Source organism: Paenibacillus phytohabitans (genome assembly GCF_013141775.1).
GTDB lineage: Bacteria > Bacillota > Bacilli > Paenibacillales > Paenibacillaceae > Paenibacillus_AQ > Paenibacillus_AQ phytohabitans.
In genome coordinates, this window is record NZ_WHOB01000067.1 from 1 (window position 1) to 57,671 (window position 57,671).

A 57,671-nucleotide genomic window follows, 5' to 3' on the forward strand; every position below is an offset into this window, starting at 1 on the left:
GTTGGACTTTCACCAACTAGATAATGCGTGCCTCTGGGCACGCTATAACAAAAAACCTCCTTGCGGAGGTCTGAGCATATACGCTGATTTAAGGTGTCGGCATGCCGCCATTAGCATTCAAAGTCTCGCCGCTGACATAACTGGATTCCTGGCTGGCCAGAAATACGTAGGCCGGGGCCATTTCAGCTGGCTGGCCGGGACGTCCGAGCGGTGTTTTGGCTCCAAAATCCTTCAGCGCTTCCTGCGGCTGTCCGCCGCTTACCTGAAGCGGAGTCCATACAGGTCCAGGTGCTACAACATTAACCCGGATTCCCTTGGCGGCTACCTGCTGAGCCAGCGATTTGCTGAAGGTGTTGATTGCGCTTTTGGTGGTGGCATAATCCAGCAGAATCGGCGCAGGCTCATAAGCCTGAATGGAAGCAGTATTAATGATCGTACTGCCCGGCTTCATATGCTTCACCGCTGCTTTACAGAGCCAGAACAGCGCATATACATTGGTCTTGAAGGTTGCATCGAATTGCTCGGTGGTCAGATCAGCGATATCCGGTACAAACTGCTGCTTGCCGGCGATATTGGCCAGGATATCAATCCCGCCCAGTTCTTCCACGGCCTTCGCAATCAGCTGTTCGCAGTACTTCTCGTCCTTCAGATCGCCCGGTACAGCAACGGCTTTGCGGCCGGCTTCCTCCACCAGCTGAACAACTTCCTTCGCGTCAGCTTCTTCCTCCGGCAGATAGGCAAGAACCACATCAGCCCCCTCACGGGCAAAAGCAATGGCTACCGCCCGCCCGATTCCGCTGTCCGCTCCGGTGATCACGGCCTTGCGGCCGGTAAGCCGTCCGCTGCCGCGGTACGTTCCCGCCCCGTCATCGGGACGCGGGTGCATCTTCTTCTCCAGGCCGGGACTCGGCTGCTGCTGTTCAAACTCCGGCGTAGCTTTTTCATACTGCTTCGCAGGGTCCTGAATCGTATATTGATCGCTCATTGTGTATTCCTCCTCTGTAGGCTTCTGACTCTTTCTATGTAACCAGCTTCCCATTTTCCTAAACGAATTATGTATGACAAGGAATATGAAAAAGCCCCCTGCTAAATAAGCAAGAGGCTTAACACTTCCCATTCAACCCTTCTTAAAACTCTTCGTACACCGCCGGGTCCTGATCCCACAGTGGTCCGGTTGTCGGAAGTTCCGAGATTAGCTTCATCTCTTCATCGGACAGCGTAAAGTCAAAAATATTAATATTCTCCCGCTGATGCTCTTCCGAAGAGGATCGCGGAATTGGAACAGCACCCAGCTGAACATGCCAGCGCAGAACAATCTGTGAGATGGATTTATGATGAGCGGCGGCAATTGCGCCGAGCTGTTCATTCTTCAGCAGCTCCGTGCCGCGTCCCAGCGGACTCCAGGATTCTGTAATAATCCCGTGTTTCCCGTGGTAAGCACGCTGCTCTGCCTGATTGTAATACGGATGCAGCTCAATCTGATTGATGCTCGGTGCTACGCCAGTTTCCTGAACCAGACGGTCCAGATGCTCCGGCAGGAAATTACTTACCCCTATCGAGCGGATCAGCCCCTGCTTCTGGGCATCGATAAGTGCCTGCCATGCTTCTACATACAGGTTCACCTTAGGATTCGGCCAGTGGATCAGATACAGATCATAATAATCCAGCCCTGCCCGGTACAGCGATTCCTGAACGGTCACGATCGCTTCATCATACTTATGGTGACGTCCCGGCAGCTTGGAGGTAATGAACAGCTGGTCTCTTGGCACTCCGCCCTGCCGCACCGCTTCCCCGACAACGCCTTCGTTCTCATAGTTAAATGCTGAATCGATCAGGCGGTAGCCCAAATCGAGGGCAGTCTTCAGATGCTGTACTCCCTCCGTGCCTTTAATCCACGCGGTTCCAAAGCCAATCGCAGGCATATTCAACCCGTCGTTCAACAATACTTCTGGAATGTGATTAGCCATAATGATACAGCCTCCTCTATTAAGATAGTTGCTTACATTATCGCAGAGAATGAGGGGAATATCAAAAAGCCCATATCATTATTCTCATGATCTGCTATACCAGGCGGCTCTCCAGCGGGTAGCATATACCCCTTCCTTCAGATAATTAAACGGTACTGCCTTCCGCCGTAATTCCGGCAAATAGCGGATCAGGTTCAGATCTTCAATAATCCAGACTGCACCGTCCTGATCTCTGGTATCTACAAACTGCAAATCCCGGCTGCGCAAATATTCCACCAGGTTAAATCCGGAGCCGGAGTCCCCGTCCTCTCCCGTTCCAGAACTGTCGGCCGTTAGGCCCTGCCAGTAAGGAAGCTCCAGACCCGCATCCGCTTCCAGCAAGCTAAGCTCCTGCTCCAGCACCGCCTGTCTGTCTTCTTCCCTGCTTCGCATTTCTTCCGTCCAATAGTCCGTCAAATTCGGCTGCCGGCTGATTTCCTGATAAAAGAATTCCGCCGTCTCCTCTTGCGCTTGCTCCGCAGCAATGAACCCCTCCGGCTCCGCCGCTGACCCCGGAGAGCTCGAATCTTCAACACCAGGTTCCCGTTCAAGCTCCTGCCATTCCCGCCGGATCTGCGCTGCCCTGTTTACGATAACCGTCTTCAGCGCAGGTTGTCCGGCATTCCCGTCATCCGCATCCGCCTCCTGCCGGTGAAGCTCACGGGGAATATCGAGTTCCTCCAGTCTGCGGAACAGCGACTGCAGCGCCTGCTCCGGATTCCGGAAATATTCACCGCCCCGCAGCCGCACAAAACTCCAGCCAAGGCGTTCCAGTATGGCTTGTCTGTCCATATCTTCCTTAAGCTTCTCTGCCGGATGCCATTTGTCTCCGTCGCATTCCACCGCCAGACGTCTCCCGCCGCCTTCAACAACCATATCAATCCGGTACGCCCCTACTTTCCATTGAGGCAGTACTCTATAGCCTTCATCCAGCACCCGCCGCATAACCTGCCGCTCGAATTCGGATTCCAGTACAGGCTCATGCTGTTTATACGCTGCATCCGCTGCATACGGATTTCTGACATACTCAATTAACCGTTTCCGCAAATCCCCTTCTTTGAGCTGGGCTACGGAATCAAGTGAGTGCACCAGCCATAGCTGGTCACGGGCGCGGCTCACAGCTACGTTATACCTTTTCTTGGTGCGGTTTCCCGGATCAGAGATGAGGCGCAGAGGCACAGCTTCCTCTGAAGCGTCCACCATGGACAGGAACACAATATCGCGCTCATCCCCCTGAAACTGGGCGGAGTTGCCGCAGCGTATCTTCCGCCGCTTGTATTCCGTTGCCGGAATATACTTCTGCAAATACTGGTCAATCAGAATGGCCTGCTCTTCGCCAAGCAGCGTAATCACGCCAAATGTAGCATCCTTGTATTCTTCCAGTTGGATAGCAGACAGAATTAGCGAAGCAATGGCCTCTGCTTCTGCCTCATTGCGTTTACTGTTCCGGTTCCCGCCCTCAACCCGGTATTCTACGGTATACGGTTTCGTGGTTACTCCGCCGGCATCGCGGAGCGGAAGAATGGAACCATTATAGGAGAGCAGGTTGCTGAACTGGATAATCGGCTCCACACAGCGGAAATGCTCCCTAAGCTGCGTCATGCCCGCGAATGAGGTTTTGGCTAAGTCATAAATTGAGGTGCTGCCGTCATAAAGTGCGGCATTGGGAATCCCCTCCAGATGGGCATCCATCAGTCTTCTGGTCTCATCCAGCCGCTGGCCGATGGCTTCCGGGCTCACCTGCTCATCATCGCCTACCACAACAATTTGTGTACCCAGATACAGTGCTGTCAACGCCATAATATCTGCCTGGCTGGCTTCATCCACGATAACCACATCGAACCTGTTCTCGGACGGAGTGAAGCTGTCGACCACTCTGTATGTGGGCATAATCCAGACAGGAACAGCCGTCTGGCAGACCGGCATCAGCTTCCGGGCTTCGGCAAGCAGATGGGGAGCCGCTTTTCCCGTGCGCTTGCCGGCTTTTTTCATCAGCAGCTTCCAGCCGTGAAGAGCATTCTGCTGCTTCAGCGTAGTTTTCCGGGCAAGCGCCAGCCAGGCCTTCTTTTCCACTAATTGAAGTGTGGCCGCTTTGAACTTTTTACGAATCTCCACCAGTTCTTCTTGAAGTTGTTGTGCGGAGATGCCCGCCCGCTGATCAAGCTCCATATCCAATTGTTTAAGCAGCCAACCCGCTTCAAGTCCATTGGGGGCCCGGTGCTCTCCGTGGATCCCGCTTCTGTCCCTGAGCGCCTCCGCCCAATCCGGAGCACTCTGCTGCAGCCGCTCCAGCCATTCTTCCCTTTGACCGATCCGCGCGCTTTTATCCCATAATTGCTGTACTGCCTGATACGCTTGCTCATAGGACTGCGGATCCATCTGGGCTACACTCTCCTGCAGCCGGCGGGCTATAGCGGAACGGGAATCTGCCAGCAACTCTGCAGCCCTGCCTGCTTCCGCAATCTGCTCTTTAACTGTTCTCCATTTCTCTGCATTAATATTGGCACCTATAATAGAAGGAAGCTCTTGCTCTACCAGCTCCCGCATATGAATCCAATCCATATGTTTGCCTACGGTCATAGGCTTGGCGTTCAGCAGAACATTCCACAGCAGCCCCTCGCTCTCGAGGGATTGAAGCGGCGGATCAAAGCTTGTCTGCCGCCAGTCCAGCAGGCTGCGGATCTCCTGAATAATGTTATCCATATACTCTTCGGGCTGCGGTCCGAACCGGGCCAGATCATATCCGCCCCCGTCCGTAACCTGACGCTTCCAGCGGATGACGGACTTGGCCCGCTGCGCCTGATACGTACCGACAGTAAGCAGAGCGTCCAGGTAGGCAGCGTTGACCTGTTCAATTCCTTTGCCGGTAGGCACAATAAGATCGCAGGCCTTCTTCCACGGTCTCTTAAGCAACAGCTGGAACGTGCTCAGCTTTCCCCCGTCTTCCAGATACCGCTTCATCTCCTCCAGTACAGGCAGCAGCGGCTGCAGATCCGTATCGGCCAAATGTTCAAAGCCATATTTGTATCTGGCGGTTCTCGCAAGCCGGTATAGCTCAAGCCACTTCTCCACTTCTTCCAGCAGATCGGTCCAATCGTGCTTATCATTATCTTTTGCCGAGATCAGATTCAGCTTCCAGTCCTCCTCAGTAACGGCACCAAACGCCTCACGCAGCTGCTGGAGAGCGGCGTTCAGCTTCCCGGGATGTACAGCCATACCGGGCTTGAAGTAAGGAAGATGTCTGACGGTATCTGCAGCGGCAAGTGCCTGATATTCCAGCACAAGCTCATGGAAAATTTCAGGAGTGACAGGCAGTTCTATACGATTGCGTAAGTACCGGAATTCCGCTTCATCCAGTGTACTGATTTCCCCAGAGCTTCTATATAACTGTTCCAGCTCGTCAGGGGTAAGCGGACAAGCCTGTCCGGCGGCTATCCTTCCCGGCACCAGCTCCATCGTATGCCGGCCTGCGGAGATCATTTTGGCAGCTGCGGATGGATCGAAGGAAGTGCCAAACATAACAATAGACCGGTAATCATTCTCTCTGGAGAGCCGCAATCTGTCTTCAATGCCTCTGATCTGCTCCAGAATGGATTTGCGTCCGGCAGTCAGCTGCTCTACTTCCGCTTCCGTCTGTTCAATGGATATGGAGCTTAAGGTGGAAGTAATCTTATCGATGGAATTCTCCAGCTGCTTCTGCCCGCTGGCATCATCCAGCACACTGACACACAGATCCTGAAGCGGCCTTGCCACCTTGTCACGCAGCACGGCGAGTGCCCTTGAGGTGTGACTGGTGACCAGTACGCTTTTGCCTTCCGCCAGGAAATGGCCCAGCAGATTGGCAATCGTATGCGTCTTCCCGGTACCCGGCGGGCCCTGCACCAGAACAGAACCGTATCTGCCCAGCTTAAGAGCAATATCCAGCTGCTCAGAGTTCGCTTCTTTGGTGAACAGAATCTCTTCGTTCTCACCATTCACATTCAAATTCGAATACGAAAAAACCTGCGTTCCGTCTGAAGCCTCCCCCGGATCAATGCCGGTAATTCTGGCAATCGCCTGGGGGAGTTCCTCTCTATCTTGTAAATCCTGAATAATCTCTTCGAACGCATGATCGAAACCGGCCGACCGCTTGCGCAGGAAAATAACCGGTTCTCTCCGGATATACACTGCTGTCTTGTCCTGAGCCGGTTGTGCAGATGTTCTATTATAAGGAATAAACGCAGTCTGGGCAGACAAGTATCCGGATACTTTGCGCAAATATTCATCCGTATCCGTGAAATCCAAGGGGGAGCATGCAGCCTCGAGCAGATCCGCGGTGCATTTCTTAATCGACCCCGGACTGACTTCAGGCACATCTCTGAACAAGGAGCCATGAAATTCGGGGGCGGCTTCGGAGGCTATAACTGTAAATTCGGGTCCCTCTGGATCGAACACAAGCTCGATCCTCTGTAGCAGCACCGGATGGTGAATCGTCTCCGGTGTAAGCTCCCAGTGCAGAATCCCGTCGCCGATCATCAGCTCCACAGCGTCCCGCTCACGCTCAATCCACGAATAGAGCATGTACAAATCCTCGAACAGCTTAATCGTTCTGCGGACAGGCCACTCCCGCTCCTGCCAGGCCTCACGCTCCTGAGTCCAATTCTCCCAGAGCCGCACTCTCTCTTCGTCCTGATCGAAACGTTCAACATAAGCCTCATATTCCCCGGAATCCGCAGCTTCCCGGTAGCTGTCCATGCTCTCCAGCCGTTCCGGGCGGGTATGAATTTTCTCCCAATCCGGCTTCAGCCAGCGCTGCAGCAGCTCCGGCGGCTTCGGACAGGCGGTCCGGTCAGGCCGCTTCACGCGAAGCAGAACCTCAGGCATCTCCTCGTCTATACGTTCAGAGGGACTTATCCCCTCTGTGAAATCACAGGTCACATTAGAATGAACCGGCAGATCCGCAAGGGACTGCGACCATAACTGCCCGGATATATGCTTGATTATCGGCTGCTTCAGCTGGTGCAGAGCCTGCAGATAGGTGAATACCTGAATAAGCTTCTGTTTCGCTGCGATTCGCTGATCTTCACTAATTCCCATACAAAGCCCTTCTTCTCTGTCCTTTTGCGACAAAGATCCTGTTTTTTGAACTAATTATAATATAATCGGCCAGGTTAAAATACCCGTATTTCCATACCAAGTAGAAACGGTACCGTCCTTTAAAGGACCGTACCGTTTCAGCGAGAAATAGAAGGATAATTTATCATCTGAAACATATAAATTCATATATTTTCAAATAACCCCGCAAGGGGGGCTTTAACTGCGATGTTTAATCAGGTTCTTTGTGTAGACCCCATATTATAATTATTTCCAAAAAAAGAGACGCGGATCCCCCGCGCCTCTCATCAGCTTAATCTGCTTTTTCAATTACTCTTCTATAGAAAATCCGCCCGTGCCGGTGTAAAAGCATCCAACAGAACGCCGTCATCCTCCAGCGGGATACAGCCGTGAAGCACATTGGACGGGAAGTGGATACTGTCGCCAGCCTTGACGGTCTGTACATCCTGCGTTTCACCGTCATCGATCATGAACTGAAAGCTGCCCTGCAGCACATAGGTAACCTGTTCATGCACATGCTTGTGCAGCGGGATTTCTCCTTCCTGGGCTTGGGCGAACATCACCTTCGTATACATGATCTGGTCGCTGTGAGCGAGCACCTTACGGGTAGTATTGCTGTCTACAGTTACAGCCTGAATCTCTTGATCGTGATAAAACATAAAATAATACCTCCTATTCAATAGTCACTAAATCGATTTAGTTAGTGTGCAAAAAAATTAATGGAACCAGCGGAAAATCCCCCATAGGATAACCGACAAAGAAGTGAAGTCCGGGTCAGCGAATGTTACCCCTTCAGCTCCCAGGTAGGAGAACAGCGGCAACGTAAGAGCAGGCAGCAGACACAGCAGGAAACCGTTCAGACAGCTGGAAATGACAGCCCCTCTGAAGCCTCCGCTGGAATTCCCAAAGATCGCAGCAGCACCGCCGGCCAGGAAGCAGGCCATAATTCCAGGAACAATTACCGGCAATCCAACGAGCGGGAACAGGAACACGCAGGCCACACCCGTAAAGAAGCTGACCAGGAATCCGACCAGAGCGGAATTCGGCGATTTGTCGAACAGGACCAGGACATCCACACCTGGGATTGCGCCCGGAGCGAACACTTGGGAGAAGCCTTTGAAGGCAGGGACGATTTCTGTAGTAAACAGCTTAACACCGGCTTTGGCGATATACAACCCGGCGGCGAAAATTGCAGCCTGCTCCAGAATGAAGACGATATATTCCTTGCCATCCGATAATTCGTTAACAAAATCAGCACCGGCGACGAGTCCTGACACCAGCAGCAGCACCAGCATCGTTAAGGTAGTAGCCACATTGGGATCGCGCAAAAAGCTGATCCGGTCGTTAATCTTGATGTTCTCCGTATCATTCTCACGGTTGCCGAACACTTTGCCCAGGTACGTACCGATGATGTAGGAGGTCATGGAAGCATGAGCGATGGTATATTCATCCGACTTGATGATGTTCCGGCTGGCATTGCGCAGCAGATAAGGAAATACCGCCATGTAACTGCCTATGGCCAGGGAACCGACAATAACAGTCACTACTGAGCTTAGTCCCAGACCTTTCATAACCGCAGTAGCGGCGAAGCTCATGAACAGAACAAGGTGCAGAGACAGATAGATGTATTTGAACTTCGTTACACGCGCAAGCACAATGTTCAGAATCATGGAGAACAGCAGGATCAGCGCAGCGTCTGCTCCAATCTGATCAATGGTCAGCGCCATGATAGCTTCGTTACTCGGCACAACACCCTTGAGGTGGAAGGCATATGAGAACATTTTGCTGAAGTTGGTGAGCACGCCGCCCAGGATACCGCCGCCCACTTTGATCATGGTGAAGCCCATGAAGGAAAGGGTTGTGCCCGTAATAATTTCAGGAATCTTCTTACGCTGAAAGATGAGGCCGAGAAGCGTCACAATGGCAATAATAATCGATGGTTCTTTGATAATACTCATAAACATATGCATGGCGGGTCTCCAACTTCTTTCTCAAAGTTATAGTTTTAAACTCGTTACTAAATCGATTTAGTAGAATTCCAAAAAAATTTGATACTCCCGTAAACCATGAAACAACATGCGTTATCATTGTGCAATAAAACTACTTTGTTTGTTTGTGAACAAAATCACAACCACAATCAAACGCTTCACTCATTTACCGCCATCCGGTACCCCCTCTTCAAAAGAACACGCTATCATTGTTAAAAACAGGAACAATCAGGAATGCAAGGGTATTCATTACTCGAATCATACGATCATTATAACGTGATATCTGCTTTTTGCAACAGAAAAAATAAAACCGTTTCCAAAGCAAAAAAAAGACTTACTCTCCTTCTCCGGTTCTGTCTCCGGTCCAAAAGAAAGTAAGCTGCGCGATTCAATAATCTATGCCCTTAATCATTCAGTCCAGCGTGCGGACCGATTCCCTATGGTTAATCTCAGGGTTCAAACGAACCAGCTCGGGCCGCCCTGCCTGCTCCTCTTCCTTCTGGTCAATTAGATCCAGCAGCAGCCGGGCGCTCCTCTTCCCCATTTCAAAGCTTGGCTGGGATATGGTCGTAATCGGCGGATTGTAGAAGGAAGCAAAGGATACATCATCGATCCCGATCAGGGAGAAATCCTCCGGTATGCTTAAGCGGTTATTCTTGGCGTAGATCAGCACCTGCTCCAAAATCATGTCATTGGTGGCGATGATGGCAGTAGGCGGATTGTCCATATGGAACAGCTGCCCGATCAGCGCCGGCATTTCGTCCAGTCTGCCGCTTTGGATATAGCTCTCATTCACCGGAAGACTATGCTTCTTCAGCGTACTTCTGTAACCGGACAAGCGCTCAACCCGCGTGGTAATTGCCTTTTTGCCAAGCGGAAAGGTGATGATTCCTATTTGGGTATGGTTATGAAGGACGAAGGCTTCGACTGCCAGCTCGCTGGCTTTCTCGTTATTGAGCAGTACGGTGTCCACGCTGATATCGTCTATTTTACGGTCAACAAATACAAATGGATATCCATTCTTAACCAGCGAGGAATACATCTTCTTATTCTCTTCCGTCGGAAAAATAATCAGGCCGTCCACCTGCCGCGCAATCATCGACTGAACGTATTTCTTCTCCTTGAGCGGGTCATCATCGGTGTTGCAGACGATCACCTGCACCCCCTTCAGCTGGCATTCATCCTCGATGGCACGCACAACCTCCGTAGTGAATTTCGATAGAATGGTTGAGGAAATCACGCCTACAATGAACGTCTTCTTATGCTTGAGACTGCGGGCCACCTCGTTGGGAATATAGTTAAGCTCTTCAATGGCCTCTTCAATCTTCTTCTTCGTATCCACACTCATATAGTTGAATCTCTTGTTCAGAAATTGCGAAACCGTACTTTTGGATACCCCTGCAAGTTCGGCAACTTCCTTCATCGTAACTGCCATGATCCAGCCCCCTACAACACTTTCCCTTATGCAAAAAGACACTTCGCCCGTGTGCCAAAGTGTTTTCACGACGCATGTGAGTTCTACTGTATTATATACTTTCTTGGGCGGGTAGGAAATCAGGCATAAATTTGCCCAGGCCGGAACGACACAGTTTGTTCAGAGTTCATATCTTTAAGCGAATCGCGGGATCTTTCTGCAGCCGGCAAAGCGATAAATCATAAAAGTTGTACGTTTTGCAACTTTGATTCAATCATATCTGTGTGTTTAAGAGAATTGTTGTATTTAGTGCAGGATTTCAAGTCAGTGTAACTGACTGCCGCCAAAAGGATCGCAGGAGGACTTCTACCAGTCCTCCCCCTCAACTAATCAGGCCTCGTTAAGCCGGGCCAGATGCCGGTACTGCCATTCACGCTCCTGCGTGACGGCGAGTTCCGCTCCGTCAGGGGCCGCCGCGGCATGAACAGCCTTAGCGGCATAGGTTGCGGCATGCACTGCGTGGGCGGCAACATGCGCAGTTGCCGCAGCATGTCCGGCTGCGCGGGCTGCAGCGCAAGCCTCTGCCGGACCGGCGTCACGGGCCGCTGAATGAGCGGCAAACGCTGCCTGGCGGGCTGCGGCCATCTTAAGCTCACCGCGCACCCAGGCGCGTCCTGCTTCAACCGCTTGCCGCGGCCGCTGGTCTTCCGGGCATGCTGCCTCCAGATAAGGCAGCACGCGCTCGGCGCAGTCGGCAGCCCAGAGCGCTAACACTTGATGATTACTTGTGCCTGCAAGCGCGGCGATGGACTTATCCAGTCCGCCCGCGGCCAGTTTCGCTTTCACTATATTCCTCCCTTGGAAGAAGGCCGGAATCTTCCAGCGATTCCGGCCCTTCGGTTAGTATTCATCTCTATCAGGCATTGTCAGGCGGAAGCTTGACCAGCACAGTATAATCCATACCGGATTTCAGACCTTTAAGAATACCATCCTCCACTAACTGGCCGTCCAGATAGACCTCTGTCTTGGTCACCCCCGCTTCACGCTGCATCTTGATGTGCAGCCCGGCACCTCTGAAGTTACGTTTAACCGTAACCTCCTGCCAGCCGGAAGGGAGCTGCGGCTTCACCTGCAGTCCTTCGCGCGTGCCCTGGAGTCCAAACAGGCCATCTATCAGGCAGCGGTATACCCACGGAACGGTGCCAGTATTAAACAGATGGCTGGAGCGTCCGGCAGTCTTCGGGAATTGCTTGTAAGCACCGCGGTAATAATTGGGGATGAAGACAGGCAATTGGCCCCGTCTGATGATATCCCCGATGTCAGGTCCCGGGAGCATTTTGCGCAGCAGGCGGTACGCCTGATCCTGCTCTCCCACCGCATACAGGCCATAGATATAGAACGCTGCGGCATGATTATAGACTGCCCCGTTCTCGGCAGTGCCCGGATGCTTCTGTGTGACCCGGCCTACATCCTCCCGCATGGCGGTATAGGAGGGTGCCAGCTTTTCAACCCCATATGGTGTCTCCAGCTGTTCCGTGACCGACTTCATTAGCTTCTCCCGCTTCTCTTCATCGGCCGCACCGCTGAGCAGCGCCCAGCCTTGCGGATTAATGAAGATCCGCCCTTCCTTATCCTCACTAATTCCGAACACGACATTGTCATCGGTGATTCCCCGTGCGTACCACTCACCATCCCAGAAATACTGATTGACGACCGCATTCGTCTCATCCGCCGCAAGGCGGAATGCCTTGCCAGCCTCCAGCCGGCCGCTGTGACCGCAGATATCCGCCCAGATCATGCAGGCATACGCCGTAGCTATCGTCAGCCATCCGGATACTCCCTTGCCCCGGTAACCTACCATATTCATCGGGTCACACCAGTCACCCTGATTGATATAATTCAGACCCCGTTCATCCCGCTCATGAATCAGCCAATGCATCGCCCGGTCAATATGTTCGAAGACTGATCCTGTTTCCTCATTCCCCGCATAAGGGACAACCTCTTCCAGAATGCTGTAATCATCCGTCTCATCCAGATAGGTACTGAGGCAAATGGGCAGCCAGACACAATGGTCCGTATGCGGGACCTGATTAATATATTTCAGTTCAGCAGCCTCATGCAAAATAATGCCATCCGGCATAGCTCCGCTTACCGCCTGCTGGCTTAGAGCAGTCAGAAAAGCCTGCCTGGCTATCTGCGGCTTAATATAACTCATGCCCATATTATCCTGCAGATAATTACGGGTCTGGGGGTCTGTCGTCAGGCGGTTCGTCTGCCCGTGATAGTACATCTGCCGGGGCAGCCAGTGGTTGACCAGATTATCAAGATCCGCATCCGGAGTCGTGATCTCAATGCAGCCTCTGCCTTCGCGGATGTATTCCGCGTATTCACGTTCCGCAAGCTCGAATCCGTCTTCGCCGTCGGCATCCGCATTCTGGAACATCCGCTGGCGGATATCAGCGATCTCCTGCTCTGTCTGAGCCGGACCGAAGATGAACCGGTATTCGCGCTCTTCACCAGCCTCGAGGCCGAGCCGATATTGCAGAACGGCAACCGGCGATTCGTAACGGGATTCTCCCCGGGATAGCAGACTGCTTCTCAGCGCTGACGGCGAGCTGATCCCGCCCTCCCCTTCGAATGCTTCCTGGTTCACCTCCCAGGATGCCGGAGCGTGATCAGCCAGCAGGAAGGTTTTGTCCTTCAGGTGTTTGATTCTGTCGTATTCCTGATATTTCTGGTAAGGCGTAATGGCTGTAGCGACGATGCCTTGCAGAGCTTCCTTATATTCGCCGGACTGGTTCATCCATGACATGTAGCCGATGGTGAAGTAGGGATAGATACTTATTTTCCGTGGAGCAGAAGACAGATTGGTTACCTTCACCCGCCACAGCTCCATCGGCTCATCCTTGGGCAGGCTCAGCGTCATCTCGATGGCGATACCGCTCTTCTCTATTTTCCACACAATATTATGTTTGCCTACAGCAAAGGTATAGTGATCAGGGGGCATACGTACGGGTTCATACGGGGCAGAGAATAGCTCACCGCTCTCCTCATCCTTCACATAGACAAACCGGCCGGGATGGTGGGCATAATAGGGCTGCTCCGGCTGCATGAAGGTCTTGGCTTCCAGATTCGGGGCATAGGAGTACTTGGCAGGCTCGGGCTGCATGAACTGGGCTACCGCATACCCGCGGCAATTCATATGAATCATCATCCGCTCATTCCATAGAAATCCTGAAGCCTTGGGCAGAATTGTCGGGCTCGACAACTCATAATACTCGTTATCTTCAGATGCTCTTATCATTCTCATGCCTCTCTTTCCAGGTTTATAATGCGCTGATGTACCTTCTCTATGTTCAAGAATACGCTCTCATAGGTTACACGGCAAGTCTATGAGATTAGATTCATTTTCATCATTTGGGTTTGTATAGTAGAATTAGCCCAAGTATCCAAGTATAGATGAGAGGTGTATCCGATGAAGGAACAATACCTGGCAAGACTTGAATTGTTCGCTGAAAATGCACAGAGAATCAAGAAAGAATTCCCCTGGCAAAATGCTCAGGTGAACCGCCTGGCCGCATTGCTCTACACCGTGGAGAACAAAACAGCCGATCCTGAAGCGATCCGTGCGCACCATGCGCTGATCAAGGAGAACACCCGGATGTTCTCTTCCTTCCGCGGGACTTCCGCCATCAGTATTGCCACCCTGCTCTCTCTTTCTGCTAAACCGGAGCAGCAGCTTGCCGAAACGCTGGCCGTCTATGAGCTGATGAAGGAGATCAAATTCAGGGCTTCTGACTATCTCGTCATTGCCGCCTATCAGATTGCTGCCCATACAACATCCGAGCAATATATCCGGGTGATCGAACGCACGAAGGCATTCTTCGATGGTATGAGAGCGAAGCACCCTTTCCTGACTGGACAGGATGACTATATCTTCGCTGCCATGCTCGGAATTTCCAATATCGGAATCGAGCACGGAGTAGAGCGCTTGGAACAGCTCTATGTTGCTCTGAAGCCTGAGTTTTTCTCCGGCAACAGCGTTCAGGCTCTGACACAGGTAATGCTGCTTGGGGAGGAAGATGGCGGATCTGCAGAACGGGTGCTCAGCCTGCGCGAGTCCTTCCGTGCACAGGACATCCGGATGGACAAGGAATATACACTTCCTTCGCTTGGCATCCTGTCACTGCTCCCTTATGAACAGAAAGAGCTGGTAAGCGATGTCTCGGAGACGTATGAGGTACTGCGCACCCGGAAGGGCTTCGGAAATTGGTCGATTAACAAGCAGGAGCTGCTCCTGCTGTCTGCTGCACTGGTGTCCTATACGTATGTAGACGACGTGAAAAGCGGCATTATCACTTCCGCGTTATCTACCAGCCTTACCAACATCATCATTGCCCAGCAGACGGCAATAGCGGTTGCAGCCGCATCTGCTGCTGCCGCTTCGTCTGCTTCGAATTAGATTCATAGGCCTGCCGTGTGTGGCAGAGACCGGTTATGTGATGGAATTCCTGCACCAAATACAACATTTTCTTCGAAAAATCGGCCGTAAACCAGAATTGTTGCACAAAATACAACAGTTCTTCGGTTTCAGCCAGTATGACGGGAAAATTCTTGTATTATGTACAACAATACTCCTAAACACACGGGTAACTATGAGCCAAAGTTGCATTACGTACAACATAAGGCCGATACAGTGTTTACCTAAAAGTCTCAATTCTGCCGGGATGTATTCCGGCGACATTTCTATAAAAGTGGTTCCAGAAAAAGAGCCCGTCCCCAGTTTATTGGAGACAGGCTCTTGTATTATCCTCTAAGCTTCCCCTGCCTCCTCCGGACGCTCACGCTTGCCAATGCCGAAGGCATAATAGCCGGCAACAACAATGGCCAGGAACGAAGCCCCCACAATCAGCGACAGGTGTGTGTCCGGGTTGAACCACATGCCGACGATCACGAGCGACAGGAAGATAATGATAATGTAGTTGCTTATCGGGAACAGGCGCGACTTGAACGGATGATCTGCCATTTCGCCCTTCCACTTGTCGCGGAACCGGAACTGGCTGAAGGCCAGGGCGAACCACGGAATCATTCCCGGAAGCACACTGGCGCTGTAAATATAGAGAAACAGCTTGGAATCCGGCATAAGGTAGTTGAACAGCACCCCGACCAGCAGCAGGGAGATGGTTGTAATAATACTGTTTCTGGGAACTCCGCTTGCCGAGACCTTCCCGAAGAACTTCGGAGCCTGCCCGTTCTGGGCCAAGGTGTACAGCATTCTGCCCGCACTGTAGATTCCGCTGTTGCAGCCCGACATGGCCGCTGTCAGCACGACAAAGTTGATGATGCCCGCAGCGCCGACAATTCCCACCTTGGCAAAGGTCATCACGAATGGACTGCCGATTCCGCCAATTTCGTTCCATGGATAGATTGTTACAATGATGAAGATTGCCCCCACATAGAAAATCAGGATACGCCAGATGATATTTTTGATCGCTTTTCGCAAAGTACGCTTAGGATCCTCGGCTTCCCCTGCAGTAATGCCCACCAGCTCAATCCCCTGATAGGCGGCCGTGACAATACAGAGCGCAAACAGGAAGCCCTTCAGTCCTCCCGCAAAAAAACCTCCATGGCTGTACAGGTTCGACAAGCCGAGCGGCTGTCCGCCGTTCCCCAGACCAAAGAAGATCACTCCGGTTCCAATCACCAGCATCACGACAATGGCGACCACCTTAATCATCGCGAACCAGAATTCAAACTCCCCGTACAATTTCACAGCTGCCAGATTGGCTGCCGCAATAATACCTACACCAATCAGAGCCGGAATCCACTGCGGTATGTCCGGGAACCAATATCCCACGTAAATCCCGATTGCAGTAACCTCCGCCATGCCTACAGTCACCCAGAGGAACCAGTAGCTCCAGGCAGTGAGAAATCCGGCCAGCGGACTGATGTATTTGTGGGCAAAGGTGGCGAAGGAGCCGGTGACCGGTTCGAGCACCAGCATCTCCCCCATAATCCGCATCACAAAAAACATGATTATTCCCGCCAAAAGATAGGCCAGCAGCACGGAGGGCCCCGCCCACTTAATCGTACTTGCAGAGCCCATGAATAACCCTACGCCAATCGTACCGCCGAGTGCGATCAGCTCGATATGGCGCGGCTTAAGCCCTCTTGTTAACTGTTTCGTTTCCAAAAAAATGCTCCCCCTCATATATGTTCCTTGCCTATGTAGAACGCAAAACTATCATAGTATGTCAGAATCATTGTAAGCTGTGACATACATTAACGCAATGCAGAATTACTCCGCCAAAAGTTCGGTCGATTGTAACAAGAAAATTAGCTGTAAACCTATACATTTTGTTTCATAGTGTTATAATCACTTTGATTTATTCACAAGAAATAAGAAAAACAGAAGCAGGTGATCAGATGTTTGAACTTAAATGGCTGTGGCAAAACCTGGAGGGCAACCGGGCACGGTATATCGTGGCACTTTGTCTCTCGGTAGTGGGCTCAAGTCTTACGATTGTGAACCCGTACCTCAGCCAGCGCATCGTCGATACGTTTATAGCCGGCGACCATGCAGGGCAGAATCTTGCTACAGAGAGGGGTCTGCTCATCGCGCTCTGCCTGGGCATGATTGGCTTTTCCCTGCTCCGTACAGGTCTGGCTTATCTAACGACCATGCAGTACGAAATATCCTCCCAGAATATGATGTACAACATCCGCATTTATTTGTACAACAAGATTCAGGGGCAGGACCGGGAGTATTATGACCGCAACCGTACCGGTGATCTTATGACCAAGATGACAGGCGATCTGGATATGGTCCGGCATTCGATGGCGTGGATTTTCAAGACGATCATTGAATCGCTCACTATTTTTCTGGCGGCCGTTATTTATTTCCTTACGATTGATGTCCAGCTGACGCTGTGGATGCTGATTCTGTCGCCACCGATTTTTGTCGTGGCCTTTATCTTCGCCAAACGTGTCCGTCCCATGTACATTGATCTGCGCGAGCGGCTGTCCCAGCTTAACACGACGACCCAGGAGAACATTTCAGGCAACCGTGTAGTCAAGGCTTTCGCCCGTGAAGAGTTTGAGATTGCCAAATTCACGGAGAAGAATGTCAACTACTCTGTGGCGAACAAGAAGGCGGCCCTAGTCTGGCTTGATTACTTTCCTTATCTGGAATCCTTCGCCCAAGCCTTCAACGTCATCCTGATGCTGGCGGGCGGTTACTTCCTGATGCACGGCCGGATCACCTTTGGTGAATTCGCGGCCTTCTCTTCGCTTATCTGGGCGGTATCCAACCCTATGCGCAATATCGGGATTATTATCAATGATATCCAGCGCTTCTTTGCCAGCTTATCCAAAATCGTTGATATCTATTATGCCCGCCCCGCTATTGTGAACGAGCATAATGTCACAGAGAGCCGCCGCTATGAGGGCCGGATTGAATTCGAGCATGTCCGGTTCAAATATGACAGCGCTACCGTGCTGGATGATCTGAGCTTCACGATTGAACCCGGCGAAACGATCGCCATTATGGGCGCGACAGGCTCAGGTAAGACATCGCTGATCAACCTGATCCCCCGGTTCTACGATGTGGCCGGAGGCCGCGTGCTGGTAGACGGCAGAGATGTCCGTGAGCTTGAGCTTGATGAACTGCGCGGGAATATCGGGATGGCTACGCAGGACGTCCTCCTGTTCTCCGATACAATCGACGGGAATATCGCCTATGGTGACCCCGAGCTTACGGAAGAAGAAGCACAGGCCTATGCCGGCCTCGCAGCAGCCCATGACTTCATCGTCAAAATGCCGGAAGGCTATGACACGGTAGTCGGCGAACGCGGTGTCGGCTTGTCCGGGGGACAGAAGCAGCGTATTGCGCTTGCCCGCGCGCTGGCGGTCCGCCGTCCGATCCTGATCCTGGATGATACGACGTCTGCGGTCGATCTGGAGACGGAGGAGCATATTCAGCGGAGTCTGCGTGAGCTGGAGTATCCCTGCACGAAGATTATCATTGCACAGCGGGTATCCACTACCGCCCAGGCAGACCGCATCCTGATCTTAGAGGGCGGCCGTCTGATTGAGGAAGGCACCCACGCCGAGCTGCTGGCCAAGCGGGGGTATTACTACGATGTATTTATGCTGCAGAACGAGGGCATTGGAAGGCAGGTGACCGAGAGTGGCCAGGAATAAATTCGATGTCGATGAGAATCTGGAATCGCCGTTTAATATTAAGCATTTCCGGCGGGCCATGGTCTATATCAGACGCAAGAAGAAACCGATGATTCTCGCATTCGTGCTTAGCGCCTTGTCGGCGGCTATCGCCCTATCCGCCCCGCTGATTATGCAGCATGTGGTAGACGTGACCATTCCCGCCAAAGATATGGGCGCGCTGGTCGGCTGGTCCGCGCTGATGCTGGTGACCATTGTTGTCAGCGTAATTCTGGCTACCATCCGCTCACGGATCATGACCAGTGTCGGGCAGGATATTATCTTCGATATCCGTACCGATCTGTTCAAGCATCTGCAGGATTTGCCGTTCAAATATTACGATGACCGGCCGCAGGGTAAGATTCTGATCCGGGTTGTTAACTACGTCAATGCTGTATCCGACGTATTGTCGAACGGAATTATTAACTTTATCCTGGAAATCGTGAATCTGATCTTCATCGCTGCCTTCATGTTCGCCGTTGATGTCCGGCTCTCCTTCGTCATCCTTGCCGGACTGCCTGTATTCCTCGGTGTCATGCTGCTTATCAAAACCCGGCAGCGCCGGGCATGGCAGGCGGTATCGAACAAAAGCTCCAATCTGAACGCCTATCTGCAGGAAAGCATCAGCGGGATCGGCGTGACCCAGATGTTCTCCCGGGAACAGCGCAATGAGGGCGTCTTCACACGGCTGGCCGGTAATTTCCGCACGGAATGGATGCGGGCACTGCGTTACAATACGCTTATTCCGTTCACTGTCGATAACTTGTCTACCATGGTTACGGCAATGATTTTCCTGGTTGGCCTGCTGACTCTGAACCCGCAGAGCATGACGCTTGGTGTCATTCTCGCAATGAGCAGTTATGCCGCCCGCTTCTGGCAGCCGATTCTCAATCTATCCCAGCTGTACAACAACTTCATCAATGCGGTAGCCTATCTGGAGCGTATCTTCGAAACGCTGGATGAGCCGGTTACCGTCAGCGATATTCCCGGGGCGAAGGAGCTGCCGCCCGTTCAGGGCCGGGTCACCTTCGACGATGTAACCTTCGCCTACGATCCGGGGCTGAACATCCTGGAGAACATCTCCTTCGATGTCGCAGCCGGAGAGAGCATCGCCCTGGTCGGTCCGACCGGTGCAGGCAAAACTACGGTCGTCAATCTGATCTCGCGCTTCTATAACCTTACCGGCGGCAGAATCCTGATCGACGGGCAGGATATCGCCGGGATCACGCTGAAATCGCTGCGCAGCCAGATGGGGATTATGCTGCAGGACAGCTTCATCTTCTCGGGAACGATTCTGGATAATATCCGCTACGGCAGACCGGATGCCACCGAGCAAGAGATCATCGCCGCTGCGAAGGCTGTCTGTGCCGATGATTTCATCCGTGAATTCGACCAGGGCTACCTGACGGAGGTCAACGAGCGCGGCTCCAAGCTGTCCCAGGGACAGCGGCAGCTCATCTCGTTCGCCAGAACCCTGCTGGCCAACCCGCGCATTCTCATTCTGGATGAAGCCACTTCTTCCATTGATGCGCAGACCGAGCGTCTGCTCCAGAAGGGTCTGAATGAGCTGCTTAAGGGACGTACGTCGTTCATCATCGCGCACCGGCTGTCCACCGTGAAGAACTGCGACCGCATCATGTATGTCTCGAATAAGGGCATTGCGGAAAGCGGCTCGCATGATGAGCTGATCGCCCGCCGCGGCCTCTACCACCGGCTCTATACGGCGCAGAAGATGGAAGCATAAACCTCCCCCGCAAAAATAACCCCACAAAGTGAGGCTCCAGTTTCGAAGCTGACTCAGGTACTTTGCGGGGACCCCAAAAATTACCCCAATAATTTAGTTCTTACAGCACCAAAAAGCTCAAGCCTATTAACGGGCCTGAGCTTTTTTTCTTATTTTCACACCTGAATATAATCTTCCCTAAGCATACTGTATATCTCCAGATCGACAATTCCTTTGCCTGACCATAAGGCGGCTTGCCGCAGCATCCCCTCCTTGATGAAGCCGGTCTTCAGGAGCACCTTCTTGGACGGTTCATTCATCAGCATGACTTCGGCCTGAATTCTGTTCACCTGAACCTCCCTGAAGATATAATCCAGCAGGATTTCAACAGCCTTAGAGGCAATGCCTTGCCCCCAATGGGCTTCCGCCAGGAAGTAGCCGATCGTCACCATATTCACCTTCTGATTGAAATCACAGGCTTCAATAATTCCGAGCAGACGACCCTCCTCACCACTGGCAAAGATCCCCCACTTGACCCTTGATCTTTTGGCGTAGTCCCGTTCAAAATGTCCTATCATATTGCTGACTGTAGCCTTGTTATGCTTCGGAATGATCCCGCAATATTCAAAAACTCTATCGTTGCTGTAAATATCAAACAGCTCGTCCAGATGAGTCTCTTCAATTCTGTTCAATACAAGTTCATCTGATCTTAGTACAGGAAAACGTTCAAATACAACCTCCACATTCATTCCCGCCACTCCATTCTCCGATACTTATACGCGCTGCTTAATGGGAATATACAAATCAACCTTACACTTGCCTTCCTGATCCTTCATGGGATCATTCAGACAGAATTCGAGGCAGGGCCTATCGTCCGCTTCATATCCGCTGCGGGGTAACCACACGCTGAACATGCTGTCATACGCGAGGACCAATTTGTCTACCGTATCGTAGTATGAATACACCGCATAGATGCCGCCGGATACTGTCTTGAATTCTACCTGCGGCCGGTGTGCTTCCTGCTCAAACCCTTCCGGAAGGGTGACACAGGCATCATACCGGCACGCAGACTCCTCTACGAGATCCCCGTCATCCAACGATATTCCGATAAACTGCTGATTCCCTCCATGAATACCCCGCTGGTCTGCCCAGCGGCTTAGCTTGTCCCATGCGCTATACGTATCCAGGTAACTTCCAATATGCCTGATATAAGCAACTTCAACCTCAGGGATCTGCCTGATTTCTACCTGCCCGGTGTACAGCCATAATACCGTTTGAAATGGGCATTAAAGACCGATACCGATTCGAAACCGCTTTGACCTGCAACCTCCAGAATAGTCTTATTCGTTTCGGTCAGCAGCACCAGTGAGTGCTGTATACGCTTCCTGTTTACAAAGGCCATGGGAGTCACACCGACCATAGCTGTGAATATTCTGCTGAAATGAAATTTGGAGAAATGGGAGATCTCCGCCAGTGTATCGAGCTTAAGCGACTGACCGCTGTGTTCCTCTATGTAGGCAATGACCTTATCGATCCGCTCTCTATAATCAAGATTCATCGCTGAATTCCCCGCTTCATTCATGATACAATGCATTACAAATATTAGCAGATGAGGCGATAAATAATGGTTACAAATTTGTATTTGGTAAGACATGCGCACTCGGCTTATTCTGCCGATGAATTAAACAGACCTTTATCAGAACGCGGACAGGCAGATGCGCAGAAGGTCAGCGGACTGCTTATCCATGAGAATGTTCATGTCCTGATCTCCAGTCCCTATAAACGGGCAATACAGACCATTGAAGGACTGGCCGGCCCCCTGGGCCTTGAACCTGTAATCGAAGAGGATTTCAGAGAACGGTTGTTGTCCGGCGGACCTGTCAGTGACTTCGGCCAGGCCATTGCGAAGGTATGGGAGAATCCCTCTTTTGCCTGGGAAGGCGGAGAATCTAACCTGATTGCCCAGGACAGGGGAGTTCAGGCACTCCACAAAGTATTGCAGCAATACCAAGGCAGTAACGCCGTCATCGGGACTCACGGTAACATTATGGTCTTAATCATGAATGCGCTGGATAAGCGTTATGATTACGGCTTCTGGAAGCAGCTGGATATGCCGGATATCTATAAGCTAAGCTTCAATGGAGACACACTTACCGGCGTGCAGCGGATTTGGAACAGGAGCTGAATCTGGTTAAACTGGACAGACTGCTGTCACAGCTCTATGGTATAACCTAATCAAAGGAGAGTGAGCGCTATGGCAAGCTATGAATATTCGTCCAAACAGGACCTGCTGGAAACGATCCATACCCTTTACCTGCTCTTGGACGCCGAGTATGGCGGTATTGACGATAAGTATAAGGATACGCGAATTCCTGAAGTGGATAAAACCCCTGCCGAGATCATCGCCTATCAGCTGGGATGGCTGGAGCTGGTGAGGAGCTGGGATCAGAAGGAGCTGGAAGGACAGGCCTTCCTCATGCCGGCTCAGGATTATAAATGGAATGAGCTGGGCGGATTATATCAGTCTTTTTACGACAAATATTCTGAGTATTCACTGACTGAACTGCGCAGCTTATTCCGGCAATCGGAGCAGCAGTGGCTGGAATGGGTCAGCACATTGACGGAAGAGGAGCTGTTCATCCAGGGCTCGCGTAAATGGACCGGAACCAAGGACAACTGGCCCATGGCCCGGTGGATTCACATTAATTCAGCAGCTCCGTTCAAAACCTTCCGGGGAAAGATCAGAAAGTGGAAAAAATACTTCCCCGCCCAGCTGGCATAACCTCCACTACCCGGCCGACTCATTGCTGGCTATTGCTGGCTGCTGCCCGCTCCTCCATCCGTCCCCTGACTGCTGCCCCTGCGCGTTCCTCCCCGATCCATTCCCCGGCCGCCGCCATTGAAATTCGTGCCGCCGTTCATGCCGGGGAACCCGCCCGACCTGGAGTTGAAATCGTCACTTGAGATCTTCTGGGCAGTAATTGCCTCGCAAGAGGTGAGCACCAGCGAACAGCTAAGCACAGTAATGATTAAGGTGATGCAGGATTTCTTAGTCCGACTCTTGTGCCGATTGTTGAACCGCATGCCTAGTCCCCCTTTTCGTGGTCAGAAGCTCATAGACATCTTTAAAGCCCATGTAGGATAAGACAATCAGCAGCGGATATACCGGATAGATATACCGGGCCTTAATCTCCCAGAGCAGATAGAAGCCGATGAAGCCCAGAATCACCAGTACCAGCGGGGTTTCCGCAAACCGCTTGGCCCGTATCCCGCAGATCAGCCGGAAGAGAATGAAGCCATACATAAGGATATTCTGGACATAAACCACCCATTGCAGTCCGCTCCGGTAATCCGAATCTCCCTTAAGCAGCTCAGAAGCCGGGGTGGAATAGATATACCGGTCCATCACCAAGCCGCCTCTTCCCCCGCCGACAGAGTCTCCGTCATTCCCGATCCCGTACCGTTCAACCTGATACGTTCCTTCGGTCCAGATCCATACGATCTTTTTATAATACATTCCGGCAAGCTCCCCTAGAGTAGCCTCCGAGAGCTTATTACTGATGGACGCTTTGAACAGCTCCACGCTCTCCGCTTTATTGTAGCCGGCATCCTGCTGATAGATATTATAGCTCTCACGGTTATCCCAGAAGCCGAGCGTCTCCAGATTGATCCCCATATTCAGCCACATATAGACCGGTGCAGCATTACTGGACGGGGATTCGTCCACGATACCTGTGGCCTGGAGCGCAGCGTTCTGCGTCCAGCCCGGAATGTTAAACACCAGCAGCGTTATGCCTATGGAGGCGATGGCTTTTTTAAGCCCAAGATGACGGAAGTTAAATAGCAGACAGATAAGCACGGCAATCAGGAAGATCATGCCTGTGCTCCGGAAATAGTTGCCGAGCGCCAGCAGGATGGCCGCGAACACGATATCCCTCATGGATCTTCTGCGGATGAATGTAACGGCAAAGTACAAAGCGCTGGTCAGCAGAGCTGTGGCAATCACATCATTATAGATAAAGTTGCTCATAAACAAGGATGGAATATAGGTCGCGGCAAATACCAGGACACCATAGTCATTCGATCGGGACTTGGTATTCAGCTCTTTGTAGAGCAGGTAGATCATTAGCGTGGTGACCAGCGAGAACAGGATATTGAAGCTTTTGATCACCAGATAATTGTCCGGGAACAGGAACAGCAGCGTCTTCAGGTACAGAACGATTGAGAAATTGAACGGGAACATATACAGGTATCCGCCCGATTGGAAGGATGAATAGTCCTTGTTGTAGAGCATATCCCAGGCCAGGGACAGCACCGTTTGCGAATCGTCCGTAGGCATGCGGGTGAACAGGAAGATGATCACGAGTTGAATGGCGGCAGATAATAACAGGACCGCAGGGATGACTATCCTCCTGCTGTATTTATTAAGCTTCAGACAGAGCCTGTACAGCACGTAGCTCAGTCCCAGAACGGCTGCGATCAGCAGGATAAAGAGCAAGAGATTTTGTTTCTCCAGCACTGTTGTATCACCATAGATTGCATAGTTATACTTCGCCCTGATAAACAAGGAGGAAGCAATAAACAGCCCTATGAAGAAGGCGAGCATGACATATAATATTCGCTGGATTCCTTTTACCATGTTAACCTCCTCTACGGCAGCGTCCGTTCTCCATCCGCACATGCCTTGATTTATAGAAGTAGTATAAACACCGAACCTGAATAACAGATGAAGATGGGGTTAAGGTGAAGTTCAGGTGCGCCAATATACTTGAATAAAGCTGGATAGCACGCTCCCCGCCCAGCAGCAGAGTAAATTTCACAGTTTCACCCTCAGAAGAAAATAATGTTGTACGTATTACAACTTCGAGTCGTAGATAACCGGGTGTTTGGGAGAATTGTTGTACAAAATACAAGAATCCCCCCGCTGAACTGCCAGTAGGAGGAGAAATGTTGCATTCAATACAACAATTTTGAAATTCGGCCAAATTATTGAGAAAAATGTTGTATTTGGTGCAGGATTTTGAATTGAAAACCAACTTTCAACTCTTGCGCAGCACAACCTACTAGTTCATGCACAGCTTCAGTTATATACAAATCCGGCGATGCAAAGGCATTCATTACCCTGAAAGAACCGTTCAGCAGATTATCTCTTATTTCCATCAGAGAATGGATGCTGACGATTAGGAATACACATAGAAATCCCCTCCAAGCCCTCTCCAGCCACCGCATCCTAAGATGCTGCTGCCGGAAAGTCTGCCTGAAGGGGATCTGCCGTACTTGAATCTGTTTACTTAAGCGAGTTAATCATTAATAGCCTAATAGACTCTTTGTCTTCGCAAAAATATCATTGGCCATCTCCGTATACCGCGTGCTGCCGTTCGCTTCAACCTGGGCCGTATACTGGTCCCAGTTGTCCAGCTTTTCCTGGCCGGTCACGAACTTGAGCGTCATGGTCTTGACGTAATCCATCAGCGGCGTCGAGATCAGCTTCATCTGCTCATTCTCTTCAGGAGTAGCCATGATCGGCGGTGCCAGCTTGCGGGTATCCCGTGTCGACTGGACGCGGCTCACGAAGTCTTTCTCCCCATCGGTCATCTTGGACATCTTCAGCTTCTCAGAGCCGCCGTAGGCGAACATCCCGCCGGCGAAGCCGTAATCCACATTCAGCTGCTTAGCAGCACCTTCATTGATTCCGTTATAATAGATATCCGGATTCAGCACTACATTTCCGTCTGCATCCAGTGTATACGTCTCCCCTTCTACGCCCCATAAGCTGAGCATCTGACCCTCATTAGAGTACCAGAACCAGTCGACGAAGCGGAGCATCTTAATGAACTCTTCTTCGCCCAGGTCATCCAGCGCATTCTGGCTGATCATGATTCCGTTCTCCAGACGGGAGGTTTCGACCTGCAGCTTCCCTTTGGGGCCGCCCGGCTGGGTGATCATGTAGAGCTCGCTATCCGGAACCTGCATCTTGCTCTTGAAATCGGCCATAACCTGATAGATTCCGCTGATCACGTAGGTGTCGCCCTTGAAGAACTTGGCTTGTGCCGCATCATCTTCCTGAGTGAAGGATTCAGGGTCCATAATGCCTTCATTGACTAACTTGTTGAAGTAGCTCAGATAGTCCTTGAAGTCATCGGAGGCATCAGCAAAAACAAACTGCTGCTTATCCTGGTCAAAGACCAGACCGTTGGATAATCCCCAGCCGGCAGTAACGCCATATTGAACCGCAGCAATGTTCAGTGCGGAATCTCCCTTGAACTGGTCAGAGATGACATATTTGCTGCCTGTGAAGTCCTTGACCTTCTTCATCGCTTCATAGAAGTCTTCATAGGTCCAGTTGCCCTGCTGGCCTTCAACATCCACTCCCGCAGCCTCAAACACATCCTTGCGGATAATGTAGGAATAACCGCCACCGGCAATCTCCCACATGCCTGGAAGCACGTAATATTTGCCGTCCTCCTTGAGCTTAGCCTTCAGATCCTCTTCCATTCCCCAATCCTTCACGGCCTTCATATAGTTCGGCATGTACTGCACCCAGTCACTGACAGGTACAATCTGGCCTGTGGCCACGAAAGCGGATTCATCATAAGTCTTAGGAATAATATAAGGAGCATCTCCGCTGTTCACGAGCAGGGATTTCTGGTTCTCATATTCGGTTCTTGCCGTAATGGCCAGATCAAAGTTTACATTCGTTTTCTCCTGGATCGCACTCCACAGCCGCCAGTCTTTATTATATGGATAATTCTCATGGTCGCTGTACATCATGGAGTAGGTTACCGGTTCATTCGAGTGGAAGGTCTGATCTGCGCCAAAGGTATAATCTTCCGCCCCGGCTGTTGCAGGAGCATTCGTACCCGCAGCATTCGGTGCTGTGGAATTACTGGTGCCTGAAGCCTCTTTATTCCCGGATGAACAAGCTGTCATAGACAACATCAACGCCAGCGATGCCATTGCAAGTGGTTTACTGAATCTCATTGTTTGCCTCCCTTTTTGTGTATAGAGCTATATATAACAGAGAGGGCCATACCCCCTCCGGTTATACCGTTTATCCTTTGACCGCGCCGATCATCATGCCCTGTACGAAATACTTCTGCACGAAAGGATACACGCAGATGATAGGCAGTGAGGTTAACACCATGGCCGTCGATTTGATGCTTGCCGCAATCTGGCTCGTCTGATCGGAGGATGCCCCGATTTCGGTCGGACTGACCGCATTGTCGATGATTTGCTTCAGATACAGGGCGACCGGCCATTTCTCTTTTGACTGCAGATAGAGTGACGGTCCGAACCAGTTATTCCACATGCCGACCATCACGAACAGCATAATGGTAACCAGAATCGGCTTTGACAAGGGCAGAATGATTTTGGTGAAAATCCCGAATACCCCCAGGCCGTCCACCCGACCCGCTTCTTCCAGTTCATAAGGCAGGCTGGCAAAAAACGTCTTCATCAGGATGACATTGAAGGCGCTGATCGCCCCCGGAATGACAATCGCCCAGATTGTATCCCGCATGTCTAACGTCTTGGCCACCAGAATATAGTTCGGGATGAGTCCGCCTCCGAAATACATTGTGAACAGGACAAACGGAATGAAAAATTTGTTGAGCCGCAGTTTATCTTTGGATAGCGGATAAGAGATTACTGCTGTTGCCGTCACGGCGATTAAAGTGCCTGTTACGGAATATACAATGGTGTTCCAGTAGTAATGGAAGAAATCCGGTTTGCTCAAGATCACCTCATAAGTTTTGGTTGTGAATTCTACCGGGAATAAGGTCACCTTGCCTGCATAAATAGCGGCTTCCGAACTGAAGGACTGGGCTACGAGATAGACGAATGGATATAAGGTGAAGATGACAATCAGAATCATAAATATACTGTTCAAAATGTTAAACAAGTTAAAGGTTGAGGTTCGCTTCACGGGTTCGGCTCCTTTCTACCACAGGCTGGATTTCGTAGTTTTTTTGGATACGGTATTGGCAATCGTCACCAGGATCAGTCCAATAATCCCTTCGAACAAGCCTACCGCTGTCGCATAGCTGAAGTTCCCTCCGGTGATCCCCATCCGGTACACATAGGTAGAGATAACATCAGCGGTTTCGTAGGTAAGCGGATTGTACAGCAGCAGGATTTTCTCGAAATTGGAGCCCAGGATGCTGCCGATATCCAGAATCAGGAGCACCATAATCGTCGGCAGAATGCCGGGAATGGTCACATGCTTCGCCAGCTTGAAGCGGTTAGCGCCATCAATCTTCGCTGCCTCATACAATGATGGATCGATGCCGGTCATCGCGGCCAGATAGAGAATCGTTCCCCAGCCCAGGCTCTGCCAGACGCCGGAGGTAACATAGATCACCGGAAACCACTGCGGCAGGGAGATGAAGGAGATTGTCTCCAGTCCAAAGGACGTCAGAACGCTATTCAGGGGGCCCGTTAAAGAAACCACCTCTTTAATCATCCCTGCGACGATAACCATGGAGATGAAATGCGGAAGATAGGATACCGTCTGGACGAATTTCTTCCATTTGATCCTCCGTATTTCGTTAAGCAGGAGCGCAAATGACAAAGTAACAGGGAATTTCACCAGGAGATAACTGACACTTAAGGTAAGATCATTGAAAAAAGCCCGCCAAAATGTCGGATCCTTCATAAACATCTCGAAGTACGTAAACCCGACCCATTCCGTACCCAGGATATTAGGCCCGCCTCTGTACTTCCGGAAAGCAATAATGTTCCCCAGCATCGGCGCATACTTGAAAATAATGAAGTAGATTACCGGGATGACCAGAAACGAATATAGCTTCCATTCTTGTTTAACATGCTTCCATAAGGGAATTCTGTCCGCCTTCTTGCGTGGAATCATGCCTGCAGTCTTAGCTTTAGCAGGAACTGCCATGTCATCATCACTTCCTCACGAATAATTCACTCTAGCAGGGACGGCAGCCTGACGCTTGCGGGCGGGTTCGCGGCCGTCCGGATGTAATCGCTTTCTGCTCCATCAATGTACTTGCTAACCCGGCGGCTCATCAATGTTCAATACCGGAAATGATGTACGTTAACCTGCAAATGGCGGTTGACATCTTGAAACGGATAGACGGTTTCGCGTATTTCCGCTCTGGAAACCAAAAAAGATGACCTCCGGCAACCGGAGATCATCTGTCCATCTGCTTCACTATCCTGTTTCACTGGATCGCCTTGTATTTCCCCGGCGTAATCCCTTCATACTTCTTAAATACCCGGATAAACGCATGGCTGCTGGCGAATCCAACCTTCTCGGCGGTATCGTCGATACTGGCCCCTTCGAGCAGCAGAACCTTGGCTGCTTCAACCCGGCTCTGGCTGATATAATCACGCAGTCCGACCTGCCCTGTCTGTTCGCGGAACAACCGGGATACATACTGCGGCGTCAATCCGAAATGATCGCCGATCTGTGATACACTCAGGTTCTTGTCGCTGTAGTTCTCCTGCACGAACGCTGTAACCTTCTCGCCGATACCGGCACTCGTCTGCAGATTAGGCTTACTGCGGAGCACCGTGCATACCCGCTCAAAGATATCGAGCAGCTCCTGCTCGAATTCGGGCTTCGTGGTGCAGGACAGCAGCCGCTTGAGCGGCCGCCATTCATCCCAGGCAATGCTGGTCTGCTCTTGATCAGGAATGGCTTTAATCATCGTAGCCGCTACATCAAGCAGGATGCATTTCGAGATTTCATGCGACCTCTCTCTTTGGAACGCTTGCTGTAAGATACTATTAATCATCTCGTTGGCCTTATCGAATTCATCGGCCTTCAGGAAGTTGATCAGCATCATCTGGTCATTCACCGTGAAGAAATAACTGCCGGCGCTTGGCTTGATGCTTCCGTACCAGATCAGCATCTCATCACCGAGCACGCTGCGGTATTCCTGGGCTTCCAGGGCTTGAAGGAACGCGAGATTCACGCCGTTCAGACCTGTCTGCAGCTCACTGCCCACTGTGGTGAAGCGGAGCTTGTACCGGAGAGTAATGAATTCGTAGGCTTGGGCCAGATCATCCTCGATATCATCCTTCCAGTGCTCTGCACGCTCCGGAGCTACGTTCACGACCGCCGCCAGCATGCCGTCCATATCTGTGAAATTGATCGTCCAATGATTGCTGACCAGGTCGGCAACAATATTGGATACAATAAATTGGGATAACGCGAGATCCTGTATCCCATCGTCATCGCTATCGATATAGAACAGCAGCACTGCGAAATGATCAGTCGTCCAATTCAGCTTATACATCTTCGCCAGCTCCGTGAACGGGACGTTACGGTCGGCCTGACCCTTCAGGAGCCTCCCTAAATAGTAATTCTGCAGCACGCGCAGCTGTTGATCATGCTTATTGTTCGTATCATCCCGTTCCCTGATCGTCTCCAGAACATTCCTGCGGATGAACGTATATTCATCCAGGTATTCACCGGTGCCCTGCGCCGGATTGCGGGTAAATACGCTGACCAGCTCTTTGATCGGATCATAGTTTTTGCGGGCGAAATAATAGATAACCGCACTGCCTACCGCAAAGCACAGCAATAATCCGTACATGTTCATCGTCCGCATTCCCCCGATATGCTCCCAGAAGACATCGGTCGGAAACACGCTGATATACTTCCAGCCTGTCGTATCAGACGACTCGATGGTGATCATCGATTTAACTCCCTGAAAGGTACTCGTAAAGGTGCCGGTGCCGCGGTCATTCCATTCCTGATAAGCCGAAGGTTCGATCAGCGTATCTCCAGCATTCTGAATCATAATCTGGCCATTCGTGTCCATAATAAATACCCGGCCCCGCTCTACCCAGTCGATATTTGCAAGCATCGTCATCATCTTCTCCACATTAAGCGGTATGATGAGTGCGCCTGTTAGTTCAGCAGTCGCCTGAATCGGCAACGAACGGATATAGAACGGGGTATACGCAACTTTTTTATCCGGATTCTTGAGCGGAAGCAGCACGTATTCACCCGAATGATGCTGGTTGATAACCTGCTGCCAATCATCGTAAGCGAACGTATCCGTCTGAAGCTTCATCTCATAAAAAGATTGTTCTTCTATATAGGTCTCACTGGAAAGCACCGACTGCAGCGGTTTCGAATATAAGTTAATCTCCTTAATGAAGTTGTTGGCAGATAACATTTTGCCCAGCTCCTGCTTCAGCCCGTATATCTTGTAAGCGTTATCAGGTGTGGATGAAGACAGAAAGCCTTTCACTTCTGAATGAACGGCCAGCTGTGTGGCAAGGCTCTCTGTCTGCAGCAGCTCCCCGTCCACAATATATCTTACCTGCTGGAGCATCGCTCTGCTTGCCAGCTTAATCTCATTTTTCACAATTTCTCTCGTCTGACCATAGATGATCACACTAAGAATGACAGGTATGCACAGAATCACCGCATACGAGACAATTAACCGGAAAACTACACTTTGTGTGAAGTGACCCCTTTCCAAATTCAATTGCAATCCCCCTAATTCCCTTTTTTGTACATTTCAATCATAAATGAAATTGGGGTAAGCTTCATATGTACAATTTGAAATCTGATGTACAGTTTAAGCAGGTTTGGCTATTTACTCACTGCGGATCACACGAAAACCCTGGTCATTTCCCCTGCTGCTCCCCTCAAACTTGCCCCGAAACGATACCTCTGTATTGTTAACGCCGCCGATCCACCCGCCGCCCTTCACCAGTCTGAGGGAGCCGCTGCTGCTGTCCGGGCCTTCGTACCAGTTCCAGCACCATTCCCTCACGTTACCTGACATATCGTAAAGCCCCAGCTCATTGGGTTTCTTGAGGCCGCTAATTTTCGTCTGGTTATGGTTATTCTCGATCGCCGGCCAGTTCCAATCCCCGGTTAAGAATTGATCCCCGGAATTCCTCCAATACCAGGCTACCTCATCAGCCTTGCTGCTTCCGCTATAGCTGCTGCTCTTGCTCATCTGTCCTCCGCCTGCTGCATATTCCCACTCCGCTTCAGTCGGCAAACGGTAGCCGTTCACTCCTGCATTGACCGTTACGGTCCATTTCATGAAATCTCTTTCGCTTGTATTATTCGGATCAACAGTATTCTTGTCTATATTGTAATAGGGCTTCAAGCCCTCCTTCATACTCCGTTGATTGCAGTACTCCACAGCATCATACCAGGTTACACTCTCTACGGGCAGATTATCCCCTTGAAACTGGGAAGGGTTATTCCCCATCACCTCCAGCCATTCTTGTTGAGTCACCTCATACTTACTGATATAAAAGTCCGGGAGGGTCACATCTGTTCCGTAATAATTGGATTTTGTGTCTACAAAGGCACCGCCCTCGACCCATACAAGACGCTCTTCCTTGACAGGCTTCTCCTGCGAGCAGGCAGCGGCAATACCCGTTAATGCTATTAAAAAGACAATCAATAGTTTTCGCATGGATATATCTCCTTTGAACCGATTGGGAAAGGTACGGACCTGCTGATAAGCCTCTATATAGGAAGCACAGTAGTCATAGAGATTTCATGTGGAGTCCAGCCTATATAGCTGGCTTATTAAGGCCGCCGGCTGTGTGACCGGCAGGCCTCAGTCCTATCAATGATCAGCCGTCTTTCTGCATAGCCGGAACCCGGTTAGTGCCTGTCAGCCGCCTGTTACCACACCGTTACGTTAGAGCTGCCGCTGCTCTGATAGCCTTCTGTTGCAAGCACCTGATAGGACCAGCTGCTTCCCAGATTCATCCCTTTGCTCTTCCATGCGTTAACATGATTACTGAAAGTGATAGCAGAATTGCTTCCCGTCGCTCTCTTCGACTGTCTTACACTCCAGTATTGAGGGAATGTGGCATTTCCATCAATGGAAGGCGCGTCGTAGCGCATGGTGGTATAGATATCATAGGTGCCCCCGTCACTGGTCACGGTGCCCTTATACGTTCCGGTAGGTCTATAAGTCCCCCAGCTGTCAACAACGTAATATTCGATGAGTGAATTTCTTGTCCAGCCGTACAGGGTTAAATACCCGTTGCCGGACGGCGCCCAGACGCCTGCATTGTAGTTGATTGTTCGTGTTGGCGATCCAACATTCCAGCCTTTACCGACCACGAAATTGCCGGTATTGGACCAGTTCACACTGTAATTCCCGCCAGTTCCGTTCGTAGCATTGACTGTACCTCCGCCATCAGTCCAGTTCTGCCAATAATCTGTTGCTGCACTTGAGGTGGCTGCAAACGCGCTGAAGCTCATTGTGGCTGCCATGACTACCGTTAGAATTTTCTTGTTTAGCTTAAACATTGAATTACCTCCTAAGAATAATTTGTTGTGTACAGCCTTTCTTCCCGCCCTCACTTGCCCGTAGCCTCTGTCCGCAGAATCTAACTTATCCTGAGGTATCTCCCAGATATTTACTTGTCCTCCTTCACGAGTAAATTATATAAGGTAAGCGTTTACATTACTCTCTGCAAATTAAAGGTTTAATCCCAATTTTTATAGGTCTTATGGAGACGAGACGGCATAACTTATCAATTAAAAAAGCCGCCCCATTAAAGGACGGCCCTGCATCAGCAATCTTATGGATTCATCAGCCCATCTTGATTACGGCCTTCACCACATCTTCCTTGTTATTGATGACGAAATCAAAAGCTTTCTGGGTATCCTCGAAGTTGAATTCATGGGTCACGATACCCTTGACGTCAATTTTACCGCCGGCAATCGCTCCAATGGCGGCAGGATACAGGTTGCGGTAACGGAATACCGATTTGATATCGGCTTCTTTGAACATAATCTGCATGAAGTCGAAGTCGATGATATCCTTGGCTGCGAGTCCGACGAGCACAATCGTTCCGCCTCTTTTGACCAGATAAGGCGTCTGCTTCACGGTATGCTCGCTTCCCGCGGTTTCAATGACCTTATCTACGCCCTGACCGTCTGTCAGTGCAGCGATGACATCCAACACATTCTCTTGCTTCGCATTGATAACCAGGGAGGCGCCCAGCTTCTTCGCCGCTTCCAGCCGCTTCTCAATGATGTCTACGACCACAATATCCGTTGCCCCATATGCCTTGCAGGCCAGTAGTGTGACCAGCCCGATGCAGCCCGCTCCGAGGATCACGACACGGTCACCCAGCTTAATTCCGCCTTGTGCTGCAGCATGCAGGCCCACCGCCAGCGGCTCCACCAATGCCCCTTCTTCCGAAGATACGTTGTCCGGCAGCTTAAAGGCCATGTTCTCCGGAAAAGCCATGTAATCCATCAGGCAGCCATGGTAAGGCGGAGTCGCCAGAAACTGTACATCCGGACAGAGATTATACTTGCCGCTCTTGCAGAACTCACACTGGCCGCAGGTCACTCCAGGCTCCAGCGCAACCCGGTCCCCCACCTTCAGATGCTTCACCCCTGGTCCCAGCTCCACCACTTCTCCGGCACATTCATGCCCGAGGATGAAATCTCCGTCGACCACGAAGTCACCGATCCGGCCATACTCCAGATAGTGTACATCTGAGCCGCAAATCCCGACATATTCCAGCTTTACAACAACCTCGCCCTCTTTGGCTACCGGCATATCAATTTCATTCATTTCCAATTTCTTCAGCTCTGTCATATAAAAGGCTCTGTTCTTCACAAGTTTCTCCTCCTCAGGGGCATTAGCGTTCTGTATAACCATCTGAATTACTTCAAGGCCTCTGCCTTCTCCAGCAATGCGATATACTCATCCACATTATCCTTGGCAATCAGCGGGTTGCCGATATCGGTGTCGATCTGTTTCTCCGCGCCGGTCAGCAGCTTGTTGCTGGTATCGAGCAGCTTCTCTGCCAGCTCAAAAGCATTCTGCAGACAAGTGGAGGTCATCTTGCCCTCCTTGATCAGCTGAAACGCCTCAGCCGTTCCATCCACTCCATAAGCCAGCATGCTGCTGAACTTGGCATTATCCTTAACCGCTTCAATCGCGCCTGCCGCCATATTGTCGTTCATGGAAACTACCGCGTCGATCTTGTCGTTGGCCTGAACCCAGTCCTCCATATATTTCATCGCTTCATCCTTGTTCCAGTTCGCGATCTGTTCGCCGACGATCTGCACATCCGGACGCTTGTCGAAGAATTCCTTCTGCCAGCTCTCTCTGCGCTTGTCAGCGTGGAAGTTCCCGGACGGGCCGTTGAGTACTACGACCTTGGCATTCTGCGGGATCTGTTCCAGCGCTGCGCGGGCATTGACTCCGGCCTGCTCGTAAGGATCGGCATCCACAGTGGATGCTCCTTCAATGCCGGAGATGCGGGCATTAGTGGTGATGGCATAAATACCGGCTTTGATTACCTTCTCTACGTAAGGTCTTTGCGCCTCACCGTTATTCGGCTGCACAATGACAAGGTCGAACTTGTTCGTGATGGCATTCTCGATCATGGAATTCTCTTTATCGTCACTGGCCTGCCCGTCGAAGACCTCCAGCTTGATGTTCGGATATTTCTTGGCTTCTTCCTTCACGGCGTTGGCAAGCCAGGCGGCAAAGGAGTCCGACTGCGCACGTGCGATGTAGGCAACCTTATATACTTTCTCACCGCTGTTACTTCCTTGCGCTCCTGAATTAGACGAGCTTGACGTATTCGAGTTGCCACAGCCTGCGAGCAGTCCCAGTACCAACAGCATCGAAACTAAGGTGATCCATGTTTTTCTCATTGTTTTTCCCCTTTTATTTATTTTAAACAGCGCCGCTGTTTAATCCGGTTGCCTGGACATCCTCTTACCTGTGCCGGGTCACTTGGCGATTCCCGGACTCTGCTCCCTCTTGCGTCCGCTGCTCTTGCCGTTCCTGCCGTTCTTGTCTTCAATTCTGCCAAGTGTGTTCTTGGTTCTGCGGTTCTTGGACCGGATATCGTAGATTACCGCCAGCGCAATGATGGCCCCGCGGATAATCTGCTGTATGTAAGAGTCGACATTGGTCAGGTTCATGATGTTATCCAGGAAGCCTACAATGAAGGCGCCAGCCAGGGTGCCGCCCGCCGAGCCGATCCCGCCGGAGAAGCTGGTGCCCCCGATGATCGCCGCCGTCAGCGCCGTGAATTCATAGTTGATTGCACCGTTGGGAAGCCCGGCATTCACCCGGGACATGAAGAGAATTCCGGCAACCCCTACGAAGATACCGTTGATGATAAAAGCGGTGTATTTGACCTTGGATACGTTGATGCCTGAAGCCGTAGCCGCTTCTTCATTCCCGCCCACTGCAAACAGCGAGCGTCCGAACCGGGTGTGCCGCAAGATGTACCAGGTGATAAGGGCAAAGGCAATCAGAAATAGCACGGGGATAGGAATGAAGCCGATGGAGCCTTGGCCGAGGACGGTGAAATCCCCCAGCTGCAGGATGTTCTGTCCTTTGGTGAAGAGGAGGGCAACCCCGCGCGCCATCGTCAGCATGGCCAGTGTCGCAATGAAAGGCGGCGTCTTGAAGGTGCTGACCATCACGGCATTGACAATATTGCACACCACGCCGGTCACGATACCGACGACAATAGCGGCTGTAAAAGAACCTGTAGATTTGTAAGCGGATACAGCAAACACTCCGGAAAGGGCCAGCACAGAGCCCTGCGATAAATCCAGCATCCCGCTGATAATCAGCAGGGTCTGGCCAAACGCCAGGATGGTAGTTACCGCCAGCTGGGTGGAGATGTTGGTCAGGTTATTAATGGACAGAAAGTTCGGGTTGGCAAAAGAACAGACAATAAATAATGCCAGCAGCACCAGATAGATGCTGTACGTCTTTTTAAATGTGCTCCAGAATTGGCTCCAATTCATCTCTTTCAATTCAGTTCACCTCATTTGATGTAATCGTTCCGGTGGCGTACTTCATAATCTGCTCCTGGGTGAAATCTTCCCGGCTGATCTCCCCGGTAATTGTGCCCTTGGCCATCACGTATATCCGGTCACACATCCCCAGCAGCTCGGGCAGCTCGGAGGAGACCATAATGACGACCTTGCCCTCCTTGACCAGATCGGTCATCAGCTTATAGATTTCGTATTTGGCGCCAACGTCAATGCCCCGGGTAGGCTCATCCAGGATCAGAATATCCGGACCCAGAATCATCCATTTGGCCAGCACCACCTTCTGCTGGTTGCCCCCGCTCAGCGAGGCGATGACTGTATCCATCGAGGGTGTCTTCACCCGCATCTTCTGGAACATCTCCGACACGATATCCTGCTCGGCCTTGGCATGATGCCGGAAGCGGTAGAACACGCTCTTCAGGGAAGACAGGGTCGTATTCTCCTTCACCGACCGCATAGGAATGATCCCGTATATGCGTCTATCCTCGGAGAGCATGACCATACCCTGCCTGATGCTCTGCTCCACGTTCTTGATTGTGACCTCGCGGCCCTTGATGTACACCTGCCCGGAGGCGATGGGATCAAGCCCGAAGAGCGAACGCATCACCTCGGTTCTCCCTGCCCCGATCAGTCCGGCGAAGCCGACCATTTCCCCCTTGCGTGCATGGAAGCTTACATTCTCATAACCGCCGTGACCGCTCAGATTCTCTACCTTCAGCAAGGTGTCGCCAATCTCTACCTCTTCTTTCGGGTAGGTATTGGTAAGCTTGCGGCCGACCATCAGCGAGATCACCGTCTCAATATCCAGCTTCTCCTTGGGATGGCTCTCCACTACCGTTCCGTCCCGGAATACGGTAATCTCATCGGCGATCTGAAAAATCTCGTCCAGCTTATGCGAAATATAGATAATGCTGACGCCCCGGGCCTGCAGCTCCCTGATCTTCACGAACAGCTTATCTACTTCCTCGTGGGTAATCGCAGAGGTAGGCTCATCCATGATGATGATATCTGACTTGTACGAAATCGCTTTCATAATTTCCAGCATCTGAATATCGGACACCGTCAGATCCTTGAGCAGGGTAGTCGGGGAATACGGCAGATTCTCTGCACGCAGCAGCTCCTTGGTACGCACTCTGACCTGCTTCCAGTCCACCTTGCCGAACCGGTTCGCCGGCAGATTCCCGAGGAAGATATTCTCTTCCACGGTCATTTCCGGCACATAATTCAGCTCCTGGAATATCATCGAAATCCCCAGGCTCCGTGCCTGAATCGGGTTGCTGATTCTGACAGGCTTCTCGTCTATGAAGATCTGCCCGCCATCCGGCTGGTGAATGCCGTTGATGATCTTCATGAGGGTTGATTTACCTGCACCGTTCTCGCCGCACAGGACATGCACCGAACCTTTTCTCACCTTGAAATCAATCTTGTCTAACGCCTTGACCCCCGGAAAGGACTTCTCGATCTGTGACACCCTGAGTTTAATGCTCTCTTCCATTCCTTTCCCCCCAAATGATAAACTGATTTCCCGCCTGCTCCAATTGTTACTAAAGTACTTTTATAAAACTTTCTAAATAAGATTATAGCCAGTTTTGTATTGAAGTCAACAAAAACTTAAAACGTGATGAAAACGCATTCAACCTGCAGCTTTCTGTAACAGGCGGACATACAAAAAAAGCCTCCGGAAGAAGGCGGAGCCGCAGATGCAGCACCGTCCCTCTTCCGGAGGAGCGGGAGAAGAATAGGATATTCTTTTGTTTAAAGGTTATATCTAGATGCTGTCAATAAACTCCGTTACCAGTTCCAGCGCAGCTCCCACGGCGGTAGCCTCCAGCTTGTATTTGCAGACCCGGAGGTAGGTGCCGTCCTGCTCGAAGGTGTTCTTCCGGGCCGCGAGCGCCTGGAGATCATCAATATATTCCTCCATATACGCTCCGGCATAACCGCCGAGGATTACATCGCAATCGTACAGCATCCGCAGGTTGTTAATTGTAATCACCAGGTAGCCAAGGTACTCCTGCCAGATGGCCTTTTGCGGCTCATTCCCCTCGCGAAGCAGCCGGAAAAATTCAGAAATGCTGCCCCCGGTGCTGTCCGATAGTATTCTAGCTGAGCAATAGGCATCCACACAGCCCTTCTGCCCGCAATAGCAGGTACGGCCCTCAGGCATAATCGTCATGTGTCCGAACTCTCCGCCACGGTGGTTCTGACCGGCATAGATCTGGTTACTAACTATAATTGAACCGCCCACGCTGTTGTTGAGGGATAAATAGACTACATTGTGAATGTCTTGCTCCCCCCACAATTCGGTGAAGCCGGCCGCGTTCGCATCATTGCTGAGCACACAGGGATAAGGGATGAATTCGGCGAACCGCCGGACACTTCCGCCTTTGAAATCAATTACCGTGGCATAGCTCACCGTCTGGCGGTCATCGGACAGAATCGCGGGCAGCGCAATCCCCACACCCAGAATCCGGCTGCGCTCAAGCTGACAATCTTCCACAAAATCCTCCACCAGCTTGCCCACCCCCTGGAAATAGACCTCGCTGTTCGCGAAGGGGAAGTGGTTTCTGACATTCTTAACGATTCTGCCGCTTAGATCAATGATGACTATCCCCACATGATTCAGGGTCACATCCAGCCCGATGGCATATCTCGCCACACTGTTACAGGCCATTGACTTGGCTTTGCGGCCGCCGGTGGATTCGAACAGCCCGGTCTCCTCGATCAGCTCTCTTTCCTGCAGCTCTTTAAGGTTCTGGGTAACTGTAGGCAGGCTTAGATTGAGCGCCTGCGCAATCTCTTGAATAGAAGTAGATTCACGGTGATAAAGATATCGGTAAATGGCGTTCCGGTTCATCTTTTTAACTTCCATACTGTTCAAGCGATGTGTCGCCATTATATAGCCTCCGACTTTTACAAATGTACTTTAATAATGTATATAAATATAATATACAATCACACCCGTTTTTGCAATCATCTGTATGTTCTAATTGTGAATATTTTCACTAATATACGGTCATTGTATCAAGTATTTATTTCCCCGTCATTAGTCTTTTCACACTTGCACCCCGGATTGCGTTGTTTTGTCCGAATTACGGCCCCTAGACTAGCTGGACTCTTACGTTCACCCGCACTAACATCCTAATGTTGTACGTATTACAACTCTGCCCCCTAAATAATAGACGCCTCGGCAGAATTGTTGTATGAATTACAAGAATTGTCCTGCTAACCACCTGTTGGAAGGCGAACTCCTGCCTTTTATACAACAATTCCCGAATAGGACTGATATTAATAGAGAAATGTTGTATTTCGTGCAGGATTTAGTAGGGTAGGAGTGACAGCGAACGGTTGAGCCTGAATGCAGCCAGGACAACAGCTCAGCATCCGGCAGCGGGGGAGCAGGCATAGGCATCATAAACAGATACTGGGCAAAAAAGAGAATGCCGGAAAGAATGAATGTGATTCCGCCGAACTTAATCAGGTTAACCGTTGGTCTAAGCCGCTTCATCTCGATTCAGTTATATATGAAATTAGCCTCAGAATCCATTCCTTGTCGTATGCTATAATCATAGCAAAATTGCCAGGAGGAGCCTATGAACCGGATTCAAAAAATTACAGATAGAGATCAGAATATATCACAAGAGCTGCTGGACATTTGGGAATCAGCGGTCCGTGCCACGCATCTTTTCCTAACAGAACAGGATATTGAAGGATTACGTCCCTTGGTTCATCAAGGTATCGGACATATCTCCCATTTGCTTGCCTATACCGGTCAGGAGCATGTTCAGGAGCAGAAGATTGAAATGCTGTTCGTAGACCCCGCCGTCAGAGGACAAGGCATTGGTAAGCAGCTAGTCACTTATGCCCTGCACACTCTAAACGTACTTTACGTGGATGTGAATGAGCAAAATCCCCAGGCTCTCAGGTTCTATGAGCATCTGGGATTCCAGGTCTATGACCGGTCTGAACGGGATGAACAAGGCCAGCCTTGGCCTATTCTGCATATGAAGCTATCACAGATATAGCAATCCGGGCAGCCTTAACGATATCACCCAGCGCCATGCTGGCCTTACCCGGCTTATCGAGCACTTGCTCAGGGATATAGGGCACATGGATGAAGCCGCCGCGCATAGCCGGATAATGCTGTTCAATGTGATGGAGCAGACCGTACATCGTGTTGTTGCAGACATAAGTTCCAGCGCTGTTCGAGAGGAAGGCCGGCAGGCCGTTGTCTTTGATTCTCTGAACAATTCTTTTGACAGGCAGGCTGGAAAAATAGGCATTCGGTCCGTCCGCGCAGACCGGCATATCCTCCGGCTGGCAGCCCTCGTTATCGGCAATGGGAGCATCCATCAGATTAACTGCAATCCGTTCCACCGTAATGCCGCTCACCCCGCCCGCCTGTCCGATACAGATCACCGCATCCGGCCTTTCGGCCCCGATATACCCGATCAGTGTCTCCACCGATTTCTGGAACACCACGGGCAGAGACCGCTTGATGATCTCCGCACCGCCGATGTAATTCTCCAGATGCTGTACCGCCTCCAACGAAGGGTTGACAAGCTCTCCGCCAAACGGCTCGAAGCCTGTTATAAGGATTTTCATAGCATGTAACCTCTCTTTCTTTCTGATCCGTTATCCCGGAAAAGCCAGTACATGCGCATTGTCAATCAGGAACAACACTATGGATCATGTCCGCTAAACCTCTACTCCCTCGCTGTCCAAATATTCAGCGCACGCGAGCGGACCGCAAGGTTCGTATGATTTCTGAACGACCGCAAACGCTCTGCCGGTTCCGGGCTCCAATGTAGAGCCTGTCCTGCTACTTCCAGCAATGAAAGTCCCATATACGGGGATTCGTAACGCTGCTCAGCCCCTAACACATCCACAATTTCGAGCAGAATCTCGGGATTCCAGTACCCTGTGCTGTCTTGTATGCTATGGGCGATCTGGCTGTACGCCTCGCTTAACAGCTGCGGCTGATCTGACATGCCATCAACCATCCGGTTCAGATACGCGGCGGATTCCTCCACGTTATTCCAGTCCATGGCTGCGATATACAACTTCATCACAAGCTGCTGTAAAGTCTCATCGGGTGCGTGACAATCGATCAGTCCCAGGTACAAAGGGATAAGATGGATACGTGTATTCTTCGGCAACGAGGTCAGCTGGTTGATTAATTTCTGGAGGCGCTGCCGGTGAGGCAAATCTCTTCCCGCAGCTGCATTCTGATCCCCGCTTATCCCTGTACCGGCCAGCTTCCGGCAAACACCAATTACAACCTCGTTGACCTTGCCGTCGCGGCAGGTTTCGATCAGCGTATTCACCGCAACTTCCCATCTCGTGCTGTCTTCCAGGTCCGTAATCGCCTGAGCAGCGGCAGCAGCAATCACATCTTCATTTCCATTAGTCCACCAAATCATTGAAGCAAACGCGTATCTGCCAACGGACGCATCCGGATGATCGGCAATCTCAATGATTAAGGCCAGATAGCGCGGTCTATAGTCAAACGGGAGAGCATTAGGCTGCTGGGATAATAAGCTTAGTGCGATATCACTCTGCGGGGAAGCAGCGATCGCCCTTAGAATCTCCCAGCTGCGTTCATCATCCAAAAGCTGCTTCGCAGCATGCCCTATGGCGATGATCACATCCTTATGGGCGTTTGGCTTGCCGAGCTCGTTCAGGAGCAGCGGAAGGCTGTCCTCACTTCTATACGCGCCCAGCAAGCGGATGGCTTCTTTCCGGACCGTAATCTTCAGCTTATCCCTGTTTAGCAGCTCTTTCAGCAAGGTAACCAATAACACCGGATTCACTCTGCGGATGCACCTTGGTATGGAGTACATAGCTACACGTGCCCGGTCTCCATCCAGATTATCCAGCAGAACAGGGAGCACCTTCTCCGGCTCCTCCAGCAGTGACAGGGCATGAAGTGCCGCCTCTGCTACAGCGACTTCCTTATCCTGTACCAGTCCAAGCAGCCTGTCCGGGCCAAGATCAGGCATACCGGCCATAATCCTGATCACTCTTGCACGCTCGGACAGACTGCGCTTAGGATCATCCGCAATTTTCGCTAAGAGGGAACTGTAAGCTTGCTGCTGACGCGGCAGCCACCGGTAGAATCCGCTCTCCGCCGGCACGGGATAAATCGTTTTGCCTGACAGGAACCTGCCTTTGATCACAGCCCCCGAAATGAATGGATCGAGCCACTCCTGACGCTTCAAGTGCAGGTGCCGGAACACTTCATGGATCGTAATATACGATTTATCCGAAGCCAATAGTTCCTTAACTCTGGCATCACGCGTCTGATGTGGCTCAAGCCAGAGCCGGGTTGCACGCATAGCTATTGCATCTGCCGTGGACCTCGTGGCTTCCTTTAACAGATTCTGAAGTTTAATAATACCGTGACCTCTTTTGCCAAAAGAACCCGCCAGGCTCATTACCAGATAGTAGTTCTCTGTCCGGTTGGCCTGTGCAGCAAAGGCATAAATGCCGTCGAAGATCCTCTCTTCTACGCCCTGGGGCAGTTTTTCCAGTGATGGAAGGGATAGCTGCCCGTTCTGCTTGGCCAGCTTCTTGATTGTATCTAACGCGAACTTGAACAGCTCACCGTGAGGCTGCCCTGCGTTATGCCGCAGAATCGCAAAGGCCAGCTGCTGGACAGAGAACTTCGTACCATGCGAGGTATCTCTGGCATCGATAACACTATCAACGAGTAAAGTAAGCGCCTGCACATGGGCATCCTCGTATACAGACGCAGGACTTTCCGACAGCTCCTTGAACACTGCGCTGCGGACAGGGTCCTGGTCATTCTTAATCCGGCCCAGATAGACCAGGGTTTCATTCATCCCCTGCCTCGACAGAACCGTACTTCGGATCAGCTGCATAAGCGCCGTAGCACGTTCGTCTGCACTGGATACCCGTGTGGCCAGCTCAAGCTGCTCTCTTGAATGAAGAATGGAGCGGCTGGCGGTAATACGGAGGGTGCGGTCCCGGTTATCCTTGATCTCACGAAGGCCAAGCATCCGGGCAGCCTCCTTATCACGCAAGGCATGCGGCAATACATACAGTAATTTTTCCGGGAAAATCCGCTCTTTGCGTCTATCCTCCTCATACACGGCATCAAAAATCACCTTGCGGTTAGACGGCGCCATATGTTCAAGCAGCTTCGCTACATGCATAGGGTAATCTGCGAGTAATTTCGCAATCCCGATCCACTGGTCTATGGACAGAACTTTCTTTCTTTTCAGCACAGCCTCAGGAACACCATGGGACAGCAGATCACTCCGCAATTCCGTTTGTGTCAGCAGCTGAAACACCTTATCCGGATTCTGGCGCACAAGTGTGCCCAGATGTTCTTTGAGTGCAGGATGTATAATGCCCATAGGACCGTGATTCAGTGCACACGCAAGCATCAGATCCGCCTTATGATTGCACAGATGCTCCATAGCAGACGAGAACCTCGACCAGACATGCCCTTTTTCCCTGAGTGGGGTGCTCTCCAGCGTGGCTGCGAAGTATTCCGCTACTACATCAAGATGCCGGCTGGCTAACTTCTTCCAGTCTCTGATGGCAAAACCGATATCCGCAAGCCACTTGCTAACCGTTGCCGCATGGCAGGCCTGCAGTATAATCGCTGCCTCCTCCGCACCCCACCGGGCGTATACCACAGGTAACAGGCGTTCCGCCAGTTCCTGACGGTCTATCTGTGAAATGGTGCGGAGCAGCTTGCGGCGGCAATCATGTGATAAATGCGGGAGCTCACGTTCAATCTCTTCATCTGAAGCTGCTTTGGATAGCAGACCCGCAGCCGTGTTCCTGATGCTTGCCAGAGGATGCCGCAGCGCAGACAGAATAACCGGGGCATCCAGTGTGGCGATGGCACCCATTAAGGCAAGGCGCGCTTCATACGCACCGCCCTCCAGTAATGAGGCCAGTAATTCGGAGTACCGGGCTGATCCCAGGTGCTCACGGCCCAATGTCGTTACTTTTCTGATTCTGTCGGAGTAACCTAGTGAATCCAGTTCTTTAAGTAAGCTCTGCTTGTCCAATGGATCTCTTCTCAAAATCATAACTCCTCCTCGTTAACCTGTTCTGGTTCCATTCATTATAGGCTGAACTTAAGATACTAACTTAAACTCAATTGTCACTACGGTGAATATTTGCGCTATTGTTATTTTCTTTTATTCAGCTTAGATAATCTCCTTAACAAAAAAAGGCAACCCTAATCCGGTTATTCAACCGTCTTCAAGATTACCCGTTGCAAGCCTTACTCTACCATTTCATTCTTATCGCGCTTCTGTTGGATAAACACATACGTGTTCTCATCTGACAAGGCTTCTGCAAATGCGAAATCAAACCCGTCGAAGCCTTTGATATCCTCCACGCGGGTAATTTGCCGCTCGGCCATGTAGCGGACCATTTCGCCCCTGGCCATCTTGACCAGCGTCGCCCGCTCAACCACCTTGCCGCCGATGTCCTGCCCGAACACCACACTAATCATTCGAGCGTCCTTGCCAATGTACGGGGAGATACACTTGCTGTATTCCTTGGAAGCCAGGTTCAGAATGATGTCACTCTCCGATAATAGCTGGTCCGCCAGCCTTCTATTCCAGAACTCATAGAGAGAACTGAAGCCCTTACCGCCCAGCTTAGCCTGCATCTCCAGCCTGTACGGTACAACGCCATCAAAAGGTCTGACGATCCCATAGAACCCAGACAAGATCCGCAAGTGCTGCTGAAGATAGTCCAGCTCCTCCGTCTGAAAGATCCCGGGCGCCATGTATTGGTACTGTATTCCCTCATATGAGAAGATAGCCGGCGTCAGATTCCTGGTGACATCCATCTCCCGGATCCGTTCCATATTCAGCGTGGCGATGGCATCATTGCATTTCCATAGCGCTTTGGCTTCTTCATAATTCAACTTGCGTAATAAGCCCAGAAGAGTCTGCGAATCGCTGATGAACTGCGGCACTTGGCGGTAATCCAAGAAATCCGTGTCCGTCTTCATCTTCTTGGCAGGCGATATAATGATTCTCATGCTGCTCCCTTTTCTACCCCTGCGGGGAAAACTTAATGTACCTTTATACTATCATAATTTATATTATATAAGCTGAACTCAAGATACTAACTTAGTATACTAACTTAAAGCTTAGTCGTCACTGCGGTGAATATTTGGACTTCCGGCCGCTGTTGTCCCAGATTTCTTGATTATTACCGCTCTTACAGTTCCAAAATCCCCCTTCGTTCCTTCCCGCCTTTTGTTACTTCTTCTATCCATCTTATTTAGTTATTCGCTGGCAAGCGGCACAAATACGGAGGCACAGTTCGCCTGCCGGAAACGGGCGATCACATGCCTGCTCCAGTCACGTGTATACTCAGGGTGAGCATTCAGGAATAACTCATCCAGATGATTGAACGCCACATCATACGGCATACCCGGATTATCACCATTCACTTCGAGCTGGGTAATGTGCAGATAGATGCCTCCGGGCACTGTAATCTTTTCCACGCAATCAGGAAGTGACTCAAAGGTGCTGACTCTGGTGCCGAAGCAGGAGTTCACCTTCCCCTCCTCCTCACTGTTCACCGGAAAACCGTAATAATCATGCAGATAATATTTAGCCGCCTCAGTGGCGAATACCTGGTCCTGCACGTCGAAATATTTCGTGATTACAAACTCCTCATCATCCGGCAGCGTCATGCTGCAGGCGATCTTCATCTCCGGCAATGTCACCGCCTTGAAGCGCAAAGAGTCAAACCGCTCCGCATCCTTTCCCGGTATCTTAACGGGTTCGTATTTGGTGAGAATCTCCCCTGAGTCATCATATGTATTGAAGCTAAGGCCGGAAGGGTTATAGACGTAGCTGGTGTCATTACGGAATTGGCCAACGAAATATTCATCTGCATGCATCCGCTCATCATAGCCGATCCGTCCAGCCTCCTTAGTCTCGTTGATTAGGACTTTGGCATAGCAGCAAGCTGGCACTGTAAGCGTCTCCGTATATTCCGGCAAATGGGCGGGCAACCCGTCGAAGCTGCTTACCTCATACCCCACAATGACTTTATAATTGCCGTCACCCTGTACCTCTGATCGTACGGTAACAACCTCTTTGCCTTTGATTTGCCGGCTGATGAGACCAGAGAGGAGCGCGATATCGCCTTCTGAAGTCAGCTTCTTGGTATACAAGTAATCATTCAACGTACAGCTCGCATGCTCAGACCTATGGAAACCGCCATACCCCCGGCTCTCATACGAAACCGGCAGCGCGATACCCACCACTTTCATCTCCGGCCGGTCCACAATACTGCACAGCTCTGTAATCTGTTCTACATGAATCTCACTTGTAATTCCCATCTGCTTCATCTCCTCCACCATTCTCAGGATTACCGGCTTCACACGGGGACTGTAATCTTCGGGCGCTTGCTGCGGCAGTGCTTGGTTTCTTAGATTCATTTGTGTGCTCCCTTCCTATATAGATGTTGTTCATAACTGCGGTGAATATTTGGACTTCCGGCCGCTGTTGTCACCAGATTTCCTGATTGTTACCGCTATCCGCAGTAGAAATCCGGTGACAAAGGCGGAGGCACCGCTCCTACAGTTCCAAAATCCCCCTCCGCTATTCTCATCCTGTATTGTCTTCCTCAGTTCAATCTATATAGATTTAGTTTATAGATGACCGCCTACTAAATATTATCCGTTCTTAACATCTTTCAGCTTGATCCACACTCTCATTGTGATAGCGTCCGGGTCACCCTGACCTCCGGTCTCATAGGTAGTAAAAGCAGGCAGCTCATCCTTACTCCATCCGTGCTCCTGTATCCATGTATCCAAAAGAGCAATAAACACTCCGCGGTCACTACAGCTGCTGCACTCAAGCATCGCATAACGGCCTGCGGCAACCCGCATTACTTCTAGCCCGCTATTTATGGGAAGCTCTATCGCCTGTTCCAGCCGCACTCCGCAGGTGTAGCTTAAGCCCTTTTGGGCTACATAGAATTCCCTAACTGCGCTTATCGCCTCAGGGGTATGCCGGGAAATATAGTTCATCACCGCAGCAGATGCCTCCTCCTCTGCCTGATCCCCTTCCCGGGACGACACCAGAAACTCCAAGCCTGCACAGAAGTTCACACTAATCTTGTCATAATCCGTCCGCCTCTTCACCGGCAGATACAGAATTAGCTTCCTCACCTTTCTGCTTTTGCAGATATATTCTTCGAAATAACGCCCGTCATCCTGCACGAACATGCTGGTTCGCAGCCACTTCAGATAGAGATAATCCCATGCCAGCCCGATCTCGGCCTCATCGTTCCTAACGGTTGTCTTCGCGAAGGTTGAACTGAATTTTTGAGCCAGCTTTATTTCCTGAAAAGTGCTGTCTGCCAGTCTGTCTAGCAAATCCGCATCATACTCCACAGCGAGTTCATAACAGAATAAGCCGTCCCGCTGCTGCCCGTTTCTGCCGAAGATTCTGCCCGGGTATTCTGGTATTAGAAAATGCAGCGCTTCTAGCGCTTGTTGCTCAATGCCGTACTGCTTGGGATGATAGAATTTCGCGCGTAAGGTCTTGGGGATCGTTTCAGCAGTGACGGTTACCTGCCGGATGGTTTCACTGTCGAATCTGGGGAAGAAGTAGCAGGCTTCACTCTTCTGGTACTCTAGCGGTGTCATATGGGTTGCGGATTTCACGTATTTGCACAAAGCCTGCTGGGAGCTATAGCCACAGGAGTAGGCAATCTCAGCAAGCGGACGCTGCGAAGCTCGGATCAGCCCGAGCGCGGCTGCCAGCCTGCGCTTGCGTATGTATTCTTTTACCGAGTGTCCTGTATAGGTGTAGAAGTCACGATACAGCTGCATCAGCGAGGTGTACCCGGCCTGCGCAGCTTGTCCGAGGTTGATGTCTTCGTATAAACGTTCCTCTATGAAGGCTATGGATTGCTTGAAGCGGGTGGATTTGTCCATGGGAAGTCCTCCATTCTTTTATAGTAAATGTATCAATGTGTGATCCATTTGTGTATTATCACCATCACATAAATGCAAAAAGAACCCGTGAAGAGTCATGGACGCTGTGTCTATTTTTGTGATAATATGTATGAGAATTTACAATATTTATCTCCGAGGTATGAACTATGATAATTTCACATAATCTATCTGCTCTAAATGCAAATAATATGCTGCGAAGAAACACCAAGGCCAGTTCCAACAGTATGGAAAAGCTGTCATCTGGCTTACGCATCAACAAAGCAGCTGACGATGCTGCAGGCTTATCCATTTCCGAGAAAATGCGAGGACAAATCAGAGGATTGGAGCAGGCATCCAGGAATATTCAGGACGGTGTATCCCTCGTTCAAACAGCTGAAGGCAGCTTGAACGAGATGAATGAAATTCTGCAAAGACAACGAAAATTGATAGTTCAGGGATTGAATGGTACAAATAGCGATCGCGACAGGCAGATGATCGACCAGGAAATAAAGCAGCTTACCGACGCCTTAGACAGCCTGTCAAAGAGTTCTGAATTTAATACAATTAACCTGCTGGCACGGGATGATTACACAATCCTTGCTGATCGTTCAAGCAGCAGTTCAATCTCTGGTGTAACTGATCCGCCTCCAGTAACTACAGTATCTACCAGTGTAGTCTACAAACCGCAAGGAACACCCGATGAACCCAAGCATGTCATAAGTAATACAGATACCACAGTAACGAGTCATACATATTCGAGTACCAATACTAACATTCCGATTACCACTCCAGACGGAAGCGCCGGATATAATGAGTATAATGTTGATACTCACACAATAACCACAACGGATACCAATAATACTGTCTACGAAACGTTAACAGCATCAAATGATCCGCAATACTCCAAGCCTGCCTATTGGTTCTCTTCAGGTATGAATAAAACCAGCTTTGGACCTAAGGAGCTTGGCGATGTATACGGTGCAATGTTTGAGAATATCGAAGTGAACGGAAGCTCGGTACCTGTTGAATATTCATCACGCAGCGGCTCTGGAACAGATCCTGCTTGGGATCATATGTGGTTCTCCGGTACGAACCTGTCCATAATGAGATACAGGACAGTACTTCCTGATAACTCCATGGAGATCAAGTATGTAATCAATAACATGAATACATTTGATACCAACATCAAACTGGACAATATGATTGATCCTCCCGCAAATTCGACAATCACAGATGCAGGTGGAAATCCGCTGTCTATTGGAAATAATATTATTAATCCTCCATCTGGAAGCAACTTCAACCTGTCGGGGACCGATGCTGATACTGGCCTGAAGTTTGATGATTCTTCAGGATTGCTGGCGCCTACAGAGTTGACCATTAATAATCCTGCAGTAGGTCAACCGCAGATTAATTTCGATTGGCAGCTCGATTTACCAGCCGGTGCGAGTGTAACATTGGGCTTCACTTATGGCCCGTTTTCCTTAAATCTTGGTGTGTATGAGCTAACCCATGAGACCGTTACAACCAAACATATCGATACAACTGTGAACACGGATACCACTGATATAGATTACGTTCCACCCAAAGTCGACATTCAGGCAGGGGATAGACAAGATCAGGTCATCCACATCCCCCTGTTCAATGTAACCTCGCAGGGATTAGGTATTGCGAATCTGGGAATAGTGCCCCCCTCCATACCTGAGACAGCATTGAAACAGACCGATGCAGCCCTAACGAAAGTAACGAACTACAGAGGATTATATGGAGCATTGCAGAACCGTATGGAGTACACTTTGGACAATGTGCAGAATTCCAATGAAAACCTGACCTCAGCAGAATCACGTATCCGTGATGCCGACATAGCTAAGGAAATGCTGAGTTCCACCAAAGCTAGCATTCTAATTCAGGCTACACAGACAATGCTCGCCCAAGCCAATCAGAATCCTCAAGCCGTACTACAGCTGTTAAATTCTGTATAGGGAAGGCACTGACAACAAGCAGGACAAATCCGAATCAACACACAAAAAGCCCAAGCCCGGCATAACACCCCAGGCTTGAGCTTTTCATTATTCCTGTTCCCCAATAGTCCGAATAATCGTATCGAACGGTTCTAATTCCACAGTCTGCGGTCCATACTCCGTCTCGATCGTAGTCTTTTGCAGCTGGTCGCTGTTATTGATCACGACGAGCATCTTGCTCTCCGGATAATACGCGCACTCGGTATAGAGGTTATCCGGGATGTACTTCGTATCCTGTAGCTCCTTACCGGCATAGCGGATCAGGTTCAGCAGCAGACGGGTATTCTCCCAGCCGAATTCGAAGGAAGGCAGGTAGATTCCCTTACCTTTACCGAAACTATTCGCAGATAGTGTGATTTTACCGTCCAACTCACTCATCACAGCAGCGGAACCATCCGTAAGATGGATGCCGTTCTTCGGTGTAATGCTGGCGCCATCAGGCACCAGACCTTGCTCAGCTTGAACCTCATATGCCCATTTGCCATGTGCTACCCGCGCACCCGTGTCCTCATCCACACCCAGAACATGCGCCATTCTGAAGTAGCTGTCGTATCCCTCAACCGCCGAAGGCTGGTTAATCCCGATAAAGGTACCGCCCTCATACACCCATTTGGTCAGGACATCCACAGACTTGCTGTCTTTCCAGTAGTCCCCGCCGCTCCAGGCTGTACCGGCACTGCCTGCATTAATCACTACATCAATATGCTGCAGCACGCCCTGGCGGATATCCTCGAAATCAATGAACTGCACCTCAACCGGCAGACCGGATAGAGCTTCATTAATGTGAATCAGCTCATGCATATACGTCTCATGGAAGTGGCCGGACAAGGTCCAAGATCTCAGCTTGCCCCAGCTATGCAGAATGGCTACCCTGGTCTTGATATGATAGGGCTTGCCTTGCTCATGCAGCTCTTTAATTTCTCTGAATTCATTCGCAATCTTCTCGATATAATCACAGAAATCCGGGTAAGGCTCGACCAGATGCAGATATCCGCCCAGGCCAATCCGGTCAATCGGCTCACGCAGGAGGGCACGCCGGATGTTGATCCAGTATTTTTTGGCATCCAGTGTCGGATTTCCCCCTTCCATGAAGGTAGGCGCGCCGCCTAAACCCACCGGGAACAAGTACGGATGCAGCCGGATCTCATGCGTATCCACTTCCACCCCTGAACAGAGCCTTGCTTCATATCCGGAGAACACACATTTGATCATCCCGTCGAAACCAAACTCACCGAAGCGGTCATTGTAAGGCTCTGCGCCAACCCAGCTGTCATCGTAGAAGACATACGCCAGCTTGTCATGCTTATGCACAATATCAATTAACTGCTTGCCGAATCCGATCACGAAATCATTGATAAAAGCCATATAGTCGAGCTTGCGCTGCTCCGCCGGGATATGACTGACGCGGTATTTGCCGCCGTTCACGAAATCTTCTGCCGTCAGCGAATAGCCGTATTGCTGCGCGAACAGATCCAGACCTCTCGCACTCACCGTGAAATCATAGGAACCCCAGTCTGAGAAAAGATGGCGGTTACGCTCACTGCTGCCCCAGATCCAGGCGAAATTATAGAACAGGGAAGTAAACCGGACAACCGTCGTTTCCTTATGCTCCTGGCACCAGTCTTCCATCCATTCCAGCAGGTACTTCTGCGTGTCCTGATACATAGGATCAATCTGCATCAGATGCTCTTTGTTCCAGTTGTTCGTGGTGTGATTGTACATGGAGATCTCTTCCCAGATCCGGTAGGCCATGAAGCTGACGGTGTATTTATGCCAAGGTACGATTCCGGTAAGCACCACATTGCCTGACTCCCGGTCGTAATTCCACTGCTCTCTCGGTACTTCTTCACCGGTCGTCCGGTCATATACCTGCCAGTACTTATACGCCTCACGGGAATCATTCACTCTGAACTGTTCAGCGAAGAAATCCTCCATCAGGTAGACCGACAAATAATCCTGCACAGCCACCTTCGGATTCGTAATAAGGAAGCTCTGCTGCAGCTTATCCGGGTTCTGCGACGCCCATTCATTATGGTCCCGGATGATACAGACTGTAGAATAAATGCCGTATCCGGCATTGATAATCTCATCAGATAACTGTGTACCGTCACTGTCACGGATGACATCGGCACCCCAGCGTTCAGCGAGTTCAAGCGTTAGCGCTTCGTAACCGGATTCTCCCGGCAGTGTGAAAGCGCCTGTTGATGGTTTGGACAATTCGGTTCCCTCCTATTTAAGCATATCGGACAAGAAAGCAAGCGCTAAGCCTTGGCCCCAGCCTTGAATCCAGTCTTTTGGAATATTGCGGTACCCTTCGCGGTCCTTCATTACGGCTGTGCCGCCGGATACGCCCAGGACACGTCCGTCTTCGCTGATGTTTGCAAGAATGCCCTTTAACGCTTTTTGCACATATTTGGTGTGCAGCGGATTGCCGTTGTTGATCATCGCCGCCGCAATGCCGCAGGATGCCGATACTTCTTCATAAGATTCCTCATCATCCAGCACCGTCCGCCACAAGCCGTTCTCTGTCTGTACAAGCTTCAGCGCCGCCAATTGATCACGGAGCGAACATTCCACGTCCATACACTGCGGATACAAATACCAGTCCTTCAAAAGCGGCTTCACCTGCGACATTGTATACGCACCCCAGGCATTCGCTCTGCCCCAGTATAGTCCGGACATATGATCCTGCTTCACATTGTTGTAGCCATGGAACCAGAAGCCGGTGCCAGGGTCCTGCAGGTATTTGATATGCCAGTAGTATTGGTTGAGGGCATCCTGGATCAGCTCCTGATCCTTCAGCTTACTGCCCACACGCAGCAGGAAGAATGCCGCCATAAACAGCGTATCCGCCCAAGCCTGTTCCGGAAAATCATTAGAAATCGATACCGTATGCTGCAGCACATTGTCTCCGAACCGCAGCGCATTTTTACGGATGTATTCTACCTTGCTCATCGCAATATCCCAATATTTCTGCTCTCCAGTCGCTTCATACAAGGTGATCAGCATGTGGCCCATGGCACAAGTATTAACCGTCCAGTCCGGCAGCCCCAGCTCAATATATTCATCCGCCCACTGAACCAGTCTGTCCAGGTACTCTTTGTTCCCTGTAGTCTGATAAGCTCTGGATACCCCATAATAAGCTACGCCGCAAGGCCAGTCCCATGTTAAGTCCATCGCCAGTGTTTTGTTGGTGACCTTGTCGATAATACTTAGAATCTCTTCCCTGTTGAAATCCACTTGAATCATCTTATTACCCCTCTCTTGTCTCACGCGCCTCAATAGCGCTTACTATCCGTCTCATTGCAAGCGCTTTACATACTCCATTGTAAGCAGTAAAATATTCTATATCTAAGCATATTCACAGCAAAACTGCGCATTTTCGACCATTTATCTATTTTAATATTATAGAGGAGCCCCCGGATATGCCCAGAAAAAAGAAACCCGTCATCGAGTACCGCCACTACAGCCTGCCGATCCATTTCCCTGTGCTGCTGTTAAGCGGGGAACGCTGGAAGATCTCCGATATTAAGAGCGAGCACCTGCATTTCCATAACCACCTGGAGATTGGGATTTGCTATTCGGATAGCGGCATCATGGAGATCAAGGGCGAGTCTGTACCTTTTACAGCCGGTGATGTGACCTTCCTCCCCCGGTACCTTCCGCATACGACGTATAGTTCTCCGGGTGAGGCCAGTCTGTGGTCTTATCTCTTTTTCTCGCCGGAGGACCTCTTTCAGCATTCCTTCAAAAGCGCCTATAGCAACTTCGAGCCGAATTTGTGGGCGGTGCTGGGGAAGAACTGTATCCTGAATAAGGATAAGCACCCCATGGTGTATAGTCTGGCCACGTCGATTGTGGAGGAATTGCAGCAGCAGAAGCCTTATTATCAGGAGAGCGCCTACGGCTTATTGCTGTCGCTGTATATCGAGCTGCTCCGGATCCATTCCACGAATGAGGCGCTGACCGATCAGGAAGCAGGGCATAATCTGAAGGGCGACTTCGTCATCTCCCCGGCGCTGGAGTATATCACCAGGAACTATATGCTGCCGATGACCATCGACTTCCTGGCCGACCTCTGCCACTTGAGCACCACCCACTTCCGCCGCAAATTCCATGAAATGATGGGCACCGCCCCCCTCGACTTCCTGAGCAGCACCCGGATCGAAGAGGCCTGTAAGCAGCTGAAGAGCACCGAGGATTCTATTCTTGAGATTTCTGAAAAGGTGGGGTTTCATTCCATCTCCAGCTTCAACCGCTGTTTCTCTAAGCTAATGGGCACGTCCCCCAAGGAATGGCGTAAGAGTGCACAGTCCGAGACGCAGTCGGCGAAGGCAAGTATTCTGGAATTTACGGGGTGGGTATGAGAATGAATAGTAAGGGTGAAAAGTCTGTCCTTGCAGACAAGATTCACGAACTGAACAAGCAGGTGCTGGCAAAAGAAGAGGAGCTTGCCGTCCTAAAAAAGACCCGCGCATATCTTCCGCAATCTAAAGCACAAAGATTTCAGTTCATCGAAGACCATAGCTCCGAATTTACGGTAGAGAGGCTGTGCAGCATTCTTGAAGTATCACGGAGTGGATTTTACAAATGGAGAAGTGCCGAAGTCAGCCCTCAGGCGAAGCGCAAAGCCTTACTGCTAAAGCGGGTCGCTTACCTCTTTGAGGCTAACCACGGCCAGTACGGCAGTCCAAAGATCACCCTCCTCTTAAGGGAAGAGGGCTATATTATTAGCGAGCGCACAGTAGGAAAGTACATGCGGGAACTTGGTTTACGTGCGTATTACGCCAAGCAGGTGGATAAGAAACTGGAGGAATAATATTATTCCAATAAACCACTATATATAAAAAGAAGCGAATTCAGCACAGTGTCTGGATTCGCTTCTTCTATAATTAACTTAATTAATCAATCAAATCCGACTTCTGCAGCAGCCGCTGAATCAGTACGGCCACTTCCGCGCGGGTAACATTCGCCTTTGCCTCCAGCTTGCTGTCCCCGCGGCCGGTAATTAAGCCAGCCTTAGCTGCAAGCGCCAGGCTGTCCCCGGCCCAGGCGCCTATGCTGCCTGCATCTGTAAAGGCTGCAAGTACACTTGCTGTATCCACTGTGCCGGTCTGCTCTGCAAGACCTGTCAGCTTCATCGCCTTGGCGATAATGCTCATGGCCTGCTCGCGTGTGATCCGGGCATCCGGACGGAAGGCTCCGTCCTCGAAGCCGGTGATCAGCCCGTATTCGGATGCTGTCTCCACCGCTGCCGCATACCAGCTATCCGCTGCAACATCTGCAAACGCCGATGTTCCTTCCGCAAGCTTCAATCCCAGGCCGCGTACGATAATCGCTGCGAACTCTGCACGGGTGATGTCTGCGTTCGGGTTGAAGGTCGTTTCGTTCACACCGTTAATGACCAGACGCGATCCCATATCGTTCACTGCGTTCTTCGCCCAGTGGTTGTCCACATCCGCAAAAGTCAGCGGATGCCAGACCACCGCATACGAGCTGTTCGTCAAGCTCTTGATATCTGCGTAATACCTGCCGTCTTTCCGGACGAGTCTGGTCGGCACATGGCGCACTGTACCATCCGGGTCTACGACGATTCCCGTCGTAATCCGGTTAGGATCAATACCATCCGGAAGAGCTACTGTACGCTCCACGTAAGCATTGAACCGGCTCACTTCGACTGTCAATGTATCGTAAGTTGCGGTAACGGTGAAATCTATTGGCGGTGCAACAAGGGTGAAGCCCCCTCTGCCTGCAGCAGCTGTCACTACCTGGTTCATGGATGCCGGGGTTTCAGCAATCGTAATCCTCAGCGTAATGTCCTCCAGCTTCATCCCGTTTCCGAGTCTCTCAGCCAACGCACCGATGTTGATCTCGGATGCCGGCAAAGTATAAGTCCCTTTGGTTGTCTGAAGCACCAGGGTTGCTGATACATTCTCCATGTTCTTGATCATCTGGCCGTTCAGCTCCGCGATGATGATGTTGGAATCCAGCATCATCGGAATTGTAACTACAGCGCCATTCCCTTCCGCATCCAGCTTCGCTTGAAGCTTCGCCGGATCAACAGCGATAGTAGTTATCTTCAAGTTTCCGGAGGTCGTTGTTGTGGCTTTGCCCGCGTTCTCTTCCTTGCCGTTAACAAGGACGATCACATCGGTAACATTGCTTGCCGCGGAACCAGTACTGGTTCCGGTTCCCGGAATGACGGGATCGGGATCTGGTGTTACGGTATTAGCTGCCACAACAACCGCTGTTGCGCTGCCGTACTTCACTACCTTGCCGTCAGCATCCACTTCTGCTATTCCAATCCTATCGCCGTTAGCTGCAGGAATTAGACCATCGATTCCTACAAGGGTGTATCCCGTCAGGATTTCCCCAGCATTAGGTGTAACAACGCTGCCCGTGCCGAAATTCTTGTACAGCAGCTTATGTCCTGCAGCTGGCTCCGGCGTAACACTGATCTGCG

General features: G+C 50.8%; 42 protein-coding genes (1 of these 42 running past the window's edge). 9 read left to right on the forward strand and 33 right to left on the reverse strand.

The annotated features are described in order from the left end of the window. Positions 1-88: 88 nt before the first annotated feature. The 8 genes from GC101_RS22380 to GC101_RS22415 all read right to left on the reverse strand — a co-directional run bounded on the left by GC101_RS22380 (position 89) and on the right by GC101_RS22415 (position 13,806). Positions 89-985, reverse strand: a complete 897-nt coding sequence (locus GC101_RS22380) for an SDR family oxidoreductase (RefSeq protein WP_042210599.1) — start codon at positions 983-985, stop codon at positions 89-91. Positions 986-1,127: 142 nt separating this feature from the next. Then, positions 1,128-1,967, reverse strand: a complete 840-nt coding sequence (locus tag GC101_RS22385; RefSeq protein WP_171719076.1) for an aldo/keto reductase — start codon at positions 1,965-1,967, stop codon at positions 1,128-1,130. Between the two features lie 84 nt (positions 1,968-2,051). After that, positions 2,052-7,082, reverse strand: coding sequence for an AAA domain-containing protein (locus GC101_RS22390; RefSeq protein ID WP_171719077.1), 5,031 nt, complete (start codon positions 7,080-7,082; stop codon positions 2,052-2,054). 335 nt (positions 7,083-7,417) lie between these two features. Next, entirely contained in the window at positions 7,418-7,759 is a 342-nt protein-coding gene (locus GC101_RS22395; protein WP_042133628.1) for a cupin domain-containing protein, read from the reverse strand. A gap of 57 nt (positions 7,760-7,816) precedes the next feature. Continuing rightward, entirely contained in the window at positions 7,817-9,070 is a 1,254-nt protein-coding gene (gene ulaA, locus GC101_RS22400; protein WP_039292428.1) for a PTS ascorbate transporter subunit IIC, read from the reverse strand. Between the two features lie 430 nt (positions 9,071-9,500). Further along, the gene (locus GC101_RS22405; RefSeq protein WP_171719078.1) at positions 9,501-10,523 is read right to left on the reverse strand and encodes a LacI family DNA-binding transcriptional regulator; all 1,023 of its coding nucleotides are present in this window, start codon (positions 10,521-10,523) and stop codon (positions 9,501-9,503) included. A 369-nt stretch (positions 10,524-10,892) separates the two neighbouring features. Next, the gene (locus GC101_RS22410; RefSeq protein WP_343049808.1) at positions 10,893-11,348 is read right to left on the reverse strand and encodes a putative immunity protein; all 456 of its coding nucleotides are present in this window, start codon (positions 11,346-11,348) and stop codon (positions 10,893-10,895) included. Positions 11,349-11,418: 70 nt separating this feature from the next. Continuing rightward, positions 11,419-13,806, reverse strand: a complete 2,388-nt coding sequence (locus tag GC101_RS22415) for a GH36-type glycosyl hydrolase domain-containing protein (protein WP_171719079.1) — start codon at positions 13,804-13,806, stop codon at positions 11,419-11,421. A gap of 171 nt (positions 13,807-13,977) precedes the next feature. Between GC101_RS22415 and GC101_RS22420 the strand changes: the two genes are divergently transcribed. Beyond that, positions 13,978-14,964, forward strand: coding sequence for a DUF4003 family protein (locus GC101_RS22420; RefSeq protein ID WP_171719080.1), 987 nt, complete (start codon positions 13,978-13,980; stop codon positions 14,962-14,964). Between the two features lie 351 nt (positions 14,965-15,315). On the opposite strand, the gene GC101_RS22425 is transcribed toward GC101_RS22420, so the two are convergent. Then, complete coding sequence (locus GC101_RS22425; protein WP_171719081.1) at positions 15,316-16,695, reverse strand: amino acid permease; 1,380 nt, start codon at positions 16,693-16,695, stop codon at positions 15,316-15,318. Between the two features lie 233 nt (positions 16,696-16,928). On the opposite strand from GC101_RS22425, the gene GC101_RS22430 reads away from it, so the two are divergent. Continuing rightward, positions 16,929-18,704 (forward strand): ABC transporter ATP-binding protein, encoded by a 1,776-nt coding sequence (locus GC101_RS22430; RefSeq protein WP_042133617.1) that lies wholly within the window; start codon positions 16,929-16,931, stop codon positions 18,702-18,704. Continuing rightward, positions 18,691-20,466, forward strand: coding sequence for an ABC transporter transmembrane domain-containing protein (locus GC101_RS22435; protein WP_171719082.1), 1,776 nt, complete (start codon positions 18,691-18,693; stop codon positions 20,464-20,466). Before GC101_RS22430 ends, GC101_RS22435 begins: the two co-directional genes overlap by 14 nt. A gap of 155 nt (positions 20,467-20,621) precedes the next feature. On the opposite strand, the gene GC101_RS22440 is transcribed toward GC101_RS22435, so the two are convergent. The 3 genes from GC101_RS22440 to GC101_RS22450 are packed head-to-tail and all read right to left on the reverse strand — an operon-like array spanning position 20,622 to position 22,003. Beyond that, positions 20,622-21,194 (reverse strand): GNAT family N-acetyltransferase, encoded by a 573-nt coding sequence (locus tag GC101_RS22440; RefSeq protein ID WP_171719083.1) that lies wholly within the window; start codon positions 21,192-21,194, stop codon positions 20,622-20,624. Between the two features lie 24 nt (positions 21,195-21,218). Further along, complete coding sequence (locus GC101_RS22445; protein WP_171719121.1) at positions 21,219-21,707, reverse strand: AraC family transcriptional regulator; 489 nt, start codon at positions 21,705-21,707, stop codon at positions 21,219-21,221. Continuing rightward, positions 21,689-22,003 carry a helix-turn-helix domain-containing protein gene (locus tag GC101_RS22450; RefSeq protein ID WP_171719084.1) on the reverse strand — a complete coding sequence of 105 codons (315 nt, stop codon included), beginning with the start codon at positions 22,001-22,003 and terminating at the stop codon, positions 21,689-21,691. Before GC101_RS22450 ends, GC101_RS22445 begins: the two co-directional genes overlap by 19 nt. A 66-nt stretch (positions 22,004-22,069) precedes the next feature. Between GC101_RS22450 and GC101_RS22455 the strand changes: the two genes are divergently transcribed. After that, positions 22,070-22,630, forward strand: a complete 561-nt coding sequence (locus GC101_RS22455) for a histidine phosphatase family protein (protein WP_171719085.1) — start codon at positions 22,070-22,072, stop codon at positions 22,628-22,630. A 69-nt stretch (positions 22,631-22,699) separates the two neighbouring features. After that, positions 22,700-23,227 carry a ClbS/DfsB family four-helix bundle protein gene (locus GC101_RS22460; protein ID WP_171719086.1) on the forward strand — a complete coding sequence of 176 codons (528 nt, stop codon included), beginning with the start codon at positions 22,700-22,702 and terminating at the stop codon, positions 23,225-23,227. A 29-nt stretch (positions 23,228-23,256) separates the two neighbouring features. On the opposite strand, the gene GC101_RS22465 is transcribed toward GC101_RS22460, so the two are convergent. From GC101_RS22465 to GC101_RS22525, 13 genes are all read right to left on the reverse strand, one after another. Next, the gene (locus tag GC101_RS22465; protein ID WP_171719087.1) at positions 23,257-23,529 is read right to left on the reverse strand and encodes a hypothetical protein; all 273 of its coding nucleotides are present in this window, start codon (positions 23,527-23,529) and stop codon (positions 23,257-23,259) included. Next, positions 23,495-25,084: an ArnT family glycosyltransferase gene (locus tag GC101_RS22470; RefSeq protein WP_171719088.1), complete on the reverse strand. Its 1,590-nt coding sequence runs from the start codon at positions 25,082-25,084 to the stop codon at positions 23,495-23,497. Before GC101_RS22470 ends, GC101_RS22465 begins: the two co-directional genes overlap by 35 nt. Positions 25,085-25,752: 668 nt before the next feature. Then, complete coding sequence (locus GC101_RS22475; protein ID WP_171719089.1) at positions 25,753-27,426, reverse strand: ABC transporter substrate-binding protein; 1,674 nt, start codon at positions 27,424-27,426, stop codon at positions 25,753-25,755. Positions 27,427-27,496: 70 nt separating this feature from the next. Continuing rightward, complete coding sequence (locus GC101_RS22480; protein ID WP_042210579.1) at positions 27,497-28,369, reverse strand: carbohydrate ABC transporter permease; 873 nt, start codon at positions 28,367-28,369, stop codon at positions 27,497-27,499. A 15-nt stretch (positions 28,370-28,384) separates the two neighbouring features. Further along, positions 28,385-29,344: an ABC transporter permease gene (locus GC101_RS22485; RefSeq protein ID WP_171719090.1), complete on the reverse strand. Its 960-nt coding sequence runs from the start codon at positions 29,342-29,344 to the stop codon at positions 28,385-28,387. A gap of 286 nt (positions 29,345-29,630) precedes the next feature. Then, positions 29,631-31,913 (reverse strand): helix-turn-helix domain-containing protein, encoded by a 2,283-nt coding sequence (locus GC101_RS22490; RefSeq protein ID WP_171719091.1) that lies wholly within the window; start codon positions 31,911-31,913, stop codon positions 29,631-29,633. A 111-nt stretch (positions 31,914-32,024) separates the two neighbouring features. After that, entirely contained in the window at positions 32,025-32,864 is an 840-nt protein-coding gene (locus GC101_RS22495; protein ID WP_171719092.1) for a formylglycine-generating enzyme family protein, read from the reverse strand. A 215-nt stretch (positions 32,865-33,079) separates the two neighbouring features. Beyond that, positions 33,080-33,715 (reverse strand): glycoside hydrolase family 11 protein, encoded by a 636-nt coding sequence (locus tag GC101_RS22500; protein WP_171719093.1) that lies wholly within the window; start codon positions 33,713-33,715, stop codon positions 33,080-33,082. A 286-nt stretch (positions 33,716-34,001) separates the two neighbouring features. Next, a complete protein-coding gene (locus GC101_RS22505; RefSeq protein ID WP_042133589.1) occupies positions 34,002-35,042 on the reverse strand; it encodes an NAD(P)-dependent alcohol dehydrogenase in 1,041 nt (346 codons plus the stop codon). A gap of 47 nt (positions 35,043-35,089) precedes the next feature. Further along, on the reverse strand, positions 35,090-36,091 hold the full coding sequence (locus GC101_RS22510; protein WP_171719094.1) for a sugar ABC transporter substrate-binding protein: 1,002 nt from the start codon (positions 36,089-36,091) through the stop codon (positions 35,090-35,092). A 78-nt stretch (positions 36,092-36,169) separates the two neighbouring features. Then, complete coding sequence (locus tag GC101_RS22515; protein WP_171719122.1) at positions 36,170-37,204, reverse strand: ABC transporter permease; 1,035 nt, start codon at positions 37,202-37,204, stop codon at positions 36,170-36,172. Positions 37,205-37,214: 10 nt separating this feature from the next. Beyond that, complete coding sequence (locus tag GC101_RS22520) at positions 37,215-38,726, reverse strand: sugar ABC transporter ATP-binding protein (RefSeq protein WP_171719095.1); 1,512 nt, start codon at positions 38,724-38,726, stop codon at positions 37,215-37,217. 273 nt (positions 38,727-38,999) lie between these two features. After that, positions 39,000-40,127 carry an ROK family transcriptional regulator gene (locus GC101_RS22525; RefSeq protein WP_171719096.1) on the reverse strand — a complete coding sequence of 376 codons (1,128 nt, stop codon included), beginning with the start codon at positions 40,125-40,127 and terminating at the stop codon, positions 39,000-39,002. Positions 40,128-40,824: 697 nt separating this feature from the next. On the opposite strand from GC101_RS22525, the gene GC101_RS22530 reads away from it, so the two are divergent. Then, positions 40,825-41,256 carry a GNAT family N-acetyltransferase gene (locus GC101_RS22530; protein ID WP_171719097.1) on the forward strand — a complete coding sequence of 144 codons (432 nt, stop codon included), beginning with the start codon at positions 40,825-40,827 and terminating at the stop codon, positions 41,254-41,256. Here the strand turns inward: GC101_RS22530 and pcp are convergent. From pcp to GC101_RS22555, 5 genes are all read right to left on the reverse strand, one after another. After that, positions 41,225-41,836 (reverse strand): pyroglutamyl-peptidase I, encoded by a 612-nt coding sequence (gene pcp / locus GC101_RS22535; RefSeq protein WP_171719098.1) that lies wholly within the window; start codon positions 41,834-41,836, stop codon positions 41,225-41,227. The two genes, GC101_RS22530 and pcp, sit on opposite strands and share 32 nt — an antisense overlap. A gap of 101 nt (positions 41,837-41,937) precedes the next feature. Then, positions 41,938-45,300, reverse strand: coding sequence for a HEAT repeat domain-containing protein (locus tag GC101_RS22540; RefSeq protein ID WP_171719099.1), 3,363 nt, complete (start codon positions 45,298-45,300; stop codon positions 41,938-41,940). A gap of 197 nt (positions 45,301-45,497) precedes the next feature. Beyond that, complete coding sequence (yaaA, locus tag GC101_RS22545) at positions 45,498-46,268, reverse strand: peroxide stress protein YaaA (RefSeq protein WP_171719100.1); 771 nt, start codon at positions 46,266-46,268, stop codon at positions 45,498-45,500. A gap of 249 nt (positions 46,269-46,517) precedes the next feature. After that, entirely contained in the window at positions 46,518-47,684 is a 1,167-nt protein-coding gene (locus GC101_RS22550) for a GyrI-like domain-containing protein (RefSeq protein WP_171719101.1), read from the reverse strand. A gap of 237 nt (positions 47,685-47,921) precedes the next feature. After that, positions 47,922-49,190 (reverse strand): helix-turn-helix domain-containing protein, encoded by a 1,269-nt coding sequence (locus tag GC101_RS22555; protein ID WP_171719102.1) that lies wholly within the window; start codon positions 49,188-49,190, stop codon positions 47,922-47,924. Between the two features lie 167 nt (positions 49,191-49,357). On the opposite strand from GC101_RS22555, the gene GC101_RS36595 reads away from it, so the two are divergent. Beyond that, entirely contained in the window at positions 49,358-51,169 is a 1,812-nt protein-coding gene (locus GC101_RS36595; protein ID WP_171719103.1) for a flagellin N-terminal helical domain-containing protein, read from the forward strand. 87 nt (positions 51,170-51,256) lie between these two features. Here GC101_RS36595 and gnpA read toward each other — a convergent pair whose 3' ends face one another. Both gnpA and GC101_RS22570 read right to left on the reverse strand, forming a co-directional pair. Continuing rightward, on the reverse strand, positions 51,257-53,425 hold the full coding sequence (gene gnpA / locus GC101_RS22565) for a 1,3-beta-galactosyl-N-acetylhexosamine phosphorylase (protein WP_171719104.1): 2,169 nt from the start codon (positions 53,423-53,425) through the stop codon (positions 51,257-51,259). A gap of 12 nt (positions 53,426-53,437) precedes the next feature. Continuing rightward, complete coding sequence (locus GC101_RS22570) at positions 53,438-54,457, reverse strand: glycoside hydrolase family 88/105 protein (protein WP_171719105.1); 1,020 nt, start codon at positions 54,455-54,457, stop codon at positions 53,438-53,440. 176 nt (positions 54,458-54,633) lie between these two features. Between GC101_RS22570 and GC101_RS22575 the strand changes: the two genes are divergently transcribed. Both GC101_RS22575 and GC101_RS22580 read left to right on the forward strand, forming a co-directional pair. Continuing rightward, positions 54,634-55,575: a helix-turn-helix domain-containing protein gene (locus GC101_RS22575; RefSeq protein ID WP_039292517.1), complete on the forward strand. Its 942-nt coding sequence runs from the start codon at positions 54,634-54,636 to the stop codon at positions 55,573-55,575. 2 nt (positions 55,576-55,577) lie between these two features. After that, positions 55,578-56,027 carry an IS3 family transposase gene (locus tag GC101_RS22580; protein WP_171719106.1) on the forward strand — a complete coding sequence of 150 codons (450 nt, stop codon included), beginning with the start codon at positions 55,578-55,580 and terminating at the stop codon, positions 56,025-56,027. An 82-nt stretch (positions 56,028-56,109) separates the two neighbouring features. On the opposite strand, the gene GC101_RS22585 is transcribed toward GC101_RS22580, so the two are convergent. Further along, positions 56,110-57,671, reverse strand: partial view of an S-layer homology domain-containing protein gene (locus GC101_RS22585; protein ID WP_171719107.1) — the 3' end only. Its footprint extends 4,738 nt past the window's final position; 1,562 of the gene's 6,300 nt are visible here — the last part of the coding sequence; its start codon lies beyond the right edge, outside the window — the gene reads right to left on this strand; its stop codon occupies positions 56,110-56,112.

Coding starts and splice junctions, on each gene's coding strand:
- GC101_RS22510 (WP_171719094.1), bottom strand. CDS start 36,091: ATGAGAAAAACATGGATCACCTTAGTTTCGATGCTGTTGGTACTGGGA.
- pcp (WP_171719098.1), bottom strand. CDS start 41,836: ATGAAAATCCTTATAACAGGCTTCGAGCCGTTTGGCGGAGAGCTTGTC.
- GC101_RS22420 (WP_171719080.1), top strand. CDS start 13,978: ATGAAGGAACAATACCTGGCAAGACTTGAATTGTTCGCTGAAAATGCA.
- GC101_RS22385 (WP_171719076.1), bottom strand. CDS start 1,967: ATGGCTAATCACATTCCAGAAGTATTGTTGAACGACGGGTTGAATATG.
- GC101_RS22500 (WP_171719093.1), bottom strand. CDS start 33,715: ATGTTTAAGCTAAACAAGAAAATTCTAACGGTAGTCATGGCAGCCACA.
- GC101_RS22440 (WP_171719083.1), bottom strand. CDS start 21,194: ATGAATGTGGAGGTTGTATTTGAACGTTTTCCTGTACTAAGATCAGAT.
- GC101_RS36595 (WP_171719103.1), top strand. CDS start 49,358: ATGATAATTTCACATAATCTATCTGCTCTAAATGCAAATAATATGCTG.
- GC101_RS22580 (WP_171719106.1), top strand. CDS start 55,578: ATGAATAGTAAGGGTGAAAAGTCTGTCCTTGCAGACAAGATTCACGAA.
- GC101_RS22570 (WP_171719105.1), bottom strand. CDS start 54,457: ATGATTCAAGTGGATTTCAACAGGGAAGAGATTCTAAGTATTATCGAC.
- GC101_RS22380 (WP_042210599.1), bottom strand. CDS start 985: ATGAGCGATCAATATACGATTCAGGACCCTGCGAAGCAGTATGAAAAA.
- GC101_RS22495 (WP_171719092.1), bottom strand. CDS start 32,864: ATGCGAAAACTATTGATTGTCTTTTTAATAGCATTAACGGGTATTGCC.
- GC101_RS22540 (WP_171719099.1), bottom strand. CDS start 45,300: ATGATTTTGAGAAGAGATCCATTGGACAAGCAGAGCTTACTTAAAGAA.
- GC101_RS22530 (WP_171719097.1), top strand. CDS start 40,825: ATGAACCGGATTCAAAAAATTACAGATAGAGATCAGAATATATCACAA.
- GC101_RS22395 (WP_042133628.1), bottom strand. CDS start 7,759: ATGTTTTATCACGATCAAGAGATTCAGGCTGTAACTGTAGACAGCAAT.
- GC101_RS22470 (WP_171719088.1), bottom strand. CDS start 25,084: ATGGTAAAAGGAATCCAGCGAATATTATATGTCATGCTCGCCTTCTTC.
- GC101_RS22475 (WP_171719089.1), bottom strand. CDS start 27,426: ATGAGATTCAGTAAACCACTTGCAATGGCATCGCTGGCGTTGATGTTG.
- GC101_RS22430 (WP_042133617.1), top strand. CDS start 16,929: ATGTTTGAACTTAAATGGCTGTGGCAAAACCTGGAGGGCAACCGGGCA.
- ulaA (WP_039292428.1), bottom strand. CDS start 9,070: ATGCATATGTTTATGAGTATTATCAAAGAACCATCGATTATTATTGCC.
- GC101_RS22450 (WP_171719084.1), bottom strand. CDS start 22,003: ATGAATCTTGATTATAGAGAGCGGATCGATAAGGTCATTGCCTACATA.
- GC101_RS22455 (WP_171719085.1), top strand. CDS start 22,070: ATGGTTACAAATTTGTATTTGGTAAGACATGCGCACTCGGCTTATTCT.
- GC101_RS22405 (WP_171719078.1), bottom strand. CDS start 10,523: ATGGCAGTTACGATGAAGGAAGTTGCCGAACTTGCAGGGGTATCCAAA.
- GC101_RS22460 (WP_171719086.1), top strand. CDS start 22,700: ATGGCAAGCTATGAATATTCGTCCAAACAGGACCTGCTGGAAACGATC.
- GC101_RS22415 (WP_171719079.1), bottom strand. CDS start 13,806: ATGATAAGAGCATCTGAAGATAACGAGTATTATGAGTTGTCGAGCCCG.
- GC101_RS22550 (WP_171719101.1), bottom strand. CDS start 47,684: ATGAATCTAAGAAACCAAGCACTGCCGCAGCAAGCGCCCGAAGATTAC.
- GC101_RS22520 (WP_171719095.1), bottom strand. CDS start 38,726: ATGGAAGAGAGCATTAAACTCAGGGTGTCACAGATCGAGAAGTCCTTT.
- GC101_RS22465 (WP_171719087.1), bottom strand. CDS start 23,529: ATGCGGTTCAACAATCGGCACAAGAGTCGGACTAAGAAATCCTGCATC.
- GC101_RS22525 (WP_171719096.1), bottom strand. CDS start 40,127: ATGGCGACACATCGCTTGAACAGTATGGAAGTTAAAAAGATGAACCGG.
- GC101_RS22515 (WP_171719122.1), bottom strand. CDS start 37,204: ATGAATTGGAGCCAATTCTGGAGCACATTTAAAAAGACGTACAGCATC.
- yaaA (WP_171719100.1), bottom strand. CDS start 46,268: ATGAGAATCATTATATCGCCTGCCAAGAAGATGAAGACGGACACGGAT.
- GC101_RS22485 (WP_171719090.1), bottom strand. CDS start 29,344: ATGGCAGTTCCTGCTAAAGCTAAGACTGCAGGCATGATTCCACGCAAG.
- GC101_RS22555 (WP_171719102.1), bottom strand. CDS start 49,190: ATGGACAAATCCACCCGCTTCAAGCAATCCATAGCCTTCATAGAGGAA.
- GC101_RS22390 (WP_171719077.1), bottom strand. CDS start 7,082: ATGGGAATTAGTGAAGATCAGCGAATCGCAGCGAAACAGAAGCTTATT.
- GC101_RS22575 (WP_039292517.1), top strand. CDS start 54,634: ATGCCCAGAAAAAAGAAACCCGTCATCGAGTACCGCCACTACAGCCTG.